The organism is Paenibacillus sp. NMA1017 (assembly GCF_058895805.1).
Genome location: NZ_JBZXYR010000006.1, coordinates 173014 through 230684 on the forward strand (window position 1 = coordinate 173014; position 57671 = coordinate 230684).

Here is a 57671-nt window from a genome sequence, read left to right on the forward strand (position 1 = left end):
ATTTGTTATTACCCAAATTTTAAGGAACCCTCACTTCATGCTCCGGCAGATTGTGATGTACCTTTCTCCCCTTAAGCAGCCACAGCTCCGGTGTATCCTGTACACCATCAAGGCGCAAGCTAAACGCCCCCGCTGGTAAATTGCGTATACGCAGCAATAGACGGTTTCCGTCTGCTACGGCATCCACAAGCTCCAGCAACGTTAGTGAATTGTTCCTTAGGTGGCGGCTCAGGCCGCGTGTTGTACCTGCTCTGTCCTCCCGACTCCAAATACGCAGCTCATCTATAGACGGTGTGGCAATCCGCTTGCTGAAAGAAATAACCACCTCATCTTCGGCTGATCGTTCCGCCCTAAGCGGTTTGGGAGGCTCATCGTACATGTAGCCACCCACATGGTATTCATAGGCGGTCCAGGCGTCGTAGCCGCCCTCGAGGGCGGTAGCCCCAAACCGCTGCGTCCACTCACGATCCCGTACCATACGCGCGAGGGAGCCAATATCCGCCTGCACCCCGAGGGGCAGGCCCGGATAAGCGGCCCGTATGGACTGTGCGATGCGGGCGTAGCCGCGAGTATACTGGGGCGGCAGACGGCGACGCATCCAGTCCGGCCAATGGGTCTGAAGTACGTGCATATCCGGGGCGACGCACCCGATCATAGCTACGGCGTCCAGACCCTGCCATTCCCGTAGCTGGCCTGGGACATCGCCGCGTCCGCTCACAGCAAGCGACCATGTCGCCACGCAGATGTCCGGCCGGACATCACGCACACCGCCCGCGCCGTTCACCAGCTCGCTGATCAGGCCGTTCACGGCGTCCACACGCAGATCGACCCACTGCGCGTACAGTTTCGGAACCTTCCGGTAATAATTACGCGCATGCTTGTCGCGGAAATCTGGAATGTCCTCACCGCTACGCTCGCGAAAGGCACGCTGTGCATGCGGCCCAACATCCCCGTACACTCCACTGCGCAGTCCGTTCCATTCGGGGAAATAAGGCTCCGCCACCTCGAACCCGTCGAACGGAATGTCGGTGACGAGCCGGGCAGCAGCTTTCTTTTTCCATTCCCCATACTCCTGGGCAAAATGCGAAAGCCGCTGAAACCCGTCGTTCGGTTCGCGCAGCAACTCCATGCGCCATCCTTTCCACTCCGGCGGCAGCTGGGACACGCCAAAAGAACCGTTGCCTAGCACCATCGCCCACACCGCTATGCCTCTGCGTTGAAAAGCAGCAACAAGCCCTCCATCCACTTCATTTTCACGCACGACAAAATAATGAACAGTCTGGTAGCCCGCAAGGGCGATCTCATCTGCTATACTGTCCCGCGAACGGTTGGCGTAATAGGGAAACAACGGATCGATTTGAATACTGGGGCCGCTCAGTGCCCACGGTTTGATTTTTCCGGTCAGTGCTATAGCGTCTGTCGATTCGGGTTGGTCATTTGCGTTATAGCTCAATTCGATCCACCTCCGTCACTCGGTCTTCTCCGATACTTGTTCCTGCTATATGTTTTTGCTACAAGTTCCTGCTGGTTCGCCTATGTTACCATATTTCGCAAATGGGATGAAATCCAGCTGTAACTGTTTCACCATTAACGTACAGAGGTATTGGAATAACGAGTCAGGTTTAGTTTATGAACGGAATGGGAGGAATAGTCAATGGCAGAGCAGAGATTGCAAGGGAAGATAGCAGTGGTCAGTGGTGGAGGTTCAGGAATCGGCAAGGCGACCGCGATCCGTTTTGCAGAACAAGGCGCCAAGGTGGTCATGCTGGATCGGACACCCAAGCATGCAGAGGAGACCAAAGCAATCATTGAGCGGGCTGGCGGTGAAGCACTTGTGCTGGAATGTGATATTTCCAAGCCGGATATGATTCAACAGGGGTTCGCTAAAGTCGTAGAAACGTACGGAAAGCTCGACATCGTGTTCGCCAACGCAGGCATTAACGGCACCATGGCCCCCATTGAAACGCTGGAGCTGGAGGAATGGGACCGCACGATGAACATTAATCTTCGCGGCACCTTTGCTACCGTTAAATATGCCGTCCCTTACCTGAAAGAACACGGCGGCAGCATTATCATTACCAGCTCCATCAACGGTAATCGAACCTTTTCGGGTATTGGATTCTCAGCCTACGCCTCCACCAAGGCAGCTCAGGTTGCGTTTATGAAAATGGCAGCGCTGGAGCTCGCACGTTACAAAATTCGGGTCAACGCGATATGCCCGGGAGCCATCGACACGGAAATTGACGATAACACGTACCCTTCGGAAGACTTGAAGAAGGTACAAATTCCAGTCGAATTTCCGAAGGGCGGAGAGCATCCGCTAGAGGATGCCCCTGGTGAGCCAGAGCAGGTTGCCAATCTGGTCCTGTTTCTCGCCTCAGACGAGTCATCTCATGTATCGGGTACGGAAATTTATGTAGACGGAGCAGAATCACTACTGCGTTAAGTATTAGAATGGGGAACGTTATACCCATACTACTGTTTAGGCATTCTTAGCAGCCTTATCCCTAGTCATATACCTTGTGGAAAAGGCTGCTTTTATATGGCTTTACGACGGTTTTATGTCGACCTGTCAACGCTATGTACAGCTCCTTTGCGAAAGCGGACATACAACCTGCCTCCCGGGAGCACCTCGAACAACAGCATCAGAAGAGAAAAGAACAGCAGTGCAATGGCTTCTTCTGCCAGAATGTATAGAGGATATGGCCCCAAAACATCCAATATCGACGGTGTCGACGGCTTTCCGGCTAGAAACATGTAGTTAGCACCGAGAGCATCATCTACGACCCACACCACCAGTGCCAAACCATTCAGAAAAAGCATAGCTCCCCCCACACTCTTCCATGTCGGTCGAAGTCCTTCTATCCAGGTCATATACAAGGCTGCCAAAATAATAGCACTATGAGCTATGAAAAAATGGATAAAACGATAATGCGGAAAGGCATATGCCAAATTAGGCGTGAGTACTGCTTGGAGCGCCCCTCCAATTCCGGCAAAAAGGATGATCGGATATAACCAGCGGCTTCGGAAAATGAGCATCAGGATAGACAGCAGCAGTGTCACACTGCACAGTTCTAATGGCAATGAGGTCTGGACATCCCAAATATGCTGCATCACATACCAAATATTCAGAGTCACCTCTGACAGAATGAGGACTGTAATTAACAACCAGCGAATTCCCTCACTTACAGGCTTGTTCGACCGAATCCATCCCCTAGTCAGCCACAGCAGCAAAACGCATACAATGAGTCCCAATATAGCCAACCCATGTGACGGAGTAAAAGCCTCGAACCCTTCTGGCGCGTTGGCATCGAACCAAGGCCCTGACCACGACCTATCCATAGCTAGCCCCCTTTGATCTCTTTCTCGCTTCGTTGCATTCTATTTTATACCCAATAGCCGATTATGTTCTAGCCGTGTTTCTTGCTTGTTCCATACCTTACCTTTATGATAAAAGATATTATATTCAAAGGAGAACCCTCATGGCCATTAATCGCCGATTAATTACAGATCAGGATTTCAATGAGGCACTGGAACGTCATCTTCGTGTACGGGTATTTCAGGATGACCAATTGATTGGCTCTGGCGGAATCATAATCCGTTTCGACGATCAAACCATCGTCGTGCAATCCAGCGTCAGTGATCTGGCTTACCACCCCAGAAAACAATGTGAGTTTTTTGAAATTAAAAAATAGCCACTACACACCGGGGAACCATTTTGCTTCGTTTTCCGGTGTATAGCGGCTACATTTTGTTTGTACATATCATGCATCACATGGGGGTTTCTGTTATAGTTGCATTCCACGTGTTTTCATCATGAGTTTATTCGTAAGCACTTTCAAATCCTCGGAAGAAGACGAAATTTCCTGCATAATTGCTGTCTCCTCATGAGCAGCCGTATAAATTTTGTGAGCCCCTTCAGAGAAGGCCCCAGACATTTGCTGAATACGATGGATCTGCTCAAAGGTTTGATCTACCCGATTCGTCTGCTCCGTCACGGCCTCTTCCATTAAACGGATGCTCTCGACAAATTCACGTACAATAGCGTTCAAATGGTTCAGCGTTTGATCCACAGAGCTTGTCCGTTCCGCCTCAGCACTGACCAATGACGTTTGCTGATGCATCAACTGTACTGTCTCTACGATTTGTGACTGGACACGGCTAACGATGGCATTTATTTGCTGCACAGACTCCGTACTTTGAGCTGCAAGTGCGCGAATTTGATGAGCCACTACCGCAAACCCGTTCCCTTCTTCTCCCGCACGCGCCGCTTCTATGGAAGCATTTAACGCCAGCAGATGGGTCTGTTCGGCAATATCTTTCACGGTGCTTGTAATCGCTTCAATTTGGGAAGCTTCTTTTTCCAGTCGTGCAATTACCTGCTGCGAACGACCATGTGATGCTGTCAGCTCTCCCATTCCATCCATCAGGGATGAAAATACAGTCTGCGTCGAATCTACTGAATGCTCCATATGGCCTGACAGTTCCAGCATATGCCCCGATTTGCTACGCATCATTTTAAAATCGCCCAGCATTCGGTCTGCTGTTTTAATAGATTGGGCAGATGCTTGCTTTTGCTGCTCCACGCCATTCAAAATATCTTCTACCACCGAAGACATGGACTCAATTTGTGTCGTAGCCTGTACAATAGCCAAGCTCAGATTTTCCGCACTTTGCGAAGTGGTTCTGGTGCTGTACGAGATTTCATTGAACATATCTTTAATGTTCAGCATCATATGCCGAAATGCATCATACAGAACTTTAATTTCATCCTCCGAACGACGTTCAGGAATCACAACAGACAGGTTCCCCGCCGAAGCTTCCTCTGCCGCCTTTGCCAACCTAACAATTGGCCGTGTGAGTAATTTTGAGATCAACCAGCCCAAAATGCCACTCCACAGGACACCCAATAACAGAATGATCGAAGTGTACACCCATTCTTGTGTACCTTGAGCAAGCCAGTCCTTGAGTACAAAAATAAAAAAAGCGCTTGTTCCATAGGTTATTGCAGAAATTGAGACAAATGCAGTAACCATTTTCGTACCTAGTGACATCTTCATGTACTGTAGCCCACCCCAAAAAACTCAAATTTGATTCCATTTTACCATAAAATTGCTACATTTCTAGTAGAATTTTTCACAGACAGATATATTTATGAGCATAAAGATACAGAGCCTTAAGTCCCCTATCCTAGTTACAAAAAACAATATGTTACTAGGTAGCAGATTGCATCTTATAACGGACGAATCGCGCTGCCACAAGCTTTACAGGCCATTCGTCACATCTTAAGCGAGCTGTTACCGACAAAGTCAATTTCCATTATTAAAAATCATTGTCATTTTTCCGTTCAACGACTGTTTTCTTCATCGCTTCAATTGTGTCTATTTGGTGACTGTTTTTTTCCAGTACGGTAAATTCCCATAAACCAATGGTCAGCTTCTCTCCTTGCTGGATATCAAAACGCTCAGAAAGCATCCATCCGCCAATCGTATATACGTCCCCGGCCTCAATATCCGTCTCCAAGCGACGATTGACCTCATGAATGAGCGCCTGTGATTTGAGTATGTAACGATGATCATCTGTTTTTGTAATGAGTGGAGTTAACGCTGCGGGGGTTTCGGTGTCGGTATAGGGCGGAATGTCTCCAACAATCTCCTCCATAATGTCCTCCAGTGTGACAAGTCCAGATGTTCCACCATATTCGTCCACCAGCACCGCTACTGGAATGCGTTGTTTTTGCATCTGAATCAGCAGATCCCGAGCCTGAACCGTCTCGATAACCTGAAGCACCGGATGAATATAAGAAGCCATCGTCGTATTTCCCGTGCTGTGCCCACGGGCCAAATCATGCAGGGCTTCCTTAACGCGAATCATCCCGATAATACGATCCCGGTCGCCATGTTCAGCTACTGGTAAAAAATTATAAACCTTGTCCTCGATCAGTTCCATAAACTCAGCCACTGTTGCTTGGTGGGAGATGGAACGGATGTGGATGCGCGGTACCATAATTTCCTGGGCCGCACGGTCGTCAAAATCAAATACATTGTTCAGATATCGATATTCTGTCGGTGTGATTTCACCACTACGAAAGCCTTCAGATAACGCCAAACGAAGCTCGGCTTCACTGAGTGCCGCATCTTCTTCAGATACCTTTTTGAGCCCGAAGAGACCCGTAATGACACGCGATGAACGACTGAGCACCCAATTCAGGGGATAGGTCATTTTATAGAATATCGTGATCGGACGGGCAAAAAACAATGCCATCGGTTCCGCAATCTGTATGGCGAATGTTTTGGGTACCAGCTCTCCAATGACCACCTCGAAATAGGTCAAGATCAGAAAAGCCAGCAAAAAGGAGAGCACTCCCGTCAGGCCTGCCGGAATATGAGCCAACTCAAACAGGGGGTGCAGCAGATGTTCAACAGTAGATTCCCCTAGCCAGCCTAGCGCCATTGAGGTTAATGTGGTTCCGAGCTGACAAGCAGATAAATACTCGTCCAGCCGAGACAGAATGTTTTTAACAGCTTTCGCATTTTTGTTGCCTTCCGAGGCCAATTGATTGATGCGAGATACCCGCACACGAATAATGGAATACTCCGAGGCCACAAAAAAAGCAGTTAATGCGATAAGTAATATAACCAGAATGATATTTATCGTTTCCATAGCCCTCTCTTGCTCCGTTTATGACGAAGCAAGAAGCACCCCCTTTGACATTCATTTTTGGATGGAACCATAACATAAGTAATGATGTCCATAATCGTGTATTACCCAAAAATGACAAGGAGTAGACTATGTATGACCCTGTTAGCGAATCGCCAGCGGACTCTTTTGCACGATATCTATCCATTGATCAGCTATCAACTGGTGCCCAACCGCTGTCGGATGAACCCCGTCATGCAGCCAATAGGAGGCATCCGCCTTGGTAGCAGCTTCGTTCAACATGCTCTGGAGCGGCACAAATACGGCCCCAAATTCGTCCGCAAGTTGACGTACAATACGCTGATATCCTGTTATTTTTTCTTGCCAAATATCCCATCGCGCCTCGGTAGCTCCCGTTTTCAAAATAAACGGTTCACACAACACCAGCCCGATATCGGGCATCACTTCACGCGTTTCTTCCAGAAGGTGGCGATAGGCTCGTTCAAATCGGTCCGTCACTCCGGACGGCTCCTGCTCTACGATCCGCCAGGCATCGTTCACTCCGATTAGAATACTGAGCAAGTCCGGCTTCAGGCTATACATGTCCTCATTCCAGCGTGCATACAAATCCGAAACTCGATCCCCCGAAATTCCCCGGTTCACAAATTCTGGCTGTGTGGTAGTCAAACGGCTCCCCAATGCACCTGCGATCAGATACACATAGCTCTGACCCAGCCAATGGTTCGCGTCCTCATTTCGTCCCCTTCCTCCGTCTGTTATAGAATCTCCCTGAAATAGAATACGTGCATGTTCTGTACTCGTCATCTTCCTAACTTCCCCCTTCGCATTTTCCAATAATACCCTTATCATACCTCGCATCATCTAAATTATAAAGCGGTTACAAAATATAGTAGAATTATAGATTTGCCATATGGCCGGATTCACTAGCTTTAATTATGGTAGGAATCCGGGGGCAACGGCGATTAAATCATTTCACACCGCTCGGTACTTACACACCTCACGAAAATTACAGCCTCCGCACGCTCTGCGTGAAGGCATCGGAGTGAAGAAAGACTCGGGCTTGGGACGGTTATAGTAATCGTCATCGAGACAGGATTTCATTTCATCGATGTATCGTCCGACATTACTAACCACTTTGTCGATATCCTCTCGCGCGGGACGATATACCTCATGCTCTCCTGTCATCAAATACTCCACACGTACCTCAATCTTCTCCAAAGGAAGCTGATAGTGCTCCTGCACATAGGAAGCATATAAAAAAAGTTGGTCGGAAAAATCGCCTTCCTTACCTGTTTTCCAATCCACGATGACCATGTCTCCATTGTCTCTACGGTAGAGCAAATCCATTTTGACATACACTTTCGTCTCATGAAGGAGCATCGTATCCCACTTCTCCACTTCTACAATTCGGGCCTTTCCCTGTTGCAGTTCACGCCAAACCGCAGTACGGTACAAATTGTGTATCACCGCGTGCTGCCGCTCCTTAATAAGGGCGATCCGTTCCGGAAGCACCTCGTCGTCGTAATAAACCTCCGCCAGCATGACGCGATTTTTTGGATCTTGTAGCCATAGCTCACGGTGTAGCGATTCCTTGTAGCTATCATTCAACATGTTCCTCATAGCTGTCTCGAGGTATGCTGTGCGCGGGATAGCCCCTTTTTCCATCCATCCACGTATGACTGATTCACACATTTGATGCGTAATATTCCCGAATAAAATATATAAGTTGCTCAGTTGCTTGAGCCGATACAACGTAACTTGCTCTTCAGTGCCCTGTGCCGAATTCCAGCCATTATGCGAGCCGTAATAATGATAATAGTATTTGCGTAAGCATTCGTCGAACGTTTGAGCCCTCGATTGCGAATAGGACCAGGACGGGTATATAGCCATGACAGGCCCTCCTTCATTAAAACTATCATCTCTTTATTATAACGCAAACCCAAGCTGTATCGGCGATAAAAAGGACGAAGACTTTAACCCATGGGTTAAAGTCTTCTACTGACTGACTAGTTTGTAAACTCTCTATGAGTCCGTTCAACATTTATCAAATCACTAACATTAACAGCACCGTCCTCGCGGACGTTGACAACAAGTACCGGAGTTCCCAGCATTCCGCTGATCCACTCCTTATAAGCATCCACATGATCATTCGGAAGAATCGTCAAGATGACACCAGCAAAGCCACCACCATGTACCCTGCATGCGCTGTTATCTATTGATTTTAAATACATTTCGGTTAAAGCCAGTGCAACCGATACGTCTTGTTCCCGCGCAATCCCACTTCTATATACGTTTTGGAGCCATTTCCATGAGGAATTACCAGATTCGGTAACGAGCCTCAGAAAATCAGTAAAGCGCCCCTCCTCTAATGATTTGACTTGTTCATCCACACGTCTATTTTCTTCAAAAAAATGCAACGCCCGCAGCACTGCACGGTCTCCTGCTTTTTCCCTAACCATTTTGAGGTTGGCATACAGATCCTCAGGCAATAAGTCACGGCAAACCGAAGCGTCTAAAGACTGAGCCACTGCAAACATTTCGTTGGGCACCGACGCGTAATCGTCCGTTAAATCAGCATGATTTCCACCTGTATTTACAATAACGAGGGAATATCCGTTTTGTTCAAAATTCCAATGAACAGGATTTATGACCGGTTCCTTGGGATTTTCAAAGTCAATGGAAATCAAGCCGCCATAAGCGCAAGCCATCTGATCGAGCAGTCCCGACGGCTTGTTCCAATAGCCATTTTCCGCATACTGACCAATTTTGGATTTAGCAACAGCATCTAACGCTCCCTCGTTATAAAAATGATTCAATATCGTACATATCAACATTTCAAAAGAAGCGGAAGAGCTTAAACCTGAAGCAGAGAATACATTACTTGATATATAAGCTTGGAATCCTCCGATACGGTACCCGAATTCAAGTAGACCAGCGGCAATACCACGAACCAGCAGCATCGTACTGTCATCCTCCGGTTTTGGCGACAAGTCGGTTAAATCGATGATGTATTTCGTTTTGTAGCCTTCAGAAAAAAATGTAATTACAGACTCCTCCACTTTAGAAGCTACAGCGATGGTATCGAGTGTAATACTGCCTGCCAGCACCTTTCCGTGATTGTGGTCTGTATGATTTCCACCAATTTCGCAGCGTCCCGGAGCACTAAACAGTTCAAAATCCCCTACACCAAAATGCTCCCGATACGCCTGTATAAGTGATTCATATCGAGTCGTTTGCTCAGAGATTTGCTGTTGACCGTACATTCGGGCAAGCACCATTTGCCCCTCTCTGGAATTCAATAGATCCATATCTTTCATCGTATATCCCCCTAATTGTATGTGTTTTCCTATGCTGGAATGATACTATAATTATCTCAATTTTCCCTGTATAAAAGTATGGCACTTTTAAAATTTGTAAGCGCTTATTTTAATCGCTTTACTGAGCATTTTACCAATATAACAAAAAAAGAACCAGCCCCTAATTGGGCTAGTTCCTTGAATTTCTTTTTAGTCGCGTTTCAGTACATATTCTCCATCACTGTTACGAGTTACTGTGGCGCCAAGCGCCTCGGCAACTGATTTGAAAGGAACATATAATGTGCCATATTCATCCGTATATGGAGCTTGTGGCAGCGTCAATGTGCTTCCTTCCAATACAGCTTGTTTGGAGCCACTTTTCAGCTTAATCGTCTTACCTGTAATATCATCAATTACAGTAGTCTGTTTGGCAGCTGCATCCCATTTTAACTCGGAGTTCAGTTCGCTCGTCAGTTCACGCAATGGAATAAAGGCAGTGCCACCACGATTCTCCAAGACGTAGTAATCGTCTTTAGGATCGAAGGTTGTTTCTACTTTTGTAATTTCCAAATCATTTTTTAAAATGTTGTAGATCGGAGAATTCGCTTCAAAATTGCGCAACGTCGCTCCGGGAGTTAATTCAGCTTGTTTATTCAAGTCAATAACACCGTTAGACATATCCACTTTATCAGCCGTCACACTACCATTGACGTTCCAGGATTGAGTTTCGGTCAGAATTGTGAAGGACTTCACCGGAAGACCGTCCACATCTGGCAAAGCAACCGTCAGGTCTGTCGCCGCTTTACGAACATTTCCTTTTTCATCAAAATACATGTCACTTTTCAGAACCGTGTTAGCACTCAGCACCGTTTTGATTTCAGGGGCCTGTGCATACATGGTGCTAACGCCTACATCATACTGATCAACGGCCAGATCCAAATACTTTTTAACTTCAGTGTAAGCCTCATTGACCATTTTTTCTTTGTTGGCACTCAGTTCCGCTGTTACTTCATCACTACCTTCAATATTCATGCCGGAAGCGATCGTTTTTGTCATATCAATGGCTTGCCCGATCAGCTCTTTCAAGCCCGCTTCGTCCTTTGCTAGATTCGCCAGGAACGGTTTTACCAATGTTACCAGCTCATCACCACGAAGTTCAGCATGCAGATGGGTCAGTTTCACTTTGTCTTTTTCACCGTATACTTCCTCGGTTACAGACGTTGCAGAAATGGTCGAAGGGTTAGGCGCATGCTTAAGCATAAGTGCAGCGGCTGTTTTCGTCAGCTCTCTCACGTCTTTGGAATATACATATGGATCAAATCCAGCAGGCAGACCGCTCAAACTCTCTTGCGAGTTCAAAGATATGTAATAAGGTTTTTTGGCACCTTCCAGTTGAATAGCCAAACCTTGGCGGTCTAAAGCAAGTTCAAACGGCAAATTATACTTGTCGATGTGCAATGTACCTTTGGCAGAAGCAAGTTCCTCCGATTGTACCTTGGCTTCATCCACAGTGACAGAAATCGAATTAATCAAATCTACGATTTCTTTATCTCCTTGCGTGATTCCTTCTTTTGGAGTCAATTTAATAGAGATTTTCTCCGTTGTCTGCTGGGATTTCACATCAAGTGTTCCCAATAAATTTTTACTTACATCAAATCCACCTACTGCCTGGCAACCTGTCAAAGCTACCATCAACAGAATAAGAGGGACGGCGATCCATTTTTTTATATTCATATTAATCCCCTTTCAAGATATTTCCGTAATCTCTTCTATTATCTCAGTGTTAACACGCATTGTAAATGAGTAGAATGGAAAATAGAACTAGTTATTTAGGATCAATTTTCAGACTGAAGCATCCGGTAAGCCAGTAGCGCCATCTCCAGACAACGACGTTTGTCAGGGTCTGCCAGATTTCCCTCTATAATTTCATTAATTTTATCCAGCCGATTATAAAGGGTCTGTCTGTGAATGTACAAAATTCCGGCAGTATCACGCTTGGAGCCATGGGATTGAAAATAGGCATCCAGTGTATCCAGAAGCTGCATATGGTGCTCACGATCATGCGCAATCAGCCCACCCAAATGATCCTCTACAAACTCTTGTAGAAAAGGAATGCGGGGCACCGCCTTCAACAATTGATAGATTCCGATGCTGTCGTAAAACAACCGATCCTTCATGACTGGAACGCTTCGTGCCACTTCAATGACCTCATATGCCTCTTCAAAACTGCGATCTGTCCCTGTCATGCGATGCCTTACTTTGCCAAAGCCTGCATGAATGCGCACCTTATCAAGCTGTCCTGCGGCATAGTTCTGAATATATTGAACAGTATGGGCAAGCACTTTTTTCATTTGCGCTGCGGAACGGAGTGTTAATTCCTCCTTGGCACAAAGGATGTAGCATTGACTCCCTTTCATCATCAGCAGATTGTGCAACGTTTCTTTTTTCAACAAAGAACGAAGCAGCACTAACACATCCTGATTGATGGACTCCTTGCGTACCTGACTGGCATCCTTGTCCTGATGTTCCACCTCGATGACCCCTGCCCAAAATAAATACTGTCCCTTCGATAACAATCGCAGGCCCATCCGGGTCTGGGCCTGTTCTTCACTGGGAAGCTGTCCGCTCAATACATCCTGAATCAATTCATTTTGATTACGCAGCAATCGGTCTTCAAGAAACTGTGTTCTCAGCACCAATGTAGCGGCTGCCTTGGCAGTGTAATCGAGTAGCAGCGACATTTCTTCCGTCGGCATTTCACTATGCAGCACCAAACCTACTGCGGAAAACACTTGACCGAAGCATACAACGGGCTGAAACAAGACGGCGGTGGATTCATTCAGGTGAAACAGCAGGTGCCCCTCCCGATCGGCAGTCATACTAGATTCCACTTCATTGGCATAAAAATCTGCAATACGGTCCGCTAGATCCGGCTGGACGGAAGGTACGAATCGATTGGTGTCAATGGAAGACATGTAGATGACCTGCCGGGCTGCATAGTCATGAAGCACACGCAAGAGTGCATTCATATCAGTGCTGCGCAGGGTTTCCTGCTGAAGCTGACGTGAAAATCGTTCCAGGTCTTTTAGGAGTTCATGATGTCGGTTAATAAGTAGGGAATGAATATCTTGTGTAATTTCAACAAAACGTACTGGCTGTTCAAATACGATGACCGGGAAGTGATGTCGTTCCGCCAACTCCAGAATTTCAGAGGGGATTTCATGAATGCTCGTGCCCAGCTCTACACACAATCCCGCGGCTTCCGAGCGGATCAGTTGCTCCATATACTCGGCACGCTCTCCCCCCTTCCGGGTGAGCCACAGGCCTGTCGTCAAAATTAAGTCATGACGGCTCACAAACGGAGAAACATTTGTGATTTCTAGCACATGGACCCAACCCACACGGCGATGTACGCCCTGTTCCCCCGCCGCCAGCTTCGCCCGCCGGAAAACAGGACGTTCCAGCACATCAGCAATGGTAAATGTTTTTTTACCGTTCATCGGCATTCTCCTTATGTATATGTCTTTATGTCATTTTATATGACATATATTCATCAAAAAGTCGAGCCTTTAAGTCAGATAATCCGACAAAATGTATGATGTCAAGGAGCTTCACCCCTTGTAAACTGTACCTAATCTAACATGAATTGCATTTATCGGCTTGAGTCCATATAACTAAACGGCAGGGCTGCACAGAGCTACTGAAGGTATTATGAAATGGATTCGTTGGATAACAATTATTTTAAGGAGAGGTGAATGAAATGAAAATTGGGGTTCCGAAAGAGATTAAAAACAACGAAAATCGTGTCGCTCTAACGCCTGCAGGTGCAGCTCAAATGATCCAACACGGACATCATGTGTTTGTGGAAAGCCGCGCAGGTGTTGAAAGTGGCTTTACGGATGGAGATTATGCCACTGCGGGTGCGACTCTTGTGCAGCAAGCTGCGGACGTGTGGTCTCAGGCGGATCTGATTATCAAGGTAAAAGAACCGCTCCCCTCTGAATACGGGTATTTTCGACCAGGATTGATTTTATTCACCTATCTGCATTTAGCTGCCGAACCAGCACTGGCCCGCGCTTTAACAGACAACGGCGTCGCCGCCATTTCCTATGAGACACTAGATGTTGAAGGAAGCCTCCCGCTGCTTACTCCCATGAGTGAGGTTGCCGGTCGAATGGCTGTACAAATTGGAGCACAACTGCTGGAAAAACCAAAGGGCGGCAAAGGCATCCTGCTGGCAGGTGTGCCGGGGGTCAAACGCGGTAAAGTGACCATTATTGGCGGAGGGGTGGTCGGTACCAATGCGGCCAAGCTCGCCATCGGTCTCGGGGCAGATGTGACTCTAATCGACCTGAGCCTGCAAAGACTGCGTCAACTGGACGATATTTTTGGCAATCAGCTCCATACGCTGGTGTCCACCCCGTCCAACATTGCTGAAGCCGTGGCGCAAAGTGATTTGCTGATCGGTGCCGTCCTGATCACTGGTGCCAAAGCCCCGCGACTCGTAACGGAAGCCATGGTACAGACGATGCAGCCCGGCTCTGTGATTGTGGATGTCGCCATCGACCAAGGCGGCATAGTCGAGACGATTGATCACATCACGACACACGATCAGCCTACCTATGTGAAGCATGGCGTCATTCACTATGCGGTTGCAAACATGCCGGGCGCGGTACCGCAAACCTCGACGCTCGCCCTGACGAACGCGACGCTCCCCTTTGCTCTCCAGCTCGCAGATCTGGGTGTGCAGGAGGCGCTTCGCAGAAGCAAGCCGCTGCTTAGCGGCACCAATGTCCTGAACGGACATATTACCTACGAAGCAGTCGCACGTGATCTGGGATATCCTTATGTTCCCGTGGAACAGGCACGGCAGGCGAAAGCCTTACAATAGAATAAAAAAGCTCAAAGAACCACACGCTCTTCCCCGCAGGGACTGAAGCGTGTAGTTCTTTTTGTGCTAGCTGTATTCACCGTACTTACTGCATTTCAGACGATTTCTGACGAAAGGAACGTTTGAAGATGACGATAAATATCTGTGATTTCTTCCAGCGACATGCGCACCAGTCCGCTAGACGAAGGTGCCACAAATTCATGCATCTCGGGAATTAGCGGTTCAGGCTGAAATCCCCAATTTACTTTGGATTTTTTACTGTATTCGGTGTATACGCCTTTGCCGACAAAGCAAGCAACCTTTGGATGGTATTCCTTTAGCTTCTCGTATAGCTTCAGACGTCCTTCGGCGTATTCCTCGCGTGCAATATCCTCTACTCCCCTCGTGGGACGAGAAACAATGTTCGTAAAACCGAAGCCCAGCTTCAGCAGCTCCCGATCTTCTGATGGATCGTACAAGCGAGGTGTCAAGCCTGCTCCCTCCAGTATGCGCCAAAAGCGGTTGCGCGGATTCGCATAATGATGTCCTACCTCGCCTGATTTTAAGCTGGGATTAAAGCCGATGAATACAACGGATAATCCATAATCCAGATGATCATCTACCTCATGCAGTTCTGTCTCTCGCTCTGTCATGGGCTCCTCCTTCCTCAAACCATATCCAGCGGCTGCTTCCGCGTTGGCGGAGGAAAAGCTTCGTCTATTTGTTGAAGTTGTTCAGGGGTGAGCCGAATACTTGCTGCCGCTGCATTTTCTCGTACATGCGATTCTTGCACCGCCTTGGGAATTGCCCAGACATCACCGTCCCGTATGACCCACGCGAGCGCAATTTGGGATGGAGTTACCCCGTGGCTGCCAGCAATGTCTACCATAACAGGATGCTCCAGCAGACCCCGTCGCAGACGGCCACCTTGGGCAATCGGGCAATAGGCCATCACAGGCACCCCATGCGTACGACTCCAAGGTAGCAGATCATATTCGATGCCCCGCGAAGCTGCGTGATACAGCACTTGGTTGACAGCGCAGGCTTCGCCTCCACTTAGGCTCCATAGCTCCTCCATGTCGGACTTGTCCAGATTGGACACTCCCCAGTTGCGGATTTTGCCCTGCTCACGCAGTTTTTCCATACCTTCTACTGTCTCTTCCAGCGGAATATTCCCGCGCCAATGCAACAAATACATATCCATGTACTCTGTTCCCATTCGGGTCAGGCTCGCTTCGCACGCTTGAGCCAGTCCTTGGCGGTCCGCATGATGAGGGTAAGCCTTGCTGACAAGATAGACATCGTCCCGGCGGCCCCGAATGGCCTCCCCGACGATCTCTTCCGCGCCACCCTCCGCATACATTTCAGCCGTGTCCACCAGCGTCATGCCCAGCTCCAAGCCAAGTTGAAGCGCACGCACCTCTTCCTGCCGGAGTGACGCTTTTTCACCCATATGCCACGTGCCCTGCCCGATTAGCGGTACTTCACGACCGTCAGTCCATGTAATCACACTTTTCTTATGATGGCTCATATGCATTCCTCCTTAGGAGCCTGGTGTCACAGGCTTATCAAATACATGGCTCTGCGTCCAATGCTGTCCACCATCCGAGGTAGTGTACATAACTGGGGCCTGCTCTGAATCTGAGAAAATAGCCCAGCCTTCCTTGGCATTTGCCATCCCGATTTGCTGACCGCTATAACCGTCAAAGCCTTGCTTGCCATTGTTCCACGTCTTGCCGCCGTCACTCGTCCAGCCGATCGTATTGGGCTTGTCGCATGGTGCGCAGTACCCGCCCATCCATGCGGTACTGCTGTTGACTGCATAGAGCATACCTGGTGCAGCCCCTTCATTTTTGGGAACCTGGTTGTCTTGCTGGCTAATACCTGGTGCCGGACCGCCGCCAGCGGTGGCATTCGCCAGCACAGCACGCCAGCTTTGTCCACTATCGGCAGTATGCCAAAGCGAATACGACGTCTGGTTCATCCCCGTATCTCCAACCAGCTCGATCCATGCGTTACCACGTTCTACCGAACGAATAATGGCTCCATTTAGAGGTGCCTCCGTTGTCCGTGACATGACAGTAGTCCACTTTTGGCCCCCGTTAACAGTGTGTAAAACCTGAAACGAACGGTCTGTGTCCTGCGTAACTGCCCAGCCGTTTTGCTGATCATGGTAATATGGCTGTCCTACCATGTGGCCAGGCACGGGGAGCGAAGACCAGCTTTGCCCGCCATCTTTCGTATATTGGTTGCCACTGAACCCTTCCTTGGATGAAACAAAGTGTAAAAAGCCCGTTTGCCCTTGCTCAGGTACAGTCCCGACAACCTCCCAGCGTTTGCCACCATCGCGAGTGGCCAGCAGCGATCCGCTGTCTGCCATAGCAGCCCAGGCCTGTTGCCCGTTCAAGGCAAAAATCTGCTGAACCGTACCTTGACCCTGATATTGCACATTCCACGTCGATCCGACTGAACCGGATGCAGCCGCATCCGTTCGGGCAATCCAGCCATTTCCGCCGATCCAGCCGGATTGCCCGTCGATCAAACGCAGCGCGGTAATATTGTCCATGCGGACTTTCGCTATCGTAGTGTCTGTGGTTGCTTGTCCTCCTGTTTTCGGTGTATCTACAGTTGTTCCCGAACCATTCGCTTGTGCCGAGGCGGCACCTTTTTGCTCATTTTGAGCCGTTTGTACTGTTTGCGAACTTGTTTGCGAGCCTGTTTCACACCCCGCTGTCACTATGGCTAGGGCGAGTAAAAGCACCCATACCGATGTTTTTTTCTTCATTTTCGTTCATCCCCTTATGTTGGTGATATACATGCTGTGCGGGTATTGTATTCACAGCAAAGCATATTCTATGTATTACCCTGCTGTCTTCGTTTCACTCTTAAGGTGAATATACGGATGACTGTATGCGAACCATCGTGACAGGTTTACAAGTTTACAGGAACAAAACCGCCTTTTTCGATGGCCTGAGTTCCTTTTTCGCTTTGCAGCCATTCGAGTAATCGTTGCATCGAAGGGCTTGGTTTCTCACCTTCCCGTGTGACCACAAACAGTTGAGCTGTGAATGGATATTGTTTCGAGCGGATGTGTTCTTTGTTCGGCTCCACTCCATCAATAGATAAAAATTTGACCTCTTGACGATTATGCATCACATTTGCAAAATAATAAAATGAATATCCGAGCGCGTTATGATCCTTGTTAAAATCAGCGACTGCATTAATCATACCACCCATAATGCCAATTTGTAGTTCACGTGGCGGGTCAGCCATCTCATAGCCTGCCATCACTTTCTTTTGCATATATGTCTGACTGCCTGAATTTTCTTCTCGCTGATAAGCAATGATCGGCTGATCCTTGCCCCCTACTTCATTCCAATTGCGGATAGCCCCTTCATAGATACGGCGAACCTGCTCCGAAGAAAGCCCTTTAACCGGATTGTCTTGATGTACGAGAAAAATAAACGCATCCCACCCAATGGGTGTGAGCTTCATTTGTATTCCCCGGCTTTTCGCCAAACGCAGTTCCTCATCGGAAGGACCGGCCACCAGAATCATATCCGCCTTCTTATCGATCAGATTGACATATGCCTGATGGGTCGTGTTAAATCTCAATTCGTGCGCCGCGCGCGCCTTACTCATTCCGGTCAGTTCATGCAGCATATCCTGTGCAAACGGAATGGCCGCCGTAGCCCCGTCAACTACCGGAAAATCCTTCTCTGCGATGTACGGACGTTGAGGAAGCATCAGTGTAATCGTCAGCACAATGACGAGCGCAGCAGATATCGCGGCAACAACCCATTGCCATCTATGATCTACCTTTCCATTCTTGTCGGTCACCGCCGGATAACGATCCACCCCAACTCCTACTACCATACCAGCTATCGGCAGCAGTGCAGTCAGTAGAAACCAGATTTCACCATGCTGTGTATAAGGTCCCAATACCTCCAACACAGGCTCCGCCCAAGCATGATAGAGTGAAAAGAGCCCCCACGCCCCTCCCGACACTTCAGCAGGTTGACCGCCAGACCCTTGTATTCCTACAATCCACAACCACAGCCCACATAATAATGATAATAACCCAGTCAGCATCAGCGAAAGCTTGCCCATGCTGGACATACGCGCACTCAAGGCACCATAAGCTGCAAAGATGAGACCGATAATCCATGCATATAGAAGCAGTATTACAATCACAGTTGTATCCGTCACCCCTTCATGCCTCAGCAGAAGCTGCACTTGGGGTGCCACAACCATACTCCAAACTACATTAAACATGACTGAAAACAATCCAAACATAAACGTACCGCCCAGCCATGGCCAAAACCATGCTATCCGCACAGACTCGTCCTTTTCCGGCTTGGTTATAACTTCCTTTGGATCAGACATGTACATCCCCCTATAACTAATGAATGAAATGAGACTGTAAGCCATTGCTTCTTCATTGTACAATTATGGTAAAGATTAGTATACGAGAGGAGGACAAAAATGTCCTTATCCGATCTTCCGAATGAGTAGGCACTCAAGCTACATATGGAAAAAAAACCCTCCCCCACGGGAAAGGCCTTTTGGTTTCACATCTTCTTTATATTGCTCTGGCATGGATCAAAAAACAGTGTTGCTTCACGTCAAGGTTGTTATATATCGTGGGCTTAAGGAACTGCTGGTAATGCCTTTGCAAGCTCCGGTGTCATGTCGTTTGGAGTTAAATAGTAATAGCCTGTGTGAGGATCTGAACTATATAAAGGTTTGATCTTGACCTGAAATAGGTAAGTACCTTTCACCATATTTGGACTATAGCTATAAGGTCTGCGCTTCTCCAATACAGTACTCCAAAGTTTTGGATCTTCAATAGTTATTGCTTTGTGCTTCTGTTGAATGCTTTTAAATAGTTTATAGTCTTCAATATACTGATTGGGTTGATAAGGCTCGATCTCTTTAGAAATAATAGGAACAGCCCGTATAGAGAAAATATCCTTGGAATGAATGATGATCTTATCCGCATACCCCTTTTGTTCCAGCCAACCTGTCAGCTTGTGATAGGAAGTCGGCCAATTAAATGAAAGTTCACGGTTCCATTTCGGTTCGTCCTTGGTAAGGGATGACTCTTTGTTTGTAATGGAAACACTCCCCAAGGGATATCGATCTGATTGCATTTCGCTATAACTCATATTTAAAACTTCTTCTTTGAGTACAGTCTCAAATTCATGAATTTCTTTCGGATCAGTCAAAACCACTCGTCGTTCATTATCATCTACAGATTGGATATTGATCGTTTCTGCTCTCCCTTGCAGCTTATCCAGCTTGTATCTTACCTTTTTATAAGGCTCTGCTTCCATCACTTTAGTCAGTTCTGTCCGAAAAGGTTTCTCAGGGAATGTATAGCGCCGAGTCATGGTGGAACCATCATCCAGATGGTAGACTATGACTGCCATTTCGACGGCTAGGTTTTTCGACAACGACTTCTCGCCAGCAGCATGTGCACGTACGAGTTCACGATGTAAATTCAGCACAGAAGCAATATAGGCCCTGTCTTGGGAAAAATACGTTTCTTTTTGTGCCTCTCCCCTTAGAGGTACCTCTTGCCCCACATACACTTTTTCTACCGAGTGTGCCGTTGGAATCCGTCCCTCATAACCCAACCAACCTGAAATCGGGATGTATATGACCAACCCCATGATCACACCGTAAACGACCAGTTCCACCAAAGCACGAACACGTGCAATTTGCCAGGTCTTGCGGACGACCATCTCTACAACGATATAACCTAAAATAGCTCCAAGGACATATCCAAAAATGGACCAGTTTTCTCCTCTGCTACCTGCCGTATGAAAATAGTCTCCTAGTACAAGCATGGAGCACAGTATGACTCCTGCCTTGAAAAAGGGTTGAAAGAAGGTAAATGCCATCGCCTGAGTCGCCTTCTCGACCAACCGCTTACGATACAATCCATAGCTCAAAGCGACAAACAGTAGAGAGATACCTATATAGGCAAGTAGCTCCATGTAAGAAAAGGCGCGATTCGGCAAGTTGTCCATAATGCGTACAAACGGCGATAAGTTTTCCCAAATATTATTATTGCTGCGAAACTCCGAACCGTTAATATATTGGACAATGGTTTCTTGCACTCGCACATATCCGTATAAATTACGCTCCAAAAAACGCCCTATCATCATGAATAGAAACTGAGGCAATAGCAGTAAAACATACACTACTACGGTCTGGAGTAGCGATTGTCCCACACAAATGCCTACAAACACGGTAAAGGTAAAAAAGAAAATCGTAAGGACGGATACGACCAGTGCCCATGAACCAATATCATGGATATGAAAAATATAAGGCAGTTCGACTGACGTGTTAACCCAGGCAGTTACTCCCGCCGTCAGCCATACAGGTACAAGTAAAAGGATAAGGCCGCTAATGAAATGTGCCGTTAATAGATGCTCTCTACGCAAAGGGAGGCTATGGTATAGATCCGATGACCCCTGTCGTTGAATAAAACGAAGCAGCATCACACCCGCCAACACCGGTACGGTTAATAAAATCAATTTTTGCAATTCATTACCTGAGTTTGTGCTATCGAACAAGCTTCTTAACACCATTCGCGGCTGCTCATCATCAATACTCATAAATAACGGCAACGTTACCGTAAACAATAATCCTACCAAGTACAACAGACCGATCCAGCCATGCTGTCTCAGGCTTTGGCGAATTACGCCGCCGCTACAGAAGAATCGGTTGGATGTCATAACCTGCGTCCTCCATTTCATAAATGAAAATTTCTTCAAGCGTCAACGGCAGCAAATCGAACACATGCGGCTCATACGCCTCAATCGTCTCTGCAATCCGCTCTCGTTCCCCCCGGATAATGAGCAGCAGAACACTCCCCCTCCGCTCCTTATGTACAACTGAAAGTTGTCCACAGACAGCTTCCTCATGCGTGCTGTCACGAAAGGCAACCTGCACCTTATGCGTATCAGACTTGAGGTCATCGACCTCTTTTTCCAGCAGCATCCGCCCCTGGTGCATGATGCCGACGTGATCACACATGTCTTCTATTTCACGCAAATTATGAGAAGAGATCACGACGGTCATCTCGCGTGCAGCGGTTTCCTGGAACAGTAAATTTTTGATCATTCTACGCATCACCGGGTCCAACCCATCAATCGGTTCATCCAAAATGAGCAGCTCAGGCATACAGCTCAAGGCAAGCAAAAAAGCAGCCTGACGCTTCATCCCCTTGGAAAAACGGTGGAGCTTTCGTTTAGGATCTAACTTAAAAATCTCCGTAAGCTGTATGTAGCGTTCCTCGCTCCAGCTCGGATAAATGGAGCGGTAAAACCGGGCCATCTGACGAATTGTCGCTTGCGGAAAAAAATAGGGGGTGTCTGGCATAAACAGAAGGTGCTGCTTGACTTCTGGCTGCTCATATACGGACTGTCCGCCAATCAGTACCTTTCCTGCATCCGGTCGGTAAATCCCGGCGATGATTTTGAGCAGTGTTGTTTTCCCCGCCCCGTTTGAGCCCAGCAGTCCAAAAATGGAGCCCTTCTTCACTCTAAGGGCGAGCTGGTCGACAGCCTTTTCTTCTGTAAATGTCTTTGTGACTTCCCTTAATTCAATCAAGGGACATCCCCCTTTCCTTTGTTTGTATAGCTTCCACGTACATATCGTCCACTTCCTGCTGTGTAAAACCGAAATGGACGGCTACAATCATCTGTTTTAACAATGCCGCCCGAATCTCATCTCGCTTGATTTGCTGTGCCTGATGCTGGGCAGGTGTGACAAAGCTGCCTTTGCCCTGAACAGAATAAATATATCCTTCTCGTTCCAACTCGCGATACGCCTTCTGAATCGTATTCGGATTCACCGTTAGCTGAGCGGACAATGTCCGCACAGAAGGCAATTGCTCATCCGGCTGAAGTGATCCATACACGATCATTTCCTTTACCCTGTCCATAAGCTGTTCGTAGATCGGCTTGCGGCTGCGGATATCCAGCTCGAACATGGACTTCCTCCTTTCAAGACTTAATCTGATTCACTGTATATGCTCAACTGTTCTAACTGTACTATAATTAATAGTACAGCTAGAACAGTTTGTCAATCTTTTCTTTGGGGATTTATTACAGAAAAAAAGACCAACTCAGAAAGCTGGTCTTGAAATCAACGTTAACCTGTAATGATTTCGGCAAAAGTTTGTTACATATTTTTTGACTTCGTATGTATCCCAAAAAACATAGATTTAAGGATAATACACACAAGAGACAATATAACAAAAATTAGGCCACTCCAAACAACATCCCCTATTCCTAATTGAGAAATAAACCAGCCTCCCATCGCTGTCCCTATGGTGACACCCAAATTTGAAAAAGAAACATACAGGCTATTCGCAAATTCCGGGGCTTCTGGAGCCTCCGAGGTAAGCCAAATTTGACTTACAATCAATCCACTCGTATGAACAGCTCCCCAGACAATAATAATCCCACTTGTGAGAAGAAGAGTTGCACCCACATATTGAAGCAGTAAATAACAAACCCCTAAAGCAACAGGATAAAGCAACACCGTTTTCAACATATGATGGTTTAACATCTTTCCCGAGTACCAGTTACCAGCCACACCACTAATCCCGAAAAGCACAAGCATCGTGCTAATCCATTCTCCACTCATATGCGTTTTCTCTCCTAGATACTCCGCAAAATAACTATATACAGAAAACATCGCAGCAAATATGAAGCATGCCGTACCGATATTCAACCACAATGTGGGTTTTCTCAATATTTTAAGCTGGTTCCTGACAGGTACTTCTTTCTGCTCCAATCTGGAAGGAACCATGAGCCCTATTCCAACACACGCAATAATATTCACAACAGCAGAGAACAGAAATGAAGTGCCAAGAGAGAATTGATCAGCAATATAAGAAGTAAGCGGAACTCCCAATACCATCCCCACACTAACTCCAAGAAATACCTTTGCACTTGCTTTAGCAGCCTCTTCTTTCTTCGATAATGCAACAGCTAGTACGAAGGCAATGGAGAAATACACTGGATGAAAAAAGGCGGGGAATATTCGGAATACGACAAGTGTATAAAAGTTCGGTGCAAAAGCTGATATCACATTCGAGATGGAAAAAATAATCATGATGCTCATCAGTAACCATTTACGATTCCATTTTGAAAATAGCAGAGTTACCCATGGCCCAAAAATGGCAATAGTGAGTGCAAAAAGACTGACCAGTATTCCAGCTTGTGGTGCAGTAACGTTATACTTATCCATGACCATTGGCAAAATCCCAACGACTCCAAGCTCCGTATTTATAATGCCAAATATACCTAGTGCAATAAAAAATAATGGACTGTTTCTGTTCACGATTTTCATCTCCTTGACCTTATAATCTATATATTCTAAAATCTATATTTATAGATATAATATACAAAAAAAAAGTAGGTAACTTTGTTCATTATTTTGTGGCTACCTACATTTCATTCTTGATATATTCAGCGAATTTACAAATATTCTCTTCATTTCTTCGGTAATAGGTCCACTGTCCAAATCGCCTGGATTCCAAAAGCCCAGCCTTCTTCATGAGCGTTAAGTAACTGGAAATAACAGATTGTGCTAAGCCTGTTTTTTCCTGAATGCTACCTACACAAATCCCTCCTTTAAAGTTAGCATCCGTTGGTAAAAACAATTGCGGTCCGAAATTTTCATCTGAATTTTTTAACCAATCCAAAATTTGCAGGCGTGTATCATTCGACAAAGCTTTAAAAATCATTAGAGTATCCATAAACCTCATTATATCTCTTATTTTAGATATGTAAATATCTATTTCAATAATATAGCATCGACTGTTGTGTGTTGTGCCATTCTTTCACACACTCCACTTGAACATAAAAATAGCCGTGATGCATCATGCATCACGGCTATCTCTTTTTAGCCTTCCTTTGACTCATAAGGTTCATCACGGCTTATATTCGCGAGCGTTGAACCTTCCGGCAGCTTAAGATCCAGCTGGAACCGGAACGTTGCTCCTCTGGCCTCATCGCTATCCACACCAATGGAACCCCCCATCAGCTTGACCAAGTTTTTACAGATGGACAATCCCAAACCCGTCCCTCCATATTTTCGGTTCAGTGCCGGATGAAGCTGGGAAAAAGGCTGAAACAATAGATGCTGTCGGTCTGCTGGGATACCGATTCCAGTATCCGTTACACTGAACTCAATCAGGCATCTATTTTTACGACGGCTGTAAGCCTTTCTCTCCACAAAGATATTAACACGCCCTCGCTCCGTAAATTTGATCGCATTGCTCACCAAATTTACCAGCACCTGTCGAATACGCACATGATCACCGACCAGCACCCCCGGCATTTCCTGATCCACATGCCATTCCAGTTCAATGCCTTTTTCCATAGCCTGCGTCATGAATAGGTCAGCCACACTGCCGACCACATCATCTAGCACAAAGGATTCGTGCAGCAAAGACATTTTGCCAGCTTCGATTTTGCTCAAATCCAGTATCTCGTTCAATATCTGCATTAAAGCACCACTGCTACTAGTAATAATGTCTATATAGCTACGCTGCTCCTCATCCAATTCAGTATCTGCGAGTAACCCCGCCATGCCTATAATGCCGTTCATCGGTGTACGGAGCTCATGACTCATCACAGAGAGAAACTCTGACTTGGCCCGATCGGCGCGTTCAGCAGACTCCTTGGCCCGAATGATCTCCTTTTCATTCGTCCTGTCTACAAAAACCATCACAGCCCCTTTTCGCTCGCCATTATCCATCAAAGGGCTGATTCGATAGGAGGCCAGAAAGCTGGACCCGCCTTTTTTCCAAAATACTGCTTCCTCTGCCTGATAAGAAGCTCCGCTTCGAATCGCTTGAAGAATAGAGGACTGTTCGTCCGGAAAATGGCTGCCAATCTCGTCTGCATGGCGAATGATATCTATGCATGCGCCGTTCAGCGGATTAGTCGATCCTACGCCGAACATCTCGACAGCTGCCGGGTTCATAAAGCGGACATGTCCTTCGTTACTTAAACCCACAATTCCTTCGGATACAGCATTCAAAATAAGCGAATGCTCATTACTAAGTTTTTCAATTTGAGCAATGTAGCTTTTAAGAGGGGTAACATTTTCTATAATCCCGTAGCAGCCCACAATTTCCTCTTGCACGAAAATCGGGATATTCGTCATCTTGATGAATAGACGCTCCCCCTCCTTATGTATGAATTCCGATTCATAGGTTTGCGTCTCACCCTGCTTGGCCAGTTCCATATGACGCTTGATTTTGTCCTGTTCCTCAGAGGAAGCCATGATAAGTATGTCAACCCCAAGCAGTTCGTCCCTCGTATAACCCGTAAGCTCCTCCAAACTCGGATTCACACTCAAGATATGACCTTCCATATTCACGGCGCATATCCCAAGTGGATTATGCTGAAACAGTGACCTATAACGGTTTTCACTTTCGCGCAGGCGCTGCTCCATTTCCCGGTGCTCTGTAACATCCTGGATCATACCCACCACTTGAACGGGCTTGCCTGCATGCTCGTCCATTTCAGCTTCCCAGATTGAACGCAGTACCTTTTGTTCCCCATTGGGCAATACAATCCGGTAAAAGGTTTCTTCGTGAACTCCCTTTAATATAACGTTGGTGATAATCTGTTTCATGCGCTCTGTATCTTCTGGATGAACAGCCGCCATGAACGCGTCAATACTTGTCTCAACCGGCTTGACACGATAACCAAAAATGCTACGAAATTCCTTGGAGAAATGCATAACATTGTTGACCAGATCCCAGTCCCAAGAGCCGAACATCGCCAACCGCTGAGCTTTTGCCAAATTCTCCTCGCTCTTCTGGCGCTCTGTGATGTTGCGTCCGATGGACAGTACTCGCTTGATCCTGCCCTGTTCATCCCGAATAATGCGGTACGATACTTCCAGCCACAAATAGTGCCCGTCCTTATGACGAACACGCCGCTTCATGATGCCTGTTTCCTTGAAGAGTCCATGTACACGCATATAATCAGCATCTTCGACATGGTAGAATTGGAGCCGCTTTTTGCCGAGCATTTCCTGCTTGGTATAGCCTAGGAGTTTTTCCACCGAAGGAGAAATATATTGGAGTATGCCGTCCGCCGTGCTATATGAGATAACATCCGGCGTATTTTCCGTAATCAACATGTATAGATCTTCATTGTCCGAGAGCACCTGCTCCATATCTTTTTTCTCCGTGATATCCATTGCATACGCAATCAAATAAGATTGTTCGGTAGCCTCATCATCAAATATGGTTAATTCCAGCGATAGCCAGACGGATGTTCCCCGTTTATGTTTCAAACGTAATTCAGTCTTATAGACTTGATCCGTAGCCTTTAGCCAACCTGCGTATGCCTCCCTCAGCCCTTGCTGATCCTGAGCTTCTTTATACAAGAGATGGTAATATCGGATATCCAGTAATTCCTCCTGCTCATATCCGACCATTTTGCAAAAAGCGGGATTTACGTACAGGCACTTCCCTTCCCTCGACAAAATCACGATTCCTGTCGGGGCATGATTATACATATGTTCCAGCAAAGGCAGCCGTTGAGCAGCAGAAAACACAATGAATCTCCTCCTTTGTGGTCCGGCAGTTTTTCTATCTATATCTATTCTAACATGATATGGGATTTTCATAGAGATGAGTTACCTCTATAGTAAGAGCCACTAAAACATGTATGCACAAAAGATTGCCGATGCAGGTCATCGGCAATCTTTGAATTAATTTTTTATACCACCCGGCTAAGAAAATGACGCAAAAATCGCTCCGCATCTACTTTAAGTGCCACATCCACACTTGTCTGCCCATGAGCTTCACCCTCACTTGGCATCTCACGAGTGCGGCCAACCTCTGCGGAATCCCCCACCTCGACGGCAATGTGCATTGGACGCGTCTCCACAAAACTGGAGTCAATAGCCAACCCTACGGCTAAAGGATCATGCAAAGCACAGCCTGCAATACCAGGTCTGAAATTGCGATAAGCTTCCATATAAAAGTCTGTCATATCTGCCATAAACGCGCCCAGCTCGGTTCCTTGCTCACGCCATTTGTCCACATCCTGCTGGGGAAGCAGTGTTTGCATCGTGACGTCCAGCCCAACGAGCGTAAGCGGAAAGCCCGCTCCCAGCACATAGGCTGCGGCTTCTGGATCGGCGTAAATATTCGCTTCAGCCGTCGGAGTTACATTCCCTTTCACCGTGACCGCGCCGCCCATGATGATCAGGCGGTCAAGCAATTGGGGCAATTCGGGACAGCGATCCAGCGCAATCGCAAGATTGGTCAGCGGTCCCACAGCTACCAGGGTAAGTTTGCCTTCATAGCGACGAGCCTGTCCGATTATAAAATCAGCGGCATCCCCAGACGCAGCCTGACGGGAGGGCGCTCCTTTCAACTGATTGCCAATACCGTCTTCACCGTGAATATGCCGGGAATAAGGTTTGAACAGCTCACGAGCATACGGCTTGTGAGCGCCAGATACGACCGGAGCCTCTACCCCCAGTTTTTCCAGCAGAATCAGTGAGTTACGTGTTGCCTCCTCCACCGAGATATTACCAAAGGTGGTTGTAATACCGAGTAGCTCCAATTCCGGCGAATGGACCGCGTACGCAATAGCAAGCGCGTCGTCAATGCCAGTATCTACATCTAAGATTAACTTTTTGCTCATGATGACCCTCCACAGTAGAACAGCATTCTTTTTTTCATTATACACAATTTGTATGATTATTCCCTTGGTCATCAAATTCTTTATTCGAAGACGTAAAAAAGGCTACGGCAGTTATCCCGTAGCCCTTTTTCAACACTTCTCTCAGTCAAGCGCACATATTCTGTCCAAATCCTAAGGCTCGATTCCCCATACCAGCTTATCATTGTGGAACAATGTTGCTTTGTTCCATTCTGCATAAGAGGTTTTGGTTGGATCGAAGGAGTAGTCATTGGATTCGTCCAGGTTAGACCAGTCGCTTTTGTTGATGCGGATCTGAATATCGCCTGTTTGCGCTCCGGCAGCAAGCGTACCGGCAGCAGGACTGAAACCAATTTCAATATAGTTGTCAGTAAAGGTACGCAGCACGTTATCATTACCTACTTGCGCATAGTCTACTGCAGATTGCAGCTCCTGGCTGCCATCTTTCGTGAAATAGTAACGGATTTTCAGCTCACTCAGCTTCACAGGTGTTGTTCCTTTATTTTTCAAGTTAAAGAAAGGCTTGACTGCGTTATTCGCTGGATCCGTGTCCCCGGCCCGGTACATTACAACCAGATCACCCGCTGGTTCTGTAGGGTCTGTTGGATCAGTCGGTGTACCTTTAGGTTCAGCGCTTACCGCTGCGGAATCCTTACTTGTTCCTTTCGCATTCGTAGCACTTACAACATAGAAGTAAGTTGTTCCGTTCGTCAGTCCCTTATCCGTGTACTCTCTTTCCGTTACAAGAGGCGCAACGGCTGTAAAAGGACCTGCTTCGCTAGTGGCACGTTTTACCGTGTAGCTATCGGCACCAGTAGACGCATTCCAAGTCAGCGTTACTTGAGCATTGCCCACAACAGCCTTTAAGCCTGACGGTACAGCTGGAGCTGTAGGCGCTGGGTCCACACCACCATCGGAAGGCACGATTGCAGGGTACGCATTTTGTACCAGCATTACAAACTGATCATGGAACCATGCTCCTGAAATAGGTGCATTCGGTAAAGCATCTGTTAATGTGCCATCCTTGGTTGTATAGGTAGGATCACACATACGGTCAAAGCCTTTACCCTCATCGTTCGGAATGAGTGAGCTCGAACCATCGGAATCACCCGGAGGTTTCGCCCATACATAGGCATCAATATGGCCAGCTGGAGCCGTTTGTGGCGGCGTTCCCATACCTGCTCCGCTGTTATTACACCAGTTACCACGGTGCGAGCGTTTGTCAACACGGCCTGAGTTTACATAGGAGTTAATATCATTGCCGACTGCGGAAGTCGGACGGTTAGGTCCTCCCCATCCATTACGGCCTGTATCAATTAACATACCGAGTGAGCTTGGCCAGCCTGCGCTGACAAAATCTCTATGCAGTGACTCTGCGAAATCCGATTCATCGAAATTAGGATTCCATTCGTAGTACTTAGACGATTTGATCGGCTGTCCACCGATATTCAGATTTGGATCAGGCAAATTAGGTTCTGTCAGCGGTGAAGTATTGGCTGTATTCGTGATAAAGCCATCTACACTGGACAGACCTTTGCTAGTGTCTTTGAAGATAGTAGTAAACAGGGATACCGTTGCTGCACGGTTGTTATCCCAACCTAACCAGCCAGAGTGACCGATATCTACGTATTTGTACACATTCGGAATCTCGTTCAGCTTATTCATTGTGTACTTAACGCCAGCTTCATAAATCCCTGTAGACTTGGCTTGCGCACATTTAGGATCATCCAGATTGGTTACCAGGTTTGGCAAACTATCTGGTTCAATGATCGCTACGATGCGAATATCCTTATATTTAGGATTTGCAAAAATAGAAGCAATTTTGTCAACATAATCCTTTTTATATGTTTCCAGACCTGCCTGAGTCAGCGGCAATTCACCATTGGAAGCCAAGGCATGACAATCCCGTCCGGGCAGATCATACACAATAAATTCCGCCGTAATCGGTGTACTGCCTTTCTTTTGCGCCAATACTTGGTCCAAATGGGCTTCCAGGCCAAGCTTGCCTCCACCGCCGTTAATAGCAGCGATACGATCAAGCCATACGGCTGTCGGGAAGGTTTTGACCGTTTGCATTTTTGCTTTCAGATTAGCATCCGTAATTTTGGCAATCGATGTGTCGACACTAGCCGCATAATCAGGGCTAATGTATTTTGTCGCCCCTTGGTAAGGATTGTCCACATGGGATTCTGCATGTATTTTATCCGTAAATCCTGCACCTGGTAGAAAGCTGCTTGCGACGAGTGATAGCGCAAAAGCATACTTCATGCTTTTACGAAGCACTTGCTTTGTTTTCAATTGCTTCACCTATCTTTCCGTGGATTTTGTTGAATCTTCCTATGTCGGCACCTGATTGTTACATGATTAAATGTGAGTTACGCCTACTCTCTCCAAAAAAAAGCGGCGTTCATAGTTGTGAAAGGTAAGCGCTTTCTATTCGTTCATGCGCTCACATTTTCCCCTTTTTGTCACCTCCTATGTTAGATTATAGTGAGCTGGAAATCTGCTGTAAATTGAATAAATTAAGGACTACATTATTAATTAGGCATATGAATTGCCACCCTAGTGGTTCATCGCGGCCCCTCTTTTTCTGAAATCGGTTTTTTCATTTGTTGAACATCCCTGCTATGACAAGCTTTCAGGAGATTTAGGATCGACAGCAAAAGAGCGAATTCGTAAAAAGCAAGACCGCATTCTTTAATTTCCGTCAGCCCAAATCGACAATGATAAACTCCAGAACGCCAACTATGCCAAATCGTTATATCTATCGACAGCAAAAGGGTGTTTTCAGGCCCACATGACCGTGAAAACACCCTTTTATTGTTGTGGAGACAATCTCTACTCTTGTTGTTCTACACTTTTTCGCGATCCTTGCCTTTGTCGGATTGCCCTGCATTTTTATTGGCGGCATCCCGATCCAGCTGCATTTCTTCAACCGTCTTCACCTTAAGTCGCGCTGCTCCCTCATAAGGTCGGGTTGGAATCAGATCGCCTGCAGCCAGACGTTGACGCGCCTCGGCAATCGCTGCTCCGTATTGCGGCAGCCATGCTTCCTGCGCCACCAGCATTTCATCGACCATCTGCCAAATTTCTTTGGGGTTACAAACTGCACCCACCAGCGGATCCATCATAAACGCTTGCCGCAGCAGCTTATCATCTCCGTGTACAGCCGCTTCGACAGCCAGACGCTGGACGGAAATACTTACATTGCAGACGGCAGCAAGACCGAGTGGAAGGTCTCCTACATGTGGCATGGAAATACCATTCCGATCCACATATCCAGGTGCTTCAATGATCGCGTCGTCTGGCAAATTGGAAATCACACCGTTATTTACGACATTAAAATGCCCCCGATATACACGTCCGGTTTCCAGACCTTCGATAATATATGAACCATGCTCTTCACCGCGATTTTCCGCCTTGTACTCCAATGGATCTTCTTTCATCCAGTTAGGGAAATCTGTTTCAAACCAATTACGTCCTTCTGTACATACACGCAGATAGCCACCTGTTTCTCCGTTGATCCAGCTGCCTAGATCAATCCAGTCCAGAATTTCATTCGGACGCTTCCGGTACCAAGGTACATATTCACTTAGATGACCATTCGACTCTGTGCTGTAATAGCCAAAACGACGAAGCATGTCGATGCGTACCTTTTCGGTGCGGCTATATTCGGGATGTTTTTCAAAAGCCTCCAGCAGTCCGGCTGTCAGATCCTTGCCTTCATGTGACGCCTGAATGTACCACGTCTGGTGATTGATTCCGGCGCACACAATATCCACATCCTGCTTCTCCAGACCATACACCTCGGCAATTTGGTGATGCCCATGCTGGACGCCGTGACATAGACCGATTGTACGCACACCGCTGTATTTATTGCAGGCCCACGTAATCATCGCCATGGGGTTCGAGTAGTTCAGCAGCAATACATCCGGTGCACTTAGCTCGCGGATATCCTTGCAGATGGCCAGCATTTCAGCAATACCACGCTGACCGTACATGATCCCCCCTGCACACAGTGTATCGCCCACGCATTGATCCACGCCATATTTCAGCGGAATATCCACATCGGTTGCAAAGCCCTCCAGCCCGCCAACCCGGATGGTACAAATGACGTATTTGGCGTCCTTTAGAGCTATCTTTCGATCCGTAGAAGACTGTATTTGTATGGACAAACCGTTCTCCCGAATATCCCGCTGGCACAGCTCAGTAACCATATCCAGATTGTGCTGACTAATATCCGTAAAAGCCACTTCAATATCATTAAATTCCGGCACCGATAACAGATCTCGTAAAATTCCACGGGTAAAACCGATGCTTCCTGCTCCAATAAAAGCTACTTTAAATGACACGGCATTCAACCTCCGGTAATTAGAATGGGTATATACCGTCATTGTAGCAATAGGGCTGTGGAAAGCGTTATCAAAATCATGACCAGTTTCGTATTTAGGTGTCAAAAATCCTAACTTTCGATTTAGCAGAAGGTTACCCATTTCCATTTTGCTCCATCCCGTTTCTCTCTTTCTGTATAGTGTTTTTTCAGTTCAATATGTACTTTAAGTGCGGTAAATGTAGTAACATAAAAGAAAACATTGTAGAGCAAGGAGCAGCCTAAGATGAACAAAAAGATTATCTTTTTAGATATAGATGGAACGCTAGTGGATGATGATGGTATGATTCCCGAATCTGCAAAAGCAGCATGTATCGAAGCTAGAAAGAACGGACATCTGATTTATTTATGCACTGGCCGATCCAAAGCGGAGATTTATGATTTTATCATGGAGGTCGGTTTTGACGGGATCATCGGAGCTGGCGGGGGCTTTGTAGAAACCGAAGGCGAGATGTTCTATCACCACAAAGTATCGGATGAGGACGTTAAACATATGGTCGATTACTTTGATGAACATGATTTGGACTTTTATTTGGAATCGAACGGGGGACTGTTTGCGAGTAAAAACTTTTTGCCCCATGTGGAACGGCTTATCTATGGGGATGTAGACAATGATCCCGTAGCCAGAGAAAAAAAAGAACAACGCCCGCATCCTTTTATCACTGGCCTAACTATAGGAGAGGACAACCTGTACCGTAGTGACGTGAACAAAGCATGCTTTTTGGAAAACAAAAATGTTCCTTTTGAACAAATCAAAAAGGAATTTGCAGGGAAATTTGAGGTTATTCAATGTACTGTATCTGCTTTCGGGCAAGACAGTGGTGAGCTAATGGTTCCGGGTATTCATAAAGCCGTTGCCATTGAGAAGCTTATTCAGCATTTGGGCATATCCAGGGAAGATACGATTGGAATCGGGGATGGCATGAACGATGCTGAAATGATTGAATATTGTGCGCTAGGAATTGCCATGGGAAATGCCAAATCGGGCCTCAAAGCCATTGCAGATGACATTACGGATGCTGTGGATGAAGATGGACTGTTTCACAGCTTTAAAAAGCATGGTCTGATTTAGTGAAGTTATTTTTTTTATACTTAAGCCCCTGCAGTAGTTTCTGGACTTAAAAATGTCCTAATCCTACTGGTAGGGGCCTATCTCCAATGCTATCTTTCCACGGAATTCACTTAGTGCCTGCTCAGCTCCATCTCCTCACTACTTTTTACAAAGGAGCAAGACATGTCAAACCGTAAATGGACATTTATCCTTATCCCAGTCTTCCTGCTATTTGCCTGGATGCTCTTCCAGTTCACTCTGTCTTCTTTTCAAATTCACCAATTTGCAGAGTTATTGAAGACGGTTTCTCCAAAAGACGGGGTTTCCGATACAAAAGTCGTACTGATATCACAGGAGTTGGATAACTATTACTGGCGGTCAGTCGAACAAGGAGCCCGAAAGGAAGCAGAACAGTACGGTATGCGGCTTGATTATATCGGGCCGGACCGCATTAATCCGTCCGAGCAGGTCAAACTGCTGGATAAAGCGATCGCCAGTAAGGCGGATGCAATTCTGGTTCAAGGGATAAATGATCCAGAGTATCGCCGATTAATCGACAAAGCAGCCGGACTTGGCATACCCGTCATCACGATCGATACGGATGAACCAGACTCTCGTAGACTAGCTTACGTGGGAACGGATAACGAAGGAGCAGGAAAACAGATGGGCGCGCTGTTAGCGAAAGCCTCTGGAGAGCGTGGCGACATTGGAGTTATGATCAGTAGCGAGCGCGTCGAGAATCAGCGGCTCAGGCTTGCTGGATTTCGTTCCGTGATCGGTCGCTATCCTAAGCTCCGCCTTGTGGAGATTCGCTCCTCAAATATTTCACGTCTTCAGGCAGCCCAGCAAGCTCAGAACATGCTCACCCAGTATCCGCAGATCCGCTACATGGTCGGATTCAGTGCGCTGGATGGCCTTGGCATTCTGGAAGCCTCGGAGCGGCGCGGCGCGCGGAGTTTGCAGATTTTCGCTTTTGACGATATGGCCGAGACGTTGGAAGCGATCAAAGATCGCAAAATCAAACTGACCATTGTTCAACAGCCAGAAGAAATGGGGGCCAAGGCCATAAAATTGCTGAATGATTATCTAAAGGGGAATGATCCCCAGCAATTAACATACACCAGGGTATATGAGGTGCATGCGGGCACTCCCGACAACATGCCCGGAGATGACAGACGATGACAATCAGAACGAAGCTGCTTCTGTTCATCCCTCTTCTAGTTGTGTTCGCCAATATCATCGCTTATTTTGTATTCCAAAGCGGAAAGGTCGTACAACAGAGCTACGATGAAATGCTTGGCCGAATTCTTCTCATCGAGCAAACCTCCGAATCGGCGGAGAGCAACTTAAAGCTCCTATATGCCTATCTGCTTAATCCAAGAGAAGATAAGGCTATGCAGGGTCCGACAGAATACCAATTAATGCAGTTGAAAGGCAGAATTCAGGAAGTCTCCGACTCGACCGACCCTTCTTTCGCCGAGGAGGACTACGTGAATCTGTTGACCACATTTCTTGAACAGAAACAAGCCGCAGTTCTGGATGCAAAGGCACAAGATCCCCAATCGGCTTTTAAACATTATATTGAAGCGGAGAAAACCGTCAGCTATATTCATGAGGAAGGACAGCAACTGATCGATGCTGAATTGGCCTATTACCGGCCGATCATCGAGAACATCCGGAACAAAAATGAGCGAATGAACGGATGGGGAGTGGCATTGTTCGGCATGAACGCGCTGATGGGGGGGTTGCTTGCAATCTGGATCTCGCGCAGCATTACTGGCCCTGTCGGCAGACTTGTCGGACTGGCGAAGCGAATCGCCACAGGTGATCTGAATATCAAGCCCCCACCGCGACGGGATGACGAGCTAGGCGTACTGTCGGACGCCATTTCGCAAATGTCCGCCGATTTGAGTATCCTCATTGAGAAGGATAAACAGAGTCTGGAAATGCGGCGGCTTGTGAAGGAACTGGAGCTTCTGGCTCTGCAAAATCAAATTAATCCGCACTTTTTATTCAATACCTTAAATGTGCTCTCCAAGCTGGCGATCCTGGAAGGGGCGGAGAAAACCAGCGACCTGATCGTTTCGCTGTCCAATCTACTACGGTACAGCCTGCAGAAGCTGGACAAACCCGTAACACTTCAGGAGGAACTGGATCATATTCGCGAATACGTAACCATCCAGCAGGCACGCTTTCGGGACAGAATTCTCTTTAATCTTCACTTTGACGCTTCCGTTCTTAACCAGCAAATTCCGGCCTTGACGATCCAGCCATTTATTGAAAACGCTTTTCTTCATGGTGTGGCAGATATGGAAGACGGAGCCATTATCACGTTGACATTGTCGCGAGCGAACGAGGATGTACAAATTGAAATCTCGGACAACGGAAAGGGTATGACGGAGGAAACCCGACTGTCCGTGCTCCGTCTTGAAGGCGAAGTCGAAAGTGGTAGTTCAACAGGACTTGGAATGCAAAATGTGTTTAGGCGGCTGCAGTTGTTCTACGGAAAAGAAGGAATGGTTGAAATCAGTAGCAGTACCGGACGGGGTACTACTATAACAATACGAATTCCAGTCAAGAAGGAGAGTGAGCAGACTGATGTATCGGTTGTTAATCGCGGATGACGAGGCTTTAGAGAGAGAAGGACTGGAATTGACAGTGGAACGGGCGATGCCGGGGATATTCCGGTTTATTCATGCCGGCAACGGTCGCATGGCGATTGAATGTGCGGAAGAGCACCGTCCCCATATTGCCATTCTGGATATCAATATGCCCGGAATCGATGGGCTTGCAGCGCTTCGTGAATTAAAGGAGCGGCTTCCCGATACCCGATTTGTGCTCGTCACTGCCTACGATTATTTTGCCTATGCCCAGAAGGCGCTCTCTTTGGGCGTAAAAGAATATATTCTGAAGCCGGCGAAGCGAGAACTTATCATCGGCACACTGAAACGACTGATTGAAGAAATTGAGTGCGAGAAGCGGGCACGTACGGAAGAATTGGAGCTTAGGCACAAAATCTCACAGCTAATGCCGCTTGCAGAAAATGAACTGGCTTTAATGCTTATGGTCGACCAGACAGTGGATTCGAGCGCTTCCCAGCTATCAGAATGGCTGGACTTTCCTCTTGATCAGGGAAGCGCCATCATTGCCGCCTTTGAAGGATATACGGACGAGCAGGATAAAAAGAAAATTTACGATCATTTCCGAAGCTATATAAAAACTCATGGCCCGAATGCCATTGTAAGCTCTTTGATCGACCATCATGTAGCCACTTTTTTATGCAAGCCGCCTGCCACCGGCGAAAACGACTGGCGGCAACTGGTTAAACACCTTGTTCAGCAGCTCTCCGATCTTGCCCAGCAGCAACTTGGCATTAAGACAGCTATTGGAATCGGCTCGCTGCATAGCGGCGAGGAAGGACTTCGCAAGTCCTATTTCGAAGCCGTTTTTGCCTCCACCCTACGCAAGCGCGATGGAGGTTACTGCCATTTTGACGAACTGAAGTCGTCAGAGGCTGGAAACGCTTCTGTGCTTGCCGTCAAAGCGGAGAATGGAATGCTTCAGCAGACGTACGTCATGTCAGCACTGCAACGGATACGCGAACAGCGGGAGGTTCAAACACTGACTATGCTGGGCAGAGCAAAAATGTATATCGAGGAGCGATTCAACGATGAGCTTTCGCTGGAAGAAGTGGCTGATTTCGTCCATTTGAATCCCCACTACTTCAGTAAAATTTTCAAACAGGAATACGGAGAGACGTTCATCGACTTCGTAACCCGGCTACGGATTGATAAAGCTATTTCTCTGATCAAGGAGGGTAACCTTGCTCTGAAGGAAATCAGCTTTGAAGTGGGTTATAAGGACCCTAACTATTTTAGCCGTGTCTTTAAGAAGATAACAGGCGTTCCTCCCACTGAGTTCAAAGGCCAAAAATAGTAGAGATTCATCCATGCCGACTATCGGCATGGATTTTTTTAAGCTCAAATGACAAGGTAATGCTAGGTTCAGCCCCTCTGTCTCCAATTCGGGAACCGAAGCCAAAATCGTGCGTGAAAAGGTCCGTTTATTGAAGACGATAACCGGCCTTTCTTTTATAAGCGCATGTTATACTTCTCCTCGAAGAACGGAATGAGGTTCTAGGAATCTGGAGGGGAGATGATCATATGGGAGTAATCATCCATAATGAAAGCGCTCAACAGAAAGCGCTTCAATCAGAAAAACCCAATATGCTTTTTGTGACGCTGGTATCCATCGTAGCTGCGCTTGGAGGCATACTGTTCGGTTTTGATATCGCGGTAGTTTCGGGGGCAGTTGAATTCCTACAGCAGCGTTTTTCGCTGAGCGAATTTCAGGTTGGTTGGGCGGTGTCGAGTCTGATTGTGGGGAGTATCACGGGAGCGGCTCTCTCCGGCTACATGAGTGAAAGGATCGGCAGAAAAAAGGTATTACTGGCCGCCGGATTTTTATTCGTCGTCGGCTCGATCTGCTCTGCGCTTCAAGACACGTTCACCGGGTATGTTATCTTTCGCATGATCGGCGGCATTGGCATAGGCATCACTTCCACCGTTTGTCCGGTGTACAACGCGGAGATCGCTCCTGCCAAATATCGAGGCCGTTTGGTTGCTTTAAATCAGCTGGCAATTGTAACAGGCATTTTCCTGGTTTATTTTCAGAATTCATGGATCGTCAGCATGGGGGATGAAGCCTGGGGTGTCTCAACAGCCTGGCGCTGGATGTTCGGAGTGGGAGCCGTTCCAGGACTAATCTTTATGCTCTTGATGCTCTTCATACCCGAAAGCCCGAGATGGCTTATTAAACAGAATCGGCCTTATGAAGCGTTGCCGATATTGCTGAAAATTCACGGTGAAGAAGCTGCTAAGCAGGAAGTGCTTGATATCAAGGAATCATTCAAAAATGAGAACAACTCATTGAAACAATTGTTCGCTCCCGGTATTCGGGTCGCTCTCTTTATCGGTGTCATGCTCGCCATTATGCAGCATATTACCGGCATCAATGCCATTTTGTACTACGCGCCGGTTATCTTTAAAGGAATGGGACTCGGTACGGACGCTTCTTTGACCCAGACCATCTGGATCGGGTTGATCAATGTGTTGTTTACCATCGTATCTGTATGGCTGATCGACAAAGCGGGACGAAAAATCCTGCTGATAATCGGCACCTCGTTAATGACCTGCTGTTTGGTCATTATTGGAGCCGCATTCAAAATGGGTTTGACCACCGGACCGCTCGTACTCATCATGATATTGATCTACGTGGCCTCCTATGCTATATCGCTTGGGCCGATCGTATGGGTTATGATCTCGGAGATCTTTCCGAACCGCATTCGCGGCAAAGCTGTAGCCATCGCTTCGATGGCACTATGGGCCGGCGATTATCTGGTATCGCAGGCATTCCCTCCTCTGCTGAGCTCAGCTGGCCCATCCAATACCTTCTGGTTATTCGGAGCCATCTCGTTGTTCGTCGTAGTCTTTTTATGGCGCAAGGTTCCCGAAACCAAGGGGAGATCACTTGAACAGATGGAAAATATGTGGCTTGGGAAATGACCCAACTTTAGCTCTCAAAAAGCCCGGACACATGTTATAATGCTTCAAAACACACGCCCTCTGAGTCATACCGACCTAAATCGGCAATGGTTCAGAGGCTTCTTATTATCAGCTCCCATCCTCCTCCGCATAGTTCCTCACATTGCGCTCCATAGCTGAGCGGTATTCTACAGGCGTCTTGCCCGTGTGCTTTTTGAACAACATATGAAAATACTGCCTGCTGGCCACGCCTACATAATCGGCAATTTCTTGAATGGGGATGTCCGTTTGCTGAAGAAGCATACGGGCCTTGTCCATTCGCAACATCGTTAAATACGCGGTGAGTGTTAGCCCTGTATGTTTTTTGAAAATACGGTGCAAATAACCTGGGTGCAGATTCACGGCTGCCGCCATGTCCTTAACCACAATATCTCGGTCATAGTTCAGATGGAGAAATTCAATGCATCGTTTGATGTACATATCCGTTTGCTGCGTGTTGCTGCGCTCTGCCTCTTCCCGTAGACGTGCAATTCGTACTAGCAATTGCATAAAAAGCATCTCTGCCATTGCACCCGGCTGTTCTTTTCGTTGGTCCAGCTCCAGCACGAGACTTTTCAGCGTAAAATATACCTCTTCCGGGTCCGACAGTACCAGATACGGGAACGGACGCGACATGAAGGCTGTAACCTCCTGCTCCTCCGCTGCTATTTGCCGGATTGACGGTCCTACACTCATCCCCTCCGTAAAACCAAACTCTACGTTCAGCATCCGGCACGATTGTTCTCCCTCCACCACCAGTCGGTGCGGTACGCCTGCGTCCAGCATAATAAACTCGCCTTTACGCAGCGTGATGCTTTCTTCCACATTCTCTCCCGTTTGTACATCTACCCTGCAAAAGCCGGAAATCATGTACATAATTTCGGTAGAATGATGATCGTGGTAAGACATGGTATAGCCATGCCATTGCTTGTAATAGTAAGCAAAAAAACGGGGAATATAATCCCCGTTACGCAGCCGTGGCTCAAACAGACTTCCGTTCATCCCCGCACCTCCGTGAAATAGCTAAGGCTAATACGGCAACGTATCTGTAACCGCTCTATTTTCACAGTTTAACAGACTGAGCCATGTTATTCTATTTCACACCATCGGACGATCTAAAATCCTTTGGAATACGGCAGGCGACTTCTACCTAAAAGGCAGGGGATTCATCACTTTCTGGACTTAAATACTGAATCAACATCCCCACAAATCGGTTAGCAATTTCTATATCCTCAAGTTCGTTATTCCGTTCGTCCTTGGACGTCAGACTCATTTTCTGGAGTATACCCATCATAGACGTGAAGATAAAATGAGCGGTCTTCAAGAGTTCCGTGTCGGACTTTAATGATCCATCTTGGAATCCAGCTTCCAGAGCATCCATCAGGAAATGTCGTTCCTTTTCCCGGCTAACAAAATTGTTATACTGTTCTTTGAGTTCTTGATTTGAATCATAAGCTTCGTAATGCAGATCGAATAAAAGAATAAACTTGATGTATTCCGGATGTTTCCAAGCGTAATCAATCCATGCATCAAGCATCGAAGTAAGCATCTCCTTACCGCTCATTTCGGCTGAAGGTGCTCTTCTAACAAATTCGGTCATGCTCTCAAGGATTTCCATCTGGACCTCAAAGATCAGTTCGTTCATGGACTGAAAGTGCTTATAGAATGTGACTCGACTAACACCAGCCACGTTGCATACATCCTTAATATTAACTTTGAGAAAGCTTTGCTTCATAAAAAGTTCCTTTGCAGCCCCAATGAGTTCTTCTCGATTTTTGTTTTTCAAATTCTGATGCCAGTTCTCAGTCATTAACAACCATCCGTTTCTCATTTTTCGATTTTTGTAAGGTTAAGAAAAGGGCAGATGCAAGGATAAGTGCACCAAAAATATAAGGAATATGAATGTGTTTGTCAAATAACAAACCCGCTAAAATGGGCCCCAATATATTGCCTAGGCTGGTATACGTCGTATTCAATCCAGCGGCATATCCTTGGCGATCACCAGCTGAGTTCGCGATCATTGTACTTACCGTTGGCCTTAGGAAGGCATTAAAAGCAAAAAACAGAGCCGATACCGCCAGTAAATAACCTAAATTAATCTTAATGATCATTAACAGTAAAGCGATGGCTGTCATGATCAAAGAGAGACGTATTAGCTTCATCTCACCAAGTCTCTTGATGAGATAATCAAGCAGCCATATCTGCACAACGATACCTATAATTGCACCAACTGTAATGATCATTGAGATTTTAGTGGCATCAAAACCGTATTTTCGTTCCACAAAAAGAGCATACACTGTTTCGTAATTCATCAAACCTAATGTCATGATCAGAATGAGGAGAAGATAACGAAAATAGGACGTCCGAAATGAATTTAGGATTTGGTTGCGAATGGGTTCCCGGCGGACCCAATGGCTAGCGGGTTTTCGTTTTTCCTTGGGTAGTGTCTCTGGCATATACAAGCTAAGTAGCGTAGCTACAAGTCCAAGTCCACCAGCAAAAAAATAGGGCACCCTTATGCCAAACTCAGCGATCATTCCACCTAACCCCGGACCAAGTACCATCCCCAAATTCATGGAAGCACCCAAGTATCCCATTCCTTTAGCTCGGGTTTCAGAAGTGGTAATATCAGCGACGTAGGCCATATTGGAAGGAACCATTAATCCAATACCTATCCCCCCGATAAATCGGGCAATATATAGCAGAGGCAATGTCGTAGATACAGCAAACATGAGATCCGAAATGACCGTTAAAAACAGACCGGTGATGATCATGGATTTTCGCCCCCATCTATCCGAAAGCTGCCCACCTAGGGGCGAAAAAATAAACTGTGCTGCTCCAAAAGCAGCAATAAGATACCCCGCAGCAGCTCCTGCCGCATTAAATTGTTTCAGATATTCAGGCAGAATGGGAATCACCATGCCTTGACCCAATAAAGCAATAAACAGATTCAGCATCAGAATGAAAAGTGGAAATGTAGCAGACTTAGGTAAGCTGCTCATGTTTGTAACCCCCTCCAACCATTTACACCATGTAACCCTTTACTATGTGTAAACTATATTAGTTGAAATAGGGGCCATTGTAAATAAAAATACAAATCTATTAAGCCAAGCTAATACCGAGAAGAGATCTTGTTATTCTTGATTTACACATGAGGCTCCCTTTTTGCAAACTCTTGTAACATACCTCTTATTTGTTCTACCAATATAGCAGGTGCTTTCTTGGGTGAACCCGTGTCAAACGGAGGCTGAGGATCGTATTCCAAAATCAGCTGGACTCCTTTACTCATGTCTTCTCCCAATTCCCATGCTATTAGCTGGAGTGCCATATCAATACCAGAGGAGACACCGGCTGCTGTAATGATTTTGCCCTGACGAACCACTCTCTCATCTGTTGGAATGGCTCCAAGAGATTGAAGCAGGTCTAAGGAGCCCCAATGACTGGTGGCTACGGTTCCATTTAACAAGCCTGCGGCGCTCAAAATCAGAGAGCCATTACAAACCGACGTGGTCCATTTCGTAGTTTCATGTATTTGGCGAATCCAGTTTAACGTTTCTTCGTCATTCATTGGAGTTTTATAATTTGGCGGACTGCAACCTGGAACAACAAGAATATCGGCTGAGTTAACTTCAGAAAAACTGTAATCGGCATGCAAATAACCCATATTTGAGTCCAGCTTGACTAACCCTTTTTTCTTGGCGACAAACTTCACTTCACATTTCAGTGTAGCAGCAAATACATCGTATGGCCCCATTGCATCTAATGCCGTAATTCCATCGAAAAGCATGATGGCGATTTTCATGATGATCTCTCCTTTGAAGTGGGATTTTATTCTTGCACACCCATACTAACATACATATACGGGGTATGGGTATATTTATTGTTGTGAAAGCAGTATCTTCATTTCAAACGCCTCTTTAAGAGTACGTACCTGTAAAAAGGCATACTTAAAAAGGTCCACTCCCAGGGTAGTCCTTTCTAAATATGCCTGTAAATCTGTTAATCTGTTAATCTGTTAAACGCGAGCCGGCTTAAGATCTCTGCTTTCTCAACTGACCATAATATAAATTACTGTAAAAGCCTTTGTGAGCCAGCAGTTCATCATGAGAACCCTGCTCCTCCAGGCGACCATCCTTCAAGACCAGAATCCGGTCAGCCTGACGAATGGTATTCAGTCGATGCGCGATGACGAAACTTGTTCGACCCTGCATAAGCCGCTCCAGTCCTTCTTGTATCTTCATCTCGGTAATGGTGTCGATGCTGCTGGTCGCCTCGTCGAGTACAAGGATGGAAGGGTCGGCCAAAATAGCACGGGCAATAGCCAGCAGCTGTTTTTGCCCTTGACTGATGCCGCTGCCGTTCGCTTCCAGCACCTTGTCGTATCCGTCCTTCATCCGCATGATAAAGGAATGGGCGTTGGCCAGTTTCGATGCTTGTTCAACCTCCTCATCGGTGGCGTCCAGTCTGCCGAAGCGGATATTTTCACGAATCGTCCCCTGAAACAGGAAGGAGTCCTGTAGCACAAATGCCATGCGGGAGCGCAAGCTTTCACGCTGTATGGTGGTGATATCGCGCCCGTCCAGCGTAATCGTTCCCTTGTCAGGGCTATAAAATCTGGAAAGAAGCTGAATTAGTGTCGTTTTTCCTGCCCCGGTCGGACCAACCAGCGCGATCATTTCACCAGGTTTGGCTTCAAAAGAGATACCTTCCAGCGTAGCGCTTCCCTCATCATAACCGAAGGAAACATCCGAAAACCGTACCTTCCCCTCCACATGCTCTACCTCCACTGCGCCGCGTTCATCCTTGGACTCTTCATCTTCATCCAATATTTCAAATACACGCTCAGCTCCGGCAATAGCAGACAGCAGGGTGTTCCACTGGTTAGCCAAATCGTTCAACGGTCTGGTGAACTGGCGGGCATATTCTACGAATACAATAATTGTACCTATAGTGATGGAACCGCGAATGGCCAAAATCCCACCGATCCCTGCTACAATAGCAAAGCTGAGATTATTCAGTCCGTTCATCAGCTTCGGTATAAAGCCTGAAATCGTTTGGGCCCAGAAGCCCGACAGCCGAATACGGTCATTGCGCTCGCCAAAACCATGGATGACTCTTTTCTCCTGCGAAAATGCTTTAATAATCTGCTGCCCAGACAGCGTTTCTTCGATGTATCCGTTCAGTTCGCCCAAATTCTTCTGGCGTTCCTTATATAAGGGCCCGGTGCGACGTGTAATCCAGCGCATCCCGGCAGCCATTAGCGGCACCACGATAAAGGTCAGCAGGGTCATCAGCGGGCTTAACCACAGCATCACCGTGAGTGTACCGATTAGCGTCAATATGCTCGAAAAAATCTGAATGGCGGAGCTGTTAAGCGTAGAACTGACATTTTCAATATCATTGGTCAGACGGCTCATGATCTCTCCCTGCTGACGTTTGCCGTAGAAAGGAATCGGTAGTCGATGCAAATGTGAAAACAGATCCAAACGCATTCGGTACACCGTCTCTTGGGCAATCTCAATCATCCAGATATTTTGCAGCCAGGAGGTTAGTGAGTTGAGCAGATATACAGTTCCTAATCCGATGAGAAAATAAATCCACGTGCGTCCACCCGGACCTTCGAGAAAATCATCCACCGCTACGCCGACCAGATATGGACCCAGCAGAGCGAGCCCGGAGCTGAGCAGTACCATGAACAATACCAGCATCAGCTTGGCCTTACGGCGAGCCAGATAAGCCCATATCCGTCCTAAGGTGCCGGACCAGTTTTTCGCTTTGGCCTTGCGGCGTTCTTCAGCTCCCGCCGGATTTCGCAGCACACCGGACGGCGGTGTAGGCTGACGGAACGGTTCAATGAGTTCCTTGAACATGCGACTCCTCCTTTCCATATTGTGATTCATAGATACGTCGATACAGATCCGAGCTATCCATGAGATGCTTATGGCTTCCGCTTGCCATCAGACGACCCTCATCCAGCAGTAAAATCTGATCTGCCGATGCGGTCGAGCTGATTTTCTGCGTAATGAGAAATGTCGTACAGGACAGGCCATCGAGTGCATTCAGTAATGCTGCTTCTGTCCCTACATCCAATGCACTTGTGCTGTCGTCCAAAATCAGCACTGCCGGCTGGCGTACCAGTGCGCGGGCAATCGAAAGTCGCTGTTTCTGTCCGCCAGACAGATTGACGCCACGCTGCCCAAGCATCGTGTCATAGCCTTGCGGCAAGCGTTCAATCATATTATGAATTTGCGCCATGCGTGCGGCTTCCTTAATTTGCTCCAGGCTGGCATTCTCCAGCCCCCAAGCAATATTATCCCGAATCGAGCCGGTGAATAGTAGTACCTCCTGAGGCACATAGCCAATCGCCTCTCGTAATATGGACGCATCCAGTTCACGAGCGTCCTTTCCGTCAAAGCGCACATGACCTTCATCCTCTTCATAGAGACGCGTAATCAATTGCACAAGTGAGGATTTTCCCGAGCCAGTGGCCCCCATAATAGCTATCCGCTCGCCCGATTGCGCCTTAAATGATATATCCTTTAGGACAGCCAGATCACTGCCCGGATAATGAAAGCTCACCCGGTCCATTTCCACCTGTCCCTCAATCCGTGTATGAGGCGTTGAAACAGGCTCCAGCCCTTGCCTATCTTCATTAGATGTTTCCAATACCTCTCGAATCCGACCCGTAGATGCAGTTGCCCGGGAAAACACAACAACGATACCTGATAAGGCAGACAAGGCTCCAATCGTCCGCAGTGAATAATTGACGACTGCGACCACCTGTCCTACACTGGCATCCCCAGTGGAAATTTGGCCGCGTCCGAACCAAAGTACTGCAATAATTCCTGCATTCATCGTAAACAAAATGAACGGCATCGTCGTTTCTGTCCAGCGTAGAGCGGACACCGTCCCTTTCATCAATTCGCCTCCGTAATGGGCAAAACGTTCGATTTCATGCCGCATCCGCACAAAAACCCGGATGAGACGTATTCCTGTCAGGTTCTCCTGAATCACTCCATTAACGTCATCTAGGCGACGCTGGACACCCTTAAACAAAGTGACCGTTCGCCGCATCATCACCAACACAAACACGAACAGCACCGGGGCCATAACCGCCAATAATAGTCCAAGCCTGAAATGTACAACCAGTGCCATCACAATACTGCCGAAGACTACAAGCGGAACCCGTGTCATAAACCGCAGGCTCATAAACACCGTATCCTGTACTTGCGTGACATCTCCCGTCAGGCGCGTAATCAGCGACGAAGTGGCAAAACGTTTAAACACAGGATACGAAAAGGATTGCACTTTACGATACAGCTTTTCCCGCAAATCATAGCCGAAGCCCTGACTTGCATGTGAAGCAAAAAAAGAGCTGGATATACCCGCCATAAAAGCGATAACCGCACTCCCCACCAGTACACTGCCCCATAACCAGACGACGGACAAATCCTGCTGTCGGATGCCCTCATCAATGATTTTAGAGATCAAATATGGCTGCGATAGCTCTACCGTCAATTCCAGCAACATCATCACGAGCGCTGCGATGGCTGGAACCCGATATTTTTTTAGAAAAGAAAACATCATTCCCACAAGCATTCCTCCAATTGCCCATAGCCGTCCTTCCAGATCAGCGTGTAATGGTTTTAAGATTCGAACCTGTCTGCTGTAAAACCATATATACGCACTTTATACAGCACTATATTTTATTATACCCTTCTGAACGGCTTCGTTTAACCAGCAAATTGGAGGCTCCGGTTGTGAAATTAAAAGATATGCAAGAAAGCGTTCCAGTCACGGTCACACTTACCGGACGGGAACGCTTTTTCGGTTATTTCGGCAGCTCTGCCGGATAATACTGCAGCCAGCGCCTTAAATCCGCGCTATGGACGACACGCTTGGGATCTTCACCGACTAGGCGAAGCCGCTCCAGCAGGAAGTTGATTTCACCGGAGCCTGCCTCGATTCCTTCCTGCTCCAGCATATATTGTACTGCACTTCTGCCCGAATGCTTACCGAGTACGAACGAATGGTCCGTTCCCAGCTCAGTCGGATCAAGGGCCTGATAGGCGGCGCGCTCTTTTAGCAGACCGTTGATATGTATGCCGGATTCATGGGCGAATACCATGTCTCCCACAATTGGCTTGCCTTCGGGAATGATCCGGTTGGAGGCTTGGGACACCAGTGCAGCCAGCGGGTTCAGCAGTTCGGGACGGACGCTGCAGGTTCCTTGATATAGATCCCTCCACGACATCACCACCTCTTCCAGCGCCGTATTACCTGCCCTTTCTCCAAGTCCCGACACCGTGGTACTGGCCCAAACAGCTCCCGCCCGCAAAGCTGCCAAAGTATTGGCAAGCGCCAGGCCATAATCATTATGACAGTGAATCTCAAGCTCCACATCCTGCGGCACGCGCGATACCAACCTGTCTATACGGGCAGCTATGGCAGCGGGATGATGAATGGACAACGTGTCGGCATATCTGAAGCGCCGGATGCCATCCCTGTAGAGCTGATTCGCCAACTGCTCAAGGAACAGGTCATCTGCCCTTGAAGCATCCTCAAAGCCTACGGAAACAATCAATCCTTTACACTGACCGTAATCGACAGACTTGCGGATCAGTTCTGTCACCTGCTCAGGATTCATACCCAGCTTGGCCTTCATCTGTACCATCGACACGGGAACCGAAATATGGGCCCAGCCGACACCTGTCGATTCAGCTGCATCAATATCCGTGAACACCGCACGATTCCAGGTCATTAGCTTCATCTGAAGTCCGAGAGCAGCAATCCTGGCAATAGACCTGCACTCCGCCTTTCCCATTGCCGGAATTCCGATCTCAGCCTGCTCCACCCCCGCCGAGTCCAGCATGATGGCAATTTCAGTTTTCTCCTCGGCCGAAAAGGCAACGCCCGGAGCCTGTTCTCCGTCACGAAGTGTCGTATCACAAATATGCAACTGACTCATCTGTATCTCCTCCCGTTCCGCAGCAAGGACAACGCGGGTTGCGTTTGACTGCTATAGTGCAGCTGCTCATATCCAGCACATTCATACGGTACATACGGTCAGTGAACAAATTGCCCGCATTTGTAATCCATTTGACTGCTTCCAGTGCAGCCATACAGCCAATCAAACCGGAGGTGGCTCCCAGAACCGGGAATCCCAGAGGCTCCCAAGGCTGTCCGCCTTCTGGGTAGAGACATTCCAGGCATGCCGTCCTACCGGGATCAATGGTCATCAACGATACTTCATAGGCGTACATGGCCGCTTCTATCATCGGTCTGTCATGTCGAACACATAGTCTGTTCAGCGCATATCTTTCTGGAAAGTCATACCGTGCATCAATCACGATATCCGCCGCTTCTACCCATGGTCCAGAGGATTCTTCCGTGATTCTGTCGGCGTGGCCTTCAAGCTGGGTCTCCGGATTGATACGGTGCAAATGCTGCAATGCCGTCTCCATCCGTTCCTCCCCGATTCGTCCGCTGTCCATCAGCACCTGCCGGTTCATATCGGGCAGATGGATTATGCCCTCATGGGCCAATATCAGCTTTCCCACTCCAGCAGCGGCTAGGTACATGGCCGCTGTCCCTCCCAATCCTCCAATGCCTGCGACCATAACAGTAGCTTGCTTTAGCCTGTTCTGACCTTCCACTCCCAGCAGCTTCAACTGGCGTCCGTATCTACTGTCTTCCAGCAGCTGTACCATTCGTCCACCCCCTCCATGTGCGGCTACCACCTTTTAGATATTCGTTTCACAAGATCTTGACACCGTATATCATCACTCTTCCTTACAGAAGGCTCATGATTCGGCTTTGCCGCTGCCCTCCTCAGCGTGCAGGATTTTAGCAAGCCACATGGGCGGATTGCGAGCCAGCATATTCTGGAGACGCTGGACCTGCTCCTCAATGGTGCTGCCGAAGGCCACCTTCACAGGCATAATGGTCCGCTTGGTAACCTGTGCGGCGGCCGAAGCGCCGATCTGTACCAGAAAGATCAAGGAACAATCCTCGATCAAGCCAATTCGGCTGGCGATCTTGCCCGCCTCATTCTCATCGCTCCCCAGAGCTATCCGCCGATGCTCCAGGAATTGGACGCCTGAGTGCCGGATTTCGAATATAGTGAACATGGGACTCTGCCCAAAATGAGCATTCACAAGCACACCGTCTTCCGTCGCAAATGCAACCTTCATCCTCCTCTCCCCCTCTCGGCAAGCAATACATTGCCCACCTTGTTCACCCATTCCATGGTTCCACGGTATCCGACGCTTACGGATGTGTGGGCGCCCAGCTCGTCATACACCGGCAAGCCTGCCGGTACGAATGAGGCCCCAACCCGTGCCGCTCCCCTTCTTCCATGTGAATTGCTGATCCACAAATCAACACCCTGCGCGCTCTCCTCTGCATCATCCAGGTCACCGATCCAGACTTCCCGTTCTGTCTTTTGCAGTGCGGGCGTGCTACAGGGTGTAATTAGCCGCTTCAGTTCCACTCCCATCTCCTCCAGCCAGGCTGCGGTCGACAGCATATGATCCGGTTCTAGCGCCACTACAGCCGAAACGCCGGAATAATAGAAATGGGCATCCAGCATGCTGTCCAACAGATTTTCACGCTGCCAGCGGAAGCGAACGGGGGCTGGTTCGCGGCTGATTTTCTGCAGAAAATGTATGAACGCATCGCTCGCGCTCAAGCCAGACAGACCAGCAAACAAGTGGTAGGGAATGCCTGCGGCATGATTCAGCCTGCGCGCTGGACGTTCCATGCTCGCGCCAATGGCAATGGTGCAGGAAGACTCCAGCATCTGGCAGGCTGAATCCAGCGGAGTCCCCCCTCTTGTCAAAGGGGAAAAGCCTGTCAGCAGGTGACCGGACAAGGAAGTGGAGATATCGGGGAGCGTAATAACCTCCAGGCCGAAGGAAGCGATAATATCCTTGATTTCCATGACATCTCCGGCAGTCAGATAAGAAGCCGGCAGCAGATTGACCTGCGTCCGGCGCTGTTTTTTGGGGGACTTGCCTCCGGCCAACCCAAGTACGGCATCCATTAGCGACTCTACTGTACTACTGTAGCCCGTCTCCAATGAACCGTGGAAATCAGGCAGCGATACAGAAAACAGCAGACTGTCCTTCAAGGCCCGTTCTCGCTTGAACGCCTTTACCCTAGACTGAAAATCAACGCCTGCCACCTCGGTGAGGGCCGTGCTGATAACGCCGATGACATCTGGATGGTGTTTGGACCAGATATGATCCAGCGCCTCCTCCAGATTCCGGTCTGCATCAAATATAACGTCCATCTCTTGCAGCGCAGAGGTCTGAACGGCAATCGGCTCTCGAAAATGGCGAGTTAGCAGTGCCTTGGAGAAGGCCGAGCAGCCCTGAGCGCCGTGCAGCAGAGGCATTGAGCGATACATCCCCTGCAGAGCCAGTACGCCGCCCAAAGGCTGTCCTACCTTGAGCGGGTTGACACTGACAGGCTTCGTGGCGGATTTAATCGGCAAATTCCGTCTCCTCCTCCCATGGAGCCAATTTGGCGGTCAACTCCCATACCGGGTGCTGCAGCGTATGCACAAGCTGTTTCGCCAGAGACAACAGCCCGTCATAGCCTGCATAAGCTTTGTGCCGCTCCTGATTGATGTCCACAAAAGGAATCTGTTCCTTAAGCGCCATATACATATTCCGGCCCCCGGCAATGACCATGTCTGCCTTGCGGCTCCGTACGGTTTTTAGAATCTGCCGGGCACCGCCTTCCGGGATGTATTCCGCATCATCCCCGATACGGTCAGCAATCCGGGATACATCCTCGGCAGTGCTCTTGTTCGTGCCTACACCAACCACCTTAATGCCCAGCTCCTGCAAAGCCGTAATGACAGACCAGCTCTTTACACCCCCGGTATAGAGCACTGCCCGCTTTCCTTTCAGCTGCTTGCGGTAGGGCTCCAGCTCCAGCGATAGCCTCATTTCCTCCCGTGCGGCCAGCTTATCCACCCGTCGCTCTACATCCCGATCTCCGGTCAGGTAAGCCATCTGCCGCAAGGAATAACTCGTCTCCTTCGCTCCATAAAATGAACCTTCAAAATAAGGAATACCGTATTTACGCTCCATTTGGACTGCTAGGCCCAGCAAAGCTCGGCTGCATACGACCATGTTGGCCTTGGCACGATGCGCCCATCCCACCTCACGGAACCGACCGTCCCCGGTAATTCGGGACAGGATACTCATTCCCGCCTGCTGCATCAGCCGCTCGATATGCCACATCTCGCCCGCAATATTGTATTCCCCGATGAGATTGATATCATGGGAGGTTGTCTGTTCCGGCTCGGTACTGCCGATAATATGCTGGAACAATACATCTCCGGCCAGCCGGGTCCCGAGATTCTTACTGCCCACAAATCCCGGACTGTTCACCGGAATGATCGGCGTCCCCAGCCGTTCCGATTCAGCCTTGCAGACCCCCTCGATATCTTCACCAGTGAGGGCTGTGACGCATGTGGTATAGACAAACACAGCGGGAGGAGCAAAGCGGCTGACAATGTAGCGGATCGATTCATGCAGCTTTTGTTCACTACCAAAAATGATGTCCTGTTCTCCAAGATCAGTAGTGAAGCCATACGCCGACAGCTCCGGACCGCTGGACAGGCTGCCTCTGCTCTCCCAGCTATTGCCGAGACACGCAATCGGCCCGTGCACCAGATGAGCCGCATCTGCAATGGGGATCAGTGTAATCTGGGCCCCGTCAAAGGAGCAGCCACCCGAAGCCTCCCCCGGCACAGGCCGGGGACAGGGCGTGCTTTTGGGAATTTTGTTGCCGCAGGATACCTCCAGCCTTCCATTAGACACAGCCGGCTCCATCCGCACACCCCCTTATTTCAGATAGAATCCATTGAAATCACAAGCCCAAGCTGCCAACTTCCATCTACGCGGTACAGCAATTAGCGCACCAGATCAAAGCTATGATCCGGAGCCTGCTCTTCCATGGCATCCAGTACGGTATTCACGAATTGGGTAAGCAGATTCAGCGCACCCTGGTAGCCGATAATCGGATAACGATGCAGATGATGCCTGTCGAAAATCGGAAAGCCCACACGGAGCAAAGGAATGTTCGCTTCTTTCGCCGCAAACTTCAGATGGGAGCTGCCAATAGCCAGGTCCACCGGGTCCTGGAACAGCAGCGAACGCATATGCCACAAATCCTGACCGGAATGAACCGTGGCTTCTGAACCGTAAGGGCTGGACTTCAGCAGAAGCTCTGCTTCCTTCTCAAATTTCCGGTCCCCATTGGAGCACACAATATGCACCGGCTCCATGCCCAGCTCCAGACAAAAGCCAATCAGGCCGATGAGCATGTCCGGGTCTCCCGCCATAGCCACTCGTTTGCCATGCAGATAAGCATGTGAATCCATCATGGCATCCACAATTCGGGCGCGCTCCTGCTTCAATGCCTCGGGAATCTCTCTTCCTGATAGACGACTGATCTCTTCAAGTAAGCGATCTGTAGCACGGATACCCAGCGGCGTGGAGATGGGGGACACCTGCTGCCCCCAGGTTTGCTTCATATAGCCTAATGTTTTACGAAGAGAGTACTGCTGGATCGCCAACGTGCCAGCAGCATCTGCAGCCTTGGGCACATCCTCAAGCGGCGTTCCCCCGTAATAGTAGCTGTACTCTCCAGTAGCCCCTGAATCAAAATTACCGCTGTGGTCACCCAGAATGGTATACGGTACACCGAACAATCCGAGTATGCGCCGCATTTCGGCAAAATTTCCCGTATACCCGTCAAACCCGAGTAGTACATTCAGCTTCAATTCCTGACCAGGCTGTGGCGTCCGGCCTGACTTGTTATACAGCGTCTCCAGCACAGAGCGCAGCATGGCATCATAGCCTGTAATGTGTGAACCGGAAAAGCTGGGGGTATTGGCAAAAGGAACCGGCATATCCTCAGGAAGGGCTCCCTCCTGACGGGCATTGGCCAGGAAGGCGGATAGATCATCCCCGATCACCTCTGCCATACAGGTCGTGCATACCGCAATCATCTTCGGCTGATACAAGGCAATGCAGTTCTCTATACCGTCAATGAGGTTGCGCATGCCGCCGAATACGGCGGCATCCTCGGTCATCGAGGTGGAGACGGCAGGAACAGGCTCTTTGAAGTGGCGGGCAAGATGGCTGCGGAAATAAGCCGTACAGCCCTGTGAGCCATGAATGAACGGGAGCGTTTTTTCGAAGCCCAGTGCAGCCATGACCGCTCCCAGCGGCTGACAGGCCTTGGCCGGATTCACGACTACGGCTGTACGGGCAAAATTCTTGTCTTTGTATTCCTTGGTCTTGGTGTACTCCAGGGTGTCGGTAACCTCCTCTGGCGAGCAAGGGGCCTCGAAGGCCCGTTTCTCTTCACGCTGTCGCACATATTTATCCTGCCGAAACAGCTGATTGTGATCGACAATATTCAGACGTTCGCTCATACCGGCACCTCCGCAGTCTGCCGGGACGGCAGCAGGCTCCATACTGGACTGTTTATGGTCATATCCATATCACGTGCAAAAATCTTGAAGCCGTCAAAACCATGATAAGGCCCGCTGTAATCCCATGAGTGCATTTGACGGAAGGGAATGCCCATTTTGTGATACACGTATTTCTCCTTGACTCCGGCGCCCATTAAGTCAATATTCAGCCGCTGGGCCAGTTCCTCCAGCTCATAGGCAGTTGGATCATCGTACAGAATGGTGCCTTCTTTTACATCGGGAAACGTCTTTTCGTAATCATCCTTATGGGCAAATTCATAGCCTGTAGCCACAATTTCCATACCCAGATCCTCATAGGCACCGATGGTATGCCTTGCCCGCAGCCCGCCAATCAGAAGCATCACCTTTTTACCTTCCAGACGTGGGCGGTATTTACGGATGAACGCCTCCATCTGCGGCATATATTGGGCGATGACCTGCTCACATTTTTCCTGAATCGTCTCGTCAAAGCGGGCAGCAATCGCTCTGAGGCTCTCCATCGTCTTGGTCGGGCCAAAGAAGTTATATTCCATCCAGGGAATTCCGTATTCCTGCTCCATCGTTGTGCACATATAATTCATGGAACGATGACAATGGATCAGATTGAGCTTGGATTTATGGGCAATCCCCAGCTCATTGATCGTACCGTCACCCGACCACTGCGCTATGACCCGCAGTCCCATTTCCTCCAGCAAAATGCGCGAGGCCCAGGCATCACCGCCGATATTGTAGTCTCCGATAATGGAGACATCATAAGGCCCGCACTCCTTCAGTTCTCGGCGCCCCATTAGAAAATCGCGGATAGCATCATTGGCAATGTGATGGCCCAGAGACTGACTCACCCCGCGAAAGCCCTCACAGCGTACAGGAATGACCGGAATGCCCAGCTCCTCTGTCATCTTCTTGGCCACGGCCCCGATATCATCACCAATCAGTCCGACCGGACATTCAGATTGCACGGAGATGCCCTTAGCCAGCGGGAACATCTCCTTAATTTCCCTGCAGATCACCTCCAACTTCTTATCTCCGCCGAACACGATATCCTTTTCCTGAAAATTGCTTGTAATCTGCATGGCAGTAAAATTATCGATTCCCAACATCCCATTCGCATAATTACGTCGGGTACCCCAACTGTATTGTCCGCAGCCGATGGGACCATGGCTAATGTGCACCATGTCTTTAATCGGGCCCCATACCACACCCTTGGAGCCTGCATAAGCACAGCCCCTTGCTGTCATGACGCCAGGCCGTGATTTCATGTTGGACTTGATGGAACAGGTTCCGCAGTTCACAAGCTCCTCATCCGCGATCTCAAAATGCTTGGTCCGGTCCTTCTTGGCCTTCTTGGGATATACCTCCAGTATCTCCTCTACGATCTGCTTTCCCTTATCTACAATACTGCTCATTTGGCCTATTCCTCCCTCCTGCGAGCTGCGCGTTCAGCTCCCCCCATCATCACACGATAGTTCCGTCATTAAGCCTTCTAGCTGGAGCCTACTGCCCGGACGCCTCAGCTTTGTTAATTGCGGTTTCTTCATCCTCAATAATGCCGAATTCCATCAACAGATCCTCCAGATCTTCCATGGAAATGGGAGTAGGAACCGTTAGCATGTCATTATTTAAAATTTTACCTGCCAGCTCTTCATACTCCGCAGCCTGCTTATGTTCCGGGTTATATTGGGTAACGGTCATACGGCGCAGCTCAGCGTGCTGCACAACATTGTCACGCGGCAAAAAGTGGATCATCTGCGTGTTCAGTCTTCTTGCAAGCTCTGTAATCAATTCCGCTTCCAGGTCCGTATTTCGGCTGTTGCAGATTAAGCCGCCCAAACGCACCCCGCCGCTGTTGGCATACTTCAAGATCCCGCGCGCAATATTGTTGGCAGCGTACATAGCCATCATCTCGCCTGAGCATACGATGTAGATTTCCTGCGCCTTCTTCTCCCGGATCGGCATGGCGAACCCCCCGCACACGACGTCCCCCAGTACATCGTAGGATACGAAATCCAGCCCTTCGTAGGCACCCTCTTCCTCCAGAAAATTAATGGCTGTGATGATACCGCGTCCTGCACAGCCGACACCGGGCTCTGGCCCGCCGCATTCCACGTTCAGAATATCACCGAAGCCCTTCTGGACAACATCCTCCAGTTCCAAGTCCTCCACCGTACCCCTTTCAGCCGCCAGATGCAGCACAGTCTGTTGGGCCTTCGTATTCAGAATAAGACGGGTGGAGTCTGCCTTGGGATCACAGCCTACGATCATAATTTTTTGTTTGAATTTGGTCGCGAGTTGAGCCAGTGTATTCTGCGAGGTTGTCGATTTGCCGATACCGCCCTTACCGTAAAACGCAATTTGTCTCATATTTTCTCAGCCTCCAAAATGTTCAATGGGTAAATCCGAATGATTGCCCTTAACTCCCTTATTACGCTTACTTTTCTTACCTGTCTGCACAGGATACATATAACGCAGAAATTTTACATATTCCAGAACGGACTCCTCAATATCCCCGCCGCACACAATAGGCAGCACGCCCGCTTCCTGCAATGCCTCTTTGGGGGCTTCGCCTATGCCGGACGACAGCAGCAATGCACAATCATGTACCATGGAAAGGATCTCCTTGATCGTCTCGGCCTTATCTCCATTGCAATCGGCTTTCCCGTGACAGTAGGATTGCACCTTACGAATGCCTATGAAATTTACGATGGTCCCGTCACTTTCATAGATCATAAATTCCTTGGCACGACCGAAATGCTGATTCACCTTCCCTCCACCACGACTAGCCACAGCGATTAGGACTGGCTTTGAGGTAAAGCTCGCTTCAGGCTTATCCCCAGATAACGGGCAGCTACAACCAGCCCCGGTTGACGGTTGTTTGTGGTGTGATCGTCCCTCCTTGCGTTCCATTCTCACTCTCACCTTCTCATCCAGTTCTTTCTGAAATTGTGCCCTTGCCCCTTCATCCATGGGAGGAGCAGCCGCTATGTTCTCCCATGTAAAATCCTGATTACGGTCCTCGCCCAGCAGACCAATTGCATCCGCCCTGCACTGACGGCAGTGGCGCATAATGACAGCCCCCGCTTCAGCACATTGCTCCTGCAGCTGCCGGACCAAACGGGGACGGGGGGCCTGCATCCCTGCCTGCTCATACCGACTACCGGGTGCGATGATGAGCGGCATAATATTGTGCAGCACCGCGCCATGCTCCTTGACCACCCTGGCTACCTCCGGTAGATGGGCATCATTGACTTCGGGAATTAGCACCGAGTTCACCTTGCACAATACGCCTCTCGAAGCTAGCATCTTCAAGCCTGCCAGCTGGCGGTCAATCAACAGCCGTGCGGCCTCCTCCCCTGCATAGCGTTTTCCTTCATCGTAGACCCATCCATAAATGCGGCTCCCCACCACTGGATCTACAGCATTGATCGTGATCGTGACATGCGAAATGCCCAGCTCTACAATCCTGTCGATATGCCTGATCAAGGTAAGGCCATTCGTGCTGAGACAGAATATGACATCCTTAACTGTCTCACGGACCCGGCGGAAGGTATCGAAGGTCGCCTCCGCGTTGGCCAGCGGATCTCCAGGTCCCGCAATGCCGACAACG

Annotated in this window: 45 protein-coding genes (1 of these 45 running past the window's edge); 8 read left to right on the top strand and 37 right to left on the bottom strand. The window is 48.2% G+C overall.

The features are described 5' to 3' along the window. Window positions 1–19 precede the first annotated feature (19 nt). Window positions 20–1453 carry an N-acyl-D-glucosamine 2-epimerase gene (locus AC5ELV_RS16770; RefSeq protein WP_493431069.1) on the bottom strand — a complete coding sequence of 478 codons (1434 nt, stop codon included), beginning with the start codon at window positions 1451–1453 and terminating at the stop codon, window positions 20–22. 201 nt (window positions 1454–1654) lie between these two features. Here AC5ELV_RS16770 and AC5ELV_RS16775 point away from each other — a divergent pair, with 201 nt between their 5' ends. Beyond that, window positions 1655–2446: an SDR family oxidoreductase gene (locus tag AC5ELV_RS16775; RefSeq protein ID WP_493431070.1), complete on the top strand. Its 792-nt coding sequence runs from the start codon at window positions 1655–1657 to the stop codon at window positions 2444–2446. A gap of 113 nt (window positions 2447–2559) precedes the next feature. On the opposite strand, the gene AC5ELV_RS16780 is transcribed toward AC5ELV_RS16775, so the two are convergent. Beyond that, window positions 2560–3342 (bottom strand): YwaF family protein, encoded by a 783-nt coding sequence (locus AC5ELV_RS16780; RefSeq protein ID WP_493431071.1) that lies wholly within the window; start codon window positions 3340–3342, stop codon window positions 2560–2562. 140 nt (window positions 3343–3482) lie between these two features. Between AC5ELV_RS16780 and AC5ELV_RS16785 the strand changes: the two genes are divergently transcribed. Continuing rightward, window positions 3483–3695 (top strand): hypothetical protein, encoded by a 213-nt coding sequence (locus AC5ELV_RS16785; RefSeq protein WP_013309048.1) that lies wholly within the window; start codon window positions 3483–3485, stop codon window positions 3693–3695. Between the two features lie 93 nt (window positions 3696–3788). On the opposite strand, the gene AC5ELV_RS16790 is transcribed toward AC5ELV_RS16785, so the two are convergent. The 7 genes from AC5ELV_RS16790 to AC5ELV_RS16820 all read right to left on the bottom strand — a co-directional run bounded on the left by AC5ELV_RS16790 (window position 3789) and on the right by AC5ELV_RS16820 (window position 13456). Beyond that, a complete protein-coding gene (locus AC5ELV_RS16790) occupies window positions 3789–5060 on the bottom strand; it encodes a methyl-accepting chemotaxis protein (protein ID WP_029516103.1) in 1272 nt (423 codons plus the stop codon). A 262-nt stretch (window positions 5061–5322) separates the two neighbouring features. Further along, window positions 5323–6663, bottom strand: coding sequence for a hemolysin family protein (locus tag AC5ELV_RS16795; protein WP_493431072.1), 1341 nt, complete (start codon window positions 6661–6663; stop codon window positions 5323–5325). Between the two features lie 141 nt (window positions 6664–6804). Then, the gene (locus tag AC5ELV_RS16800; protein ID WP_493431073.1) at window positions 6805–7464 is read right to left on the bottom strand and encodes an SGNH/GDSL hydrolase family protein; all 660 of its coding nucleotides are present in this window, start codon (window positions 7462–7464) and stop codon (window positions 6805–6807) included. A gap of 168 nt (window positions 7465–7632) precedes the next feature. After that, the gene (locus AC5ELV_RS16805) at window positions 7633–8550 is read right to left on the bottom strand and encodes a PD-(D/E)XK nuclease family protein (protein WP_493431074.1); all 918 of its coding nucleotides are present in this window, start codon (window positions 8548–8550) and stop codon (window positions 7633–7635) included. 116 nt (window positions 8551–8666) lie between these two features. Next, window positions 8667–9977, bottom strand: a complete 1311-nt coding sequence (locus AC5ELV_RS16810) for a galactokinase (RefSeq protein WP_493431075.1) — start codon at window positions 9975–9977, stop codon at window positions 8667–8669. 189 nt (window positions 9978–10166) lie between these two features. Beyond that, window positions 10167–11690, bottom strand: a complete 1524-nt coding sequence (locus AC5ELV_RS16815; RefSeq protein WP_493431076.1) for a copper amine oxidase N-terminal domain-containing protein — start codon at window positions 11688–11690, stop codon at window positions 10167–10169. 101 nt (window positions 11691–11791) lie between these two features. Beyond that, window positions 11792–13456, bottom strand: a complete 1665-nt coding sequence (locus tag AC5ELV_RS16820) for a PucR family transcriptional regulator (RefSeq protein WP_493431077.1) — start codon at window positions 13454–13456, stop codon at window positions 11792–11794. Between the two features lie 260 nt (window positions 13457–13716). Between AC5ELV_RS16820 and ald the strand changes: the two genes are divergently transcribed. Next, window positions 13717–14847 carry an alanine dehydrogenase gene (gene ald, locus AC5ELV_RS16825; protein WP_493431078.1) on the top strand — a complete coding sequence of 377 codons (1131 nt, stop codon included), beginning with the start codon at window positions 13717–13719 and terminating at the stop codon, window positions 14845–14847. 95 nt (window positions 14848–14942) lie between these two features. Here the strand turns inward: ald and AC5ELV_RS16830 are convergent, their stop codons facing one another. From AC5ELV_RS16830 to AC5ELV_RS16890, 13 genes are all read right to left on the bottom strand, one after another. Continuing rightward, entirely contained in the window at window positions 14943–15479 is a 537-nt protein-coding gene (locus AC5ELV_RS16830) for a mismatch-specific DNA-glycosylase (protein WP_493431079.1), read from the bottom strand. 14 nt (window positions 15480–15493) lie between these two features. Next, complete coding sequence (locus AC5ELV_RS16835; RefSeq protein WP_493431080.1) at window positions 15494–16357, bottom strand: aldo/keto reductase; 864 nt, start codon at window positions 16355–16357, stop codon at window positions 15494–15496. A gap of 12 nt (window positions 16358–16369) precedes the next feature. Continuing rightward, complete coding sequence (locus AC5ELV_RS16840; protein WP_493431081.1) at window positions 16370–17611, bottom strand: hypothetical protein; 1242 nt, start codon at window positions 17609–17611, stop codon at window positions 16370–16372. Between the two features lie 146 nt (window positions 17612–17757). Next, complete coding sequence (locus AC5ELV_RS16845; RefSeq protein ID WP_493431082.1) at window positions 17758–19212, bottom strand: PstS family phosphate ABC transporter substrate-binding protein; 1455 nt, start codon at window positions 19210–19212, stop codon at window positions 17758–17760. Window positions 19213–19475: 263 nt separating this feature from the next. After that, complete coding sequence (locus tag AC5ELV_RS16850) at window positions 19476–21572, bottom strand: DUF6449 domain-containing protein (protein ID WP_493431083.1); 2097 nt, start codon at window positions 21570–21572, stop codon at window positions 19476–19478. Then, window positions 21547–22449, bottom strand: coding sequence for an ABC transporter ATP-binding protein (locus AC5ELV_RS16855; RefSeq protein WP_493431084.1), 903 nt, complete (start codon window positions 22447–22449; stop codon window positions 21547–21549). Before AC5ELV_RS16855 ends, AC5ELV_RS16850 begins: the two co-directional genes overlap by 26 nt. Beyond that, window positions 22442–22831 (bottom strand): GntR family transcriptional regulator, encoded by a 390-nt coding sequence (locus AC5ELV_RS16860; protein WP_493431085.1) that lies wholly within the window; start codon window positions 22829–22831, stop codon window positions 22442–22444. The genes AC5ELV_RS16855 and AC5ELV_RS16860 overlap by 8 nt, the downstream gene beginning before the upstream one ends. A gap of 191 nt (window positions 22832–23022) precedes the next feature. Then, a complete protein-coding gene (locus AC5ELV_RS16865; RefSeq protein ID WP_493431086.1) occupies window positions 23023–24198 on the bottom strand; it encodes an MFS transporter in 1176 nt (391 codons plus the stop codon). Between the two features lie 97 nt (window positions 24199–24295). After that, the gene (locus tag AC5ELV_RS16870) at window positions 24296–24607 is read right to left on the bottom strand and encodes an ArsR/SmtB family transcription factor (RefSeq protein WP_149096077.1); all 312 of its coding nucleotides are present in this window, start codon (window positions 24605–24607) and stop codon (window positions 24296–24298) included. A 146-nt stretch (window positions 24608–24753) separates the two neighbouring features. Continuing rightward, the gene (locus AC5ELV_RS16875; protein ID WP_493431087.1) at window positions 24754–27429 is read right to left on the bottom strand and encodes a PAS domain S-box protein; all 2676 of its coding nucleotides are present in this window, start codon (window positions 27427–27429) and stop codon (window positions 24754–24756) included. A gap of 164 nt (window positions 27430–27593) precedes the next feature. After that, window positions 27594–28529 (bottom strand): nucleoside hydrolase, encoded by a 936-nt coding sequence (locus tag AC5ELV_RS16880; protein WP_493431088.1) that lies wholly within the window; start codon window positions 28527–28529, stop codon window positions 27594–27596. A gap of 171 nt (window positions 28530–28700) precedes the next feature. Beyond that, complete coding sequence (locus tag AC5ELV_RS16885; protein ID WP_493431089.1) at window positions 28701–30854, bottom strand: glycoside hydrolase family 6 protein; 2154 nt, start codon at window positions 30852–30854, stop codon at window positions 28701–28703. A 545-nt stretch (window positions 30855–31399) separates the two neighbouring features. Then, window positions 31400–32899 (bottom strand): alpha-glucosidase/alpha-galactosidase, encoded by a 1500-nt coding sequence (locus AC5ELV_RS16890; RefSeq protein WP_104496726.1) that lies wholly within the window; start codon window positions 32897–32899, stop codon window positions 31400–31402. 264 nt (window positions 32900–33163) lie between these two features. On the opposite strand from AC5ELV_RS16890, the gene AC5ELV_RS16895 reads away from it, so the two are divergent. The 5 genes from AC5ELV_RS16895 to AC5ELV_RS16915 all read left to right on the top strand — a co-directional run bounded on the left by AC5ELV_RS16895 (window position 33164) and on the right by AC5ELV_RS16915 (window position 39552). Then, window positions 33164–34009 carry a Cof-type HAD-IIB family hydrolase gene (locus AC5ELV_RS16895; protein WP_493431090.1) on the top strand — a complete coding sequence of 282 codons (846 nt, stop codon included), beginning with the start codon at window positions 33164–33166 and terminating at the stop codon, window positions 34007–34009. Between the two features lie 162 nt (window positions 34010–34171). Continuing rightward, window positions 34172–35170, top strand: coding sequence for a sugar-binding protein (locus AC5ELV_RS16900; RefSeq protein ID WP_493431091.1), 999 nt, complete (start codon window positions 34172–34174; stop codon window positions 35168–35170). Beyond that, complete coding sequence (locus tag AC5ELV_RS16905; RefSeq protein WP_493431092.1) at window positions 35167–36612, top strand: sensor histidine kinase; 1446 nt, start codon at window positions 35167–35169, stop codon at window positions 36610–36612. Before AC5ELV_RS16900 ends, AC5ELV_RS16905 begins: the two co-directional genes overlap by 4 nt. Then, the gene (locus tag AC5ELV_RS16910) at window positions 36587–37924 is read left to right on the top strand and encodes a response regulator transcription factor (RefSeq protein WP_493431093.1); all 1338 of its coding nucleotides are present in this window, start codon (window positions 36587–36589) and stop codon (window positions 37922–37924) included. The genes AC5ELV_RS16905 and AC5ELV_RS16910 overlap by 26 nt, the downstream gene beginning before the upstream one ends. A 227-nt stretch (window positions 37925–38151) precedes the next feature. After that, window positions 38152–39552, top strand: a complete 1401-nt coding sequence (locus tag AC5ELV_RS16915) for a sugar porter family MFS transporter (protein ID WP_493431094.1) — start codon at window positions 38152–38154, stop codon at window positions 39550–39552. A gap of 108 nt (window positions 39553–39660) precedes the next feature. On the opposite strand, the gene AC5ELV_RS16920 is transcribed toward AC5ELV_RS16915, so the two are convergent. The 15 genes from AC5ELV_RS16920 to nifB form a co-directional block, all read right to left on the bottom strand. Then, a complete protein-coding gene (locus tag AC5ELV_RS16920) occupies window positions 39661–40572 on the bottom strand; it encodes an AraC family transcriptional regulator (RefSeq protein WP_493431095.1) in 912 nt (303 codons plus the stop codon). Window positions 40573–40720: 148 nt separating this feature from the next. Then, a complete protein-coding gene (locus AC5ELV_RS16925) occupies window positions 40721–41380 on the bottom strand; it encodes a TetR/AcrR family transcriptional regulator (protein WP_493431096.1) in 660 nt (219 codons plus the stop codon). Then, window positions 41373–42572, bottom strand: a complete 1200-nt coding sequence (locus AC5ELV_RS16930; RefSeq protein ID WP_029516071.1) for an MFS transporter — start codon at window positions 42570–42572, stop codon at window positions 41373–41375. Before AC5ELV_RS16930 ends, AC5ELV_RS16925 begins: the two co-directional genes overlap by 8 nt. A 143-nt stretch (window positions 42573–42715) precedes the next feature. Then, on the bottom strand, window positions 42716–43372 hold the full coding sequence (locus AC5ELV_RS16935; protein WP_493431097.1) for a DJ-1/PfpI family protein: 657 nt from the start codon (window positions 43370–43372) through the stop codon (window positions 42716–42718). A 229-nt stretch (window positions 43373–43601) separates the two neighbouring features. Continuing rightward, window positions 43602–45440, bottom strand: a complete 1839-nt coding sequence (locus tag AC5ELV_RS16940) for an ABC transporter ATP-binding protein (protein ID WP_493431098.1) — start codon at window positions 45438–45440, stop codon at window positions 43602–43604. Next, a complete protein-coding gene (locus AC5ELV_RS16945; RefSeq protein WP_493431141.1) occupies window positions 45421–47157 on the bottom strand; it encodes an ABC transporter ATP-binding protein in 1737 nt (578 codons plus the stop codon). Before AC5ELV_RS16945 ends, AC5ELV_RS16940 begins: the two co-directional genes overlap by 20 nt. A gap of 244 nt (window positions 47158–47401) precedes the next feature. Continuing rightward, window positions 47402–48538, bottom strand: a complete 1137-nt coding sequence (locus AC5ELV_RS16950) for a hydroxymethylglutaryl-CoA lyase-like TIM-barrel protein (protein ID WP_493431099.1) — start codon at window positions 48536–48538, stop codon at window positions 47402–47404. Next, on the bottom strand, window positions 48516–49280 hold the full coding sequence (locus AC5ELV_RS16955) for a HesA/MoeB/ThiF family protein (protein WP_493431100.1): 765 nt from the start codon (window positions 49278–49280) through the stop codon (window positions 48516–48518). The genes AC5ELV_RS16950 and AC5ELV_RS16955 overlap by 23 nt, the downstream gene beginning before the upstream one ends. Before the next feature lie 93 nt (window positions 49281–49373). Further along, window positions 49374–49763, bottom strand: coding sequence for a NifB/NifX family molybdenum-iron cluster-binding protein (locus tag AC5ELV_RS16960; protein ID WP_493431101.1), 390 nt, complete (start codon window positions 49761–49763; stop codon window positions 49374–49376). Further along, complete coding sequence (nifN, locus tag AC5ELV_RS16965; RefSeq protein ID WP_493431102.1) at window positions 49760–51067, bottom strand: nitrogenase iron-molybdenum cofactor biosynthesis protein NifN; 1308 nt, start codon at window positions 51065–51067, stop codon at window positions 49760–49762. Before nifN ends, AC5ELV_RS16960 begins: the two co-directional genes overlap by 4 nt. Beyond that, window positions 51057–52418 (bottom strand): nitrogenase iron-molybdenum cofactor biosynthesis protein NifE, encoded by a 1362-nt coding sequence (gene nifE, locus AC5ELV_RS16970; protein WP_023987273.1) that lies wholly within the window; start codon window positions 52416–52418, stop codon window positions 51057–51059. The genes nifN and nifE overlap by 11 nt, the downstream gene beginning before the upstream one ends. 80 nt (window positions 52419–52498) lie before the next feature. Then, window positions 52499–54028 carry a nitrogenase molybdenum-iron protein subunit beta gene (nifK, locus tag AC5ELV_RS16975; protein WP_493431103.1) on the bottom strand — a complete coding sequence of 510 codons (1530 nt, stop codon included), beginning with the start codon at window positions 54026–54028 and terminating at the stop codon, window positions 52499–52501. Continuing rightward, window positions 54025–55473 (bottom strand): nitrogenase molybdenum-iron protein alpha chain, encoded by a 1449-nt coding sequence (gene nifD / locus AC5ELV_RS16980; protein WP_493431104.1) that lies wholly within the window; start codon window positions 55471–55473, stop codon window positions 54025–54027. The genes nifK and nifD overlap by 4 nt, the downstream gene beginning before the upstream one ends. A gap of 88 nt (window positions 55474–55561) precedes the next feature. Next, window positions 55562–56428: a nitrogenase iron protein gene (nifH, locus tag AC5ELV_RS16985; RefSeq protein ID WP_023987270.1), complete on the bottom strand. Its 867-nt coding sequence runs from the start codon at window positions 56426–56428 to the stop codon at window positions 55562–55564. Between the two features lie 6 nt (window positions 56429–56434). Then, window positions 56435–57671: the 3' portion of a nitrogenase cofactor biosynthesis protein NifB gene (gene nifB, locus AC5ELV_RS16990; protein ID WP_493431105.1), read on the bottom strand. 263 nt of this gene lie beyond the right edge of the window; only the last 1237 of its 1500 coding nucleotides appear in the window; the start codon falls outside the window, past its right edge — the gene reads right to left on this strand; it ends in the stop codon at window positions 56435–56437.

Bases quoted from the DNA above. Each gene is read 5' to 3' on its own strand.
- AC5ELV_RS16925 (WP_493431096.1), bottom strand. From the start codon at position 41,380: ATGACTGAGAACTGGCATCAGAATTTGAAAAACAAAAATCGAGAAGAA.
- AC5ELV_RS16865 (WP_493431086.1), bottom strand. From the start codon at position 24,198: ATGAAAATCGTGAACAGAAACAGTCCATTATTTTTTATTGCACTAGGT.
- AC5ELV_RS16895 (WP_493431090.1), top strand. From the start codon at position 33,164: ATGAACAAAAAGATTATCTTTTTAGATATAGATGGAACGCTAGTGGAT.
- AC5ELV_RS16845 (WP_493431082.1), bottom strand. From the start codon at position 19,212: ATGTCTGATCCAAAGGAAGTTATAACCAAGCCGGAAAAGGACGAGTCT.
- AC5ELV_RS16820 (WP_493431077.1), bottom strand. From the start codon at position 13,456: ATGAACGGTAAAAAAACATTTACCATTGCTGATGTGCTGGAACGTCCT.
- AC5ELV_RS16935 (WP_493431097.1), bottom strand. From the start codon at position 43,372: ATGAAAATCGCCATCATGCTTTTCGATGGAATTACGGCATTAGATGCA.
- AC5ELV_RS16810 (WP_493431075.1), bottom strand. From the start codon at position 9,977: ATGAAAGATATGGATCTATTGAATTCCAGAGAGGGGCAAATGGTGCTT.
- AC5ELV_RS16900 (WP_493431091.1), top strand. From the start codon at position 34,172: ATGTCAAACCGTAAATGGACATTTATCCTTATCCCAGTCTTCCTGCTA.
- AC5ELV_RS16960 (WP_493431101.1), bottom strand. From the start codon at position 49,763: ATGAAGGTTGCATTTGCGACGGAAGACGGTGTGCTTGTGAATGCTCAT.
- nifH (WP_023987270.1), bottom strand. From the start codon at position 56,428: ATGAGACAAATTGCGTTTTACGGTAAGGGCGGTATCGGCAAATCGACA.
- nifD (WP_493431104.1), bottom strand. From the start codon at position 55,473: ATGAGCAGTATTGTAGATAAGGGAAAGCAGATCGTAGAGGAGATACTG.
- AC5ELV_RS16840 (WP_493431081.1), bottom strand. From the start codon at position 17,611: ATGAAGAAAAAAACATCGGTATGGGTGCTTTTACTCGCCCTAGCCATA.
- AC5ELV_RS16830 (WP_493431079.1), bottom strand. From the start codon at position 15,479: ATGACAGAGCGAGAGACAGAACTGCATGAGGTAGATGATCATCTGGAT.
- AC5ELV_RS16790 (WP_029516103.1), bottom strand. From the start codon at position 5,060: ATGAAGATGTCACTAGGTACGAAAATGGTTACTGCATTTGTCTCAATT.
- ald (WP_493431078.1), top strand. From the start codon at position 13,717: ATGAAAATTGGGGTTCCGAAAGAGATTAAAAACAACGAAAATCGTGTC.
- AC5ELV_RS16920 (WP_493431095.1), bottom strand. From the start codon at position 40,572: ATGAACGGAAGTCTGTTTGAGCCACGGCTGCGTAACGGGGATTATATT.
- AC5ELV_RS16880 (WP_493431088.1), bottom strand. From the start codon at position 28,529: ATGAGCAAAAAGTTAATCTTAGATGTAGATACTGGCATTGACGACGCG.
- AC5ELV_RS16930 (WP_029516071.1), bottom strand. From the start codon at position 42,572: ATGAGCAGCTTACCTAAGTCTGCTACATTTCCACTTTTCATTCTGATG.
- AC5ELV_RS16800 (WP_493431073.1), bottom strand. From the start codon at position 7,464: ATGACGAGTACAGAACATGCACGTATTCTATTTCAGGGAGATTCTATA.
- AC5ELV_RS16795 (WP_493431072.1), bottom strand. From the start codon at position 6,663: ATGGAAACGATAAATATCATTCTGGTTATATTACTTATCGCATTAACT.
- AC5ELV_RS16775 (WP_493431070.1), top strand. From the start codon at position 1,655: ATGGCAGAGCAGAGATTGCAAGGGAAGATAGCAGTGGTCAGTGGTGGA.
- nifK (WP_493431103.1), bottom strand. From the start codon at position 54,028: ATGAGCGAACGTCTGAATATTGTCGATCACAATCAGCTGTTTCGGCAG.
- AC5ELV_RS16950 (WP_493431099.1), bottom strand. From the start codon at position 48,538: ATGAGTCAGTTGCATATTTGTGATACGACACTTCGTGACGGAGAACAG.
- AC5ELV_RS16835 (WP_493431080.1), bottom strand. From the start codon at position 16,357: ATGAGCCATCATAAGAAAAGTGTGATTACATGGACTGACGGTCGTGAA.
- nifE (WP_023987273.1), bottom strand. From the start codon at position 52,418: ATGGAGCCGGCTGTGTCTAATGGAAGGCTGGAGGTATCCTGCGGCAAC.
- AC5ELV_RS16910 (WP_493431093.1), top strand. From the start codon at position 36,587: ATGTATCGGTTGTTAATCGCGGATGACGAGGCTTTAGAGAGAGAAGGA.
- AC5ELV_RS16905 (WP_493431092.1), top strand. From the start codon at position 35,167: ATGACAATCAGAACGAAGCTGCTTCTGTTCATCCCTCTTCTAGTTGTG.
- AC5ELV_RS16815 (WP_493431076.1), bottom strand. From the start codon at position 11,690: ATGAATATAAAAAAATGGATCGCCGTCCCTCTTATTCTGTTGATGGTA.
- AC5ELV_RS16785 (WP_013309048.1), top strand. From the start codon at position 3,483: ATGGCCATTAATCGCCGATTAATTACAGATCAGGATTTCAATGAGGCA.
- AC5ELV_RS16870 (WP_149096077.1), bottom strand. From the start codon at position 24,607: ATGGATACTCTAATGATTTTTAAAGCTTTGTCGAATGATACACGCCTG.
- AC5ELV_RS16955 (WP_493431100.1), bottom strand. From the start codon at position 49,280: ATGGTACAGCTGCTGGAAGACAGTAGATACGGACGCCAGTTGAAGCTG.
- AC5ELV_RS16805 (WP_493431074.1), bottom strand. From the start codon at position 8,550: ATGGCTATATACCCGTCCTGGTCCTATTCGCAATCGAGGGCTCAAACG.
- AC5ELV_RS16945 (WP_493431141.1), bottom strand. From the start codon at position 47,157: ATGATGTTTTCTTTTCTAAAAAAATATCGGGTTCCAGCCATCGCAGCG.
- AC5ELV_RS16860 (WP_493431085.1), bottom strand. From the start codon at position 22,831: ATGTTCGAGCTGGATATCCGCAGCCGCAAGCCGATCTACGAACAGCTT.
- AC5ELV_RS16915 (WP_493431094.1), top strand. From the start codon at position 38,152: ATGGGAGTAATCATCCATAATGAAAGCGCTCAACAGAAAGCGCTTCAA.
- AC5ELV_RS16940 (WP_493431098.1), bottom strand. From the start codon at position 45,440: ATGTTCAAGGAACTCATTGAACCGTTCCGTCAGCCTACACCGCCGTCC.
- AC5ELV_RS16850 (WP_493431083.1), bottom strand. From the start codon at position 21,572: ATGACATCCAACCGATTCTTCTGTAGCGGCGGCGTAATTCGCCAAAGC.
- AC5ELV_RS16780 (WP_493431071.1), bottom strand. From the start codon at position 3,342: ATGGATAGGTCGTGGTCAGGGCCTTGGTTCGATGCCAACGCGCCAGAA.